The sequence below is a fragment of the Streptomyces sp. WG7 genome, assembly GCF_049975785.1.
In the GTDB taxonomy this organism is placed as follows: Bacteria; Actinomycetota; Actinomycetes; order Streptomycetales; family Streptomycetaceae; genus Streptomyces.
This window is the reverse complement of sequence record NZ_JBNGGE010000051.1, coordinates 1-52,710: the sequence shown is the minus strand read 5'-3', so window position 1 is coordinate 52,710 and position 52,710 is coordinate 1. Positions and strand designations below refer to the sequence as shown.

General features: G+C 72.5%; 44 protein-coding genes, 1 other RNA gene and 1 pseudogene. 11 read left to right on the top strand and 35 right to left on the bottom strand.

The window, feature by feature from the left end; translation table 11 throughout:
* Nucleotides 1–579: DUF2510 domain-containing protein (locus ACP4J0_RS32865; protein ID WP_426602366.1), on the bottom strand; the 579-nt coding region annotated here is incomplete at its 3' end.
* 253 nt (nt 580–832) lie between these two features.
* Between ACP4J0_RS32865 and ACP4J0_RS32860 the strand changes: the two genes are divergently transcribed.
* The gene (locus tag ACP4J0_RS32860) at nt 833–1,252 is read left to right on the top strand and encodes an SsgA family sporulation/cell division regulator (RefSeq protein ID WP_426602365.1); all 420 of its coding nucleotides are present in this window, start codon (nt 833–835) and stop codon (nt 1,250–1,252) included.
* A gap of 48 nt (nt 1,253–1,300) precedes the next feature.
* Here ACP4J0_RS32860 and ACP4J0_RS32855 read toward each other — a convergent pair whose 3' ends face one another.
* On the bottom strand, nt 1,301–2,869 hold the full coding sequence (locus ACP4J0_RS32855) for an FAD-linked oxidase C-terminal domain-containing protein (RefSeq protein ID WP_426602364.1): 1,569 nt from the start codon (nt 2,867–2,869) through the stop codon (nt 1,301–1,303).
* 97 nt (nt 2,870–2,966) lie between these two features.
* Here ACP4J0_RS32855 and ACP4J0_RS32850 point away from each other — a divergent pair, with 97 nt between their 5' ends.
* Complete coding sequence (locus ACP4J0_RS32850) at nt 2,967–4,361, top strand: tetratricopeptide repeat protein (RefSeq protein ID WP_426602363.1); 1,395 nt, start codon at nt 2,967–2,969, stop codon at nt 4,359–4,361.
* A gap of 23 nt (nt 4,362–4,384) precedes the next feature.
* Here ACP4J0_RS32850 and hppD read toward each other — a convergent pair whose 3' ends face one another.
* Nucleotides 4,385–5,530 (bottom strand): 4-hydroxyphenylpyruvate dioxygenase, encoded by a 1,146-nt coding sequence (gene hppD, locus ACP4J0_RS32845; RefSeq protein ID WP_426602362.1) that lies wholly within the window; start codon nt 5,528–5,530, stop codon nt 4,385–4,387.
* 124 nt (nt 5,531–5,654) lie between these two features.
* Between hppD and ACP4J0_RS32840 the strand changes: the two genes are divergently transcribed.
* The 5 genes from ACP4J0_RS32840 to ACP4J0_RS32820 all read left to right on the top strand — a co-directional run bounded on the left by ACP4J0_RS32840 (nt 5,655) and on the right by ACP4J0_RS32820 (nt 10,123).
* On the top strand, nt 5,655–6,137 hold the full coding sequence (locus tag ACP4J0_RS32840) for an Lrp/AsnC family transcriptional regulator (RefSeq protein ID WP_426602361.1): 483 nt from the start codon (nt 5,655–5,657) through the stop codon (nt 6,135–6,137).
* Nucleotides 6,138–6,164: 27 nt separating this feature from the next.
* A complete protein-coding gene (locus ACP4J0_RS32835; RefSeq protein WP_426602360.1) occupies nt 6,165–6,812 on the top strand; it encodes an ABC transporter permease in 648 nt (215 codons plus the stop codon).
* Between the two features lie 118 nt (nt 6,813–6,930).
* Nucleotides 6,931–8,181 (top strand): betaine/proline/choline family ABC transporter ATP-binding protein, encoded by a 1,251-nt coding sequence (locus ACP4J0_RS32830; protein ID WP_426602359.1) that lies wholly within the window; start codon nt 6,931–6,933, stop codon nt 8,179–8,181.
* A 170-nt stretch (nt 8,182–8,351) separates the two neighbouring features.
* Entirely contained in the window at nt 8,352–9,155 is an 804-nt protein-coding gene (locus ACP4J0_RS32825; RefSeq protein WP_426602368.1) for an ABC transporter permease, read from the top strand.
* Nucleotides 9,152–10,123 carry a glycine betaine ABC transporter substrate-binding protein gene (locus ACP4J0_RS32820; protein ID WP_426602358.1) on the top strand — a complete coding sequence of 324 codons (972 nt, stop codon included), beginning with the start codon at nt 9,152–9,154 and terminating at the stop codon, nt 10,121–10,123. The genes ACP4J0_RS32825 and ACP4J0_RS32820 overlap by 4 nt, the downstream gene beginning before the upstream one ends.
* A 12-nt stretch (nt 10,124–10,135) precedes the next feature.
* Here ACP4J0_RS32820 and ACP4J0_RS32815 read toward each other — a convergent pair whose 3' ends face one another.
* The 3 genes from ACP4J0_RS32815 to ACP4J0_RS32805 form a co-directional block, all read right to left on the bottom strand.
* Nucleotides 10,136–10,915 carry a S16 family serine protease gene (locus tag ACP4J0_RS32815; RefSeq protein WP_426602357.1) on the bottom strand — a complete coding sequence of 260 codons (780 nt, stop codon included), beginning with the start codon at nt 10,913–10,915 and terminating at the stop codon, nt 10,136–10,138.
* A gap of 271 nt (nt 10,916–11,186) precedes the next feature.
* A complete protein-coding gene (locus ACP4J0_RS32810) occupies nt 11,187–11,852 on the bottom strand; it encodes an IclR family transcriptional regulator (protein ID WP_426602356.1) in 666 nt (221 codons plus the stop codon).
* A 302-nt stretch (nt 11,853–12,154) separates the two neighbouring features.
* On the bottom strand, nt 12,155–13,948 hold the full coding sequence (locus ACP4J0_RS32805) for a DEAD/DEAH box helicase (protein ID WP_426602355.1): 1,794 nt from the start codon (nt 13,946–13,948) through the stop codon (nt 12,155–12,157).
* Between the two features lie 434 nt (nt 13,949–14,382).
* Here ACP4J0_RS32805 and ACP4J0_RS32800 point away from each other — a divergent pair, with 434 nt between their 5' ends.
* Nucleotides 14,383–14,649, top strand: a complete 267-nt coding sequence (locus ACP4J0_RS32800) for a hypothetical protein (RefSeq protein ID WP_426602354.1) — start codon at nt 14,383–14,385, stop codon at nt 14,647–14,649.
* Between the two features lie 112 nt (nt 14,650–14,761).
* Here the strand turns inward: ACP4J0_RS32800 and ACP4J0_RS32795 are convergent, their stop codons facing one another.
* The 10 genes from ACP4J0_RS32795 to ACP4J0_RS32750 all read right to left on the bottom strand — a co-directional run bounded on the left by ACP4J0_RS32795 (nt 14,762) and on the right by ACP4J0_RS32750 (nt 27,327).
* A complete protein-coding gene (locus tag ACP4J0_RS32795) occupies nt 14,762–15,925 on the bottom strand; it encodes an SUKH-4 family immunity protein (RefSeq protein ID WP_426602353.1) in 1,164 nt (387 codons plus the stop codon).
* 86 nt (nt 15,926–16,011) lie between these two features.
* On the bottom strand, nt 16,012–18,327 hold the full coding sequence (locus ACP4J0_RS32790; protein WP_426602352.1) for a xanthine dehydrogenase family protein molybdopterin-binding subunit: 2,316 nt from the start codon (nt 18,325–18,327) through the stop codon (nt 16,012–16,014).
* Nucleotides 18,324–20,324 (bottom strand): 2Fe-2S iron-sulfur cluster-binding protein, encoded by a 2,001-nt coding sequence (locus ACP4J0_RS32785; RefSeq protein WP_426602351.1) that lies wholly within the window; start codon nt 20,322–20,324, stop codon nt 18,324–18,326. Before ACP4J0_RS32785 ends, ACP4J0_RS32790 begins: the two co-directional genes overlap by 4 nt.
* Entirely contained in the window at nt 20,321–21,214 is an 894-nt protein-coding gene (locus tag ACP4J0_RS32780) for an FAD binding domain-containing protein (RefSeq protein WP_426516660.1), read from the bottom strand. Before ACP4J0_RS32780 ends, ACP4J0_RS32785 begins: the two co-directional genes overlap by 4 nt.
* A gap of 263 nt (nt 21,215–21,477) precedes the next feature.
* Complete coding sequence (locus ACP4J0_RS32775; RefSeq protein ID WP_426602350.1) at nt 21,478–23,118, bottom strand: beta-N-acetylhexosaminidase; 1,641 nt, start codon at nt 23,116–23,118, stop codon at nt 21,478–21,480.
* 8 nt (nt 23,119–23,126) lie between these two features.
* The gene (locus tag ACP4J0_RS32770) at nt 23,127–23,972 is read right to left on the bottom strand and encodes a carbohydrate ABC transporter permease (protein WP_426602349.1); all 846 of its coding nucleotides are present in this window, start codon (nt 23,970–23,972) and stop codon (nt 23,127–23,129) included.
* Complete coding sequence (locus ACP4J0_RS32765) at nt 23,969–24,898, bottom strand: carbohydrate ABC transporter permease (RefSeq protein WP_426602367.1); 930 nt, start codon at nt 24,896–24,898, stop codon at nt 23,969–23,971. The genes ACP4J0_RS32770 and ACP4J0_RS32765 overlap by 4 nt, the downstream gene beginning before the upstream one ends.
* A 53-nt stretch (nt 24,899–24,951) precedes the next feature.
* The gene (locus tag ACP4J0_RS32760; RefSeq protein ID WP_426602348.1) at nt 24,952–26,250 is read right to left on the bottom strand and encodes an extracellular solute-binding protein; all 1,299 of its coding nucleotides are present in this window, start codon (nt 26,248–26,250) and stop codon (nt 24,952–24,954) included.
* 186 nt (nt 26,251–26,436) lie between these two features.
* Nucleotides 26,437–26,724, bottom strand: coding sequence for a DUF3039 domain-containing protein (locus ACP4J0_RS32755; RefSeq protein WP_398130873.1), 288 nt, complete (start codon nt 26,722–26,724; stop codon nt 26,437–26,439).
* A 30-nt stretch (nt 26,725–26,754) separates the two neighbouring features.
* Nucleotides 26,755–27,327, bottom strand: coding sequence for a YqgE/AlgH family protein (locus ACP4J0_RS32750; protein ID WP_426602347.1), 573 nt, complete (start codon nt 27,325–27,327; stop codon nt 26,755–26,757).
* 235 nt (nt 27,328–27,562) lie between these two features.
* On the opposite strand from ACP4J0_RS32750, the gene murA reads away from it, so the two are divergent.
* Nucleotides 27,563–28,909 carry a UDP-N-acetylglucosamine 1-carboxyvinyltransferase gene (gene murA, locus ACP4J0_RS32745; protein WP_426602346.1) on the top strand — a complete coding sequence of 449 codons (1,347 nt, stop codon included), beginning with the start codon at nt 27,563–27,565 and terminating at the stop codon, nt 28,907–28,909.
* A 78-nt stretch (nt 28,910–28,987) separates the two neighbouring features.
* Here the strand turns inward: murA and ACP4J0_RS32740 are convergent, their stop codons facing one another.
* The 13 genes from ACP4J0_RS32740 to ACP4J0_RS32680 form a co-directional block, all read right to left on the bottom strand.
* Nucleotides 28,988–29,269 (bottom strand): HU family DNA-binding protein, encoded by a 282-nt coding sequence (locus tag ACP4J0_RS32740; protein ID WP_004987462.1) that lies wholly within the window; start codon nt 29,267–29,269, stop codon nt 28,988–28,990.
* Nucleotides 29,270–29,620: 351 nt separating this feature from the next.
* Entirely contained in the window at nt 29,621–31,036 is a 1,416-nt protein-coding gene (locus tag ACP4J0_RS32735; RefSeq protein WP_426602345.1) for an NAD-dependent malic enzyme, read from the bottom strand.
* Between the two features lie 417 nt (nt 31,037–31,453).
* Nucleotides 31,454–33,790: a HelD family protein gene (locus tag ACP4J0_RS32730; RefSeq protein WP_426602344.1), complete on the bottom strand. Its 2,337-nt coding sequence runs from the start codon at nt 33,788–33,790 to the stop codon at nt 31,454–31,456.
* Between the two features lie 81 nt (nt 33,791–33,871).
* Nucleotides 33,872–34,651: an anti-sigma factor family protein gene (locus ACP4J0_RS32725; RefSeq protein ID WP_426602343.1), complete on the bottom strand. Its 780-nt coding sequence runs from the start codon at nt 34,649–34,651 to the stop codon at nt 33,872–33,874.
* 71 nt (nt 34,652–34,722) lie between these two features.
* Entirely contained in the window at nt 34,723–35,247 is a 525-nt protein-coding gene (locus ACP4J0_RS32720) for a sigma-70 family RNA polymerase sigma factor (protein WP_052412023.1), read from the bottom strand.
* Nucleotides 35,248–35,431: 184 nt separating this feature from the next.
* Nucleotides 35,432–36,022 (bottom strand): CGNR zinc finger domain-containing protein, encoded by a 591-nt coding sequence (locus ACP4J0_RS32715; protein ID WP_426602342.1) that lies wholly within the window; start codon nt 36,020–36,022, stop codon nt 35,432–35,434.
* Nucleotides 36,023–36,196: 174 nt separating this feature from the next.
* Entirely contained in the window at nt 36,197–37,348 is a 1,152-nt protein-coding gene (locus ACP4J0_RS32710) for a uroporphyrinogen-III synthase (protein WP_426602341.1), read from the bottom strand.
* 104 nt (nt 37,349–37,452) lie between these two features.
* On the bottom strand, nt 37,453–38,814 hold the full coding sequence (locus ACP4J0_RS32705; RefSeq protein WP_426602340.1) for a nitrate/nitrite transporter: 1,362 nt from the start codon (nt 38,812–38,814) through the stop codon (nt 37,453–37,455).
* 284 nt (nt 38,815–39,098) lie between these two features.
* Nucleotides 39,099–39,788, bottom strand: a complete 690-nt coding sequence (locus ACP4J0_RS32700; protein ID WP_426602339.1) for a hypothetical protein — start codon at nt 39,786–39,788, stop codon at nt 39,099–39,101.
* 106 nt (nt 39,789–39,894) lie between these two features.
* A complete protein-coding gene (locus ACP4J0_RS32695) occupies nt 39,895–41,274 on the bottom strand; it encodes an acyltransferase family protein (RefSeq protein ID WP_426602338.1) in 1,380 nt (459 codons plus the stop codon).
* Nucleotides 41,271–43,469 (bottom strand): polysaccharide deacetylase family protein, encoded by a 2,199-nt coding sequence (locus ACP4J0_RS32690; RefSeq protein ID WP_426602337.1) that lies wholly within the window; start codon nt 43,467–43,469, stop codon nt 41,271–41,273. Before ACP4J0_RS32690 ends, ACP4J0_RS32695 begins: the two co-directional genes overlap by 4 nt.
* Nucleotides 43,469–44,632, bottom strand: a complete 1,164-nt coding sequence (locus ACP4J0_RS32685) for a hypothetical protein (RefSeq protein WP_426602336.1) — start codon at nt 44,630–44,632, stop codon at nt 43,469–43,471. Before ACP4J0_RS32685 ends, ACP4J0_RS32690 begins: the two co-directional genes overlap by 1 nt.
* Before the next feature lie 663 nt (nt 44,633–45,295).
* The gene (locus ACP4J0_RS32680) at nt 45,296–46,267 is read right to left on the bottom strand and encodes a LysR family transcriptional regulator (protein ID WP_426602335.1); all 972 of its coding nucleotides are present in this window, start codon (nt 46,265–46,267) and stop codon (nt 45,296–45,298) included.
* Between the two features lie 83 nt (nt 46,268–46,350).
* On the opposite strand from ACP4J0_RS32680, the gene ACP4J0_RS32675 reads away from it, so the two are divergent.
* Nucleotides 46,351–47,709: an MFS transporter gene (locus ACP4J0_RS32675; protein ID WP_426602334.1), complete on the top strand. Its 1,359-nt coding sequence runs from the start codon at nt 46,351–46,353 to the stop codon at nt 47,707–47,709.
* Between the two features lie 47 nt (nt 47,710–47,756).
* Here ACP4J0_RS32675 and ssrA read toward each other — a convergent pair.
* The 5 genes from ssrA to ftsE all read right to left on the bottom strand — a co-directional run bounded on the left by ssrA (nt 47,757) and on the right by ftsE (nt 51,755).
* Nucleotides 47,757–48,157, bottom strand: a transfer-messenger RNA (tmRNA) gene (gene ssrA, locus ACP4J0_RS32670).
* Between the two features lie 142 nt (nt 48,158–48,299).
* Nucleotides 48,300–48,779 carry an SsrA-binding protein SmpB gene (gene smpB / locus ACP4J0_RS32665; protein WP_052841735.1) on the bottom strand — a complete coding sequence of 160 codons (480 nt, stop codon included), beginning with the start codon at nt 48,777–48,779 and terminating at the stop codon, nt 48,300–48,302.
* 89 nt (nt 48,780–48,868) lie between these two features.
* Nucleotides 48,869–50,050, bottom strand: a complete 1,182-nt coding sequence (locus tag ACP4J0_RS32660) for a S41 family peptidase (RefSeq protein ID WP_426602333.1) — start codon at nt 50,048–50,050, stop codon at nt 48,869–48,871.
* A 68-nt stretch (nt 50,051–50,118) separates the two neighbouring features.
* Nucleotides 50,119–51,036 carry a permease-like cell division protein FtsX gene (gene ftsX / locus ACP4J0_RS32655; RefSeq protein ID WP_398135468.1) on the bottom strand — a complete coding sequence of 306 codons (918 nt, stop codon included), beginning with the start codon at nt 51,034–51,036 and terminating at the stop codon, nt 50,119–50,121.
* A gap of 29 nt (nt 51,037–51,065) precedes the next feature.
* Nucleotides 51,066–51,755: a cell division ATP-binding protein FtsE gene (gene ftsE / locus ACP4J0_RS32650; RefSeq protein WP_053131878.1), complete on the bottom strand. Its 690-nt coding sequence runs from the start codon at nt 51,753–51,755 to the stop codon at nt 51,066–51,068.
* A gap of 253 nt (nt 51,756–52,008) precedes the next feature.
* Between ftsE and ACP4J0_RS32645 the strand changes: the two genes are divergently transcribed.
* Nucleotides 52,009–52,200: a hypothetical protein gene (locus ACP4J0_RS32645; RefSeq protein ID WP_426602332.1), complete on the top strand. Its 192-nt coding sequence runs from the start codon at nt 52,009–52,011 to the stop codon at nt 52,198–52,200.
* Nucleotides 52,201–52,332: 132 nt separating this feature from the next.
* On the opposite strand, the pseudogene ACP4J0_RS32640 reads toward ACP4J0_RS32645, so the two are convergent.
* A pseudogene (locus tag ACP4J0_RS32640) lies at nt 52,333–52,710 on the bottom strand (hypothetical protein); the annotation flags it as partial.

Below are 52,710 nucleotides of genomic sequence, written 5' to 3'. Positions count from 1 at the left end.
GGGACCCGCGGCGCCGGACCGGGCGCCGCTCGGCGCCTGCGCACCGGCACCGTTGCCGGTGTCGGTGTCGGCACCGGCGTGCCGCCCCCCGGGGGCCTGCCCGTCCCGAGCGCCGCCGCCGGTCCTCGCACCGGGGATGCCGCCCGCGGCGGCGGGACCGGCCTCGGCCGCCGCTCCCCCGGCCGTTCCCGCACCCCGGGCGTGCGGGACCCTCGGATCCGTGCCCTGGGCGGGGCCCGGCCAGGCGACGCGCTGGTTCGGGTCACCGGCGAAGCCGGACTGGTGGGAGCGGTCGGCGCCCCAGGCCGTCGCGGGTTCCGGGCGGCTGCCGTGCGGGGACGCGGCGGCGGGCGGGTCCCCGACCGGGTCCTCGTCGAAGAAGTGCGGGCCGGTCTCCTCGACGGAGTGCCGCACGCCGGGCGGAGGCGCGAGCGGCTCGCCGTCCTTGGGGGCGGGCCGGCTCGTGCCCGGCACCCAGGAGGCGCCGTTCCAGTACCGGACATATCCAGGAATGGACGGGTCCGGGTAATACCCTTCGCGGGGCCTGTCGTCGCCGGGGGCCGGGGTTGGGGCGCTCATGTCCGTCGTCCCGTATCTGCTCGGGGGTTGATATGGGGGCTCAACATCTATCAGACGGGCGCAATCCGCACCGCCGGTCCCGCAGGACCCACCCCTTTCCGGGCAACCTCGTGCATGGATCTTCACTCCGGGGACAGAGGTGGGAGAAAAGTTCCGCGAACCCGCGTAACGCTCGCGGCCCCCGCCGCCCTCACTCGTGCGGGCCCGCTCCAGGCGGCCCGTGCGGACCCGTACGAGAGAGGACACCCCGGCCATGCACCCCCACCCCACCGTCGTGGAACGCGAGCTGGAGCTGCGGCTCATCCTGTCGCCCGAGCGCGGCATCCCGGTACCGGCCCTGCTCGGCTACCACACCGACGATCCGTACGCCGTCCACATCACCTTCCACCTCGGCTCGGTGCGGCCGGTGCACTGGACGTTCGCCCGCGACCTGCTGGTGGAGGGGGTGTTCCGGCCGTGCGGGCACGGGGACGTGCGGGTGTGGCCGTCGAAGGCTCAGGGCCGCGGCGTCGTGCTGATCGCGCTGAGCAGCCCCGACGGGGACGCCCTCCTGGAGGCGCCCACGGCACAGGTGTCGGCCTGGCTGGAGCGGACCCTGCGGGCGGTGCCGCCGGGCACCGAGGACGGGCAGTCCGGCATCGACGACGGGCTGGCCGAGCTGCTCGCCCGGTGAGGGGCGGCACGGCACACGGAACACCGCGCCGGAGCGGCTCGCCGCGTCTCAGAAGAGCTTGCCGGGGTTGAGGATGCCCAGCGGGTCGAAGGCCTGCTTGACCGACCGCTGCATCTCCAGGCCCACCGGGCCGATCTCCCGTGCCAGCCACTCCTTCTTCAGTACGCCCACGCCGTGCTCGCCGGTGATGGTGCCGCCGAGTTCCAGGCCGAGGGCCATGATCTCGTCGAAGGACTCGCGGGCCCGCCGGGACTCGTCGGGGTCGGCCGCGTCGAAGCAGACCGTGGGGTGGGTGTTGCCGTCGCCCGCGTGGGCGCAGACCCCGATGGTGAGGCCGTACTTCGCCGCGACGCGTTCGATGCCCTCCAGCATGTCGCCGAGCCGGGAGCGGGGCACGCACACGTCGTCGATCATCGTCGTGCCCTTGACGGCTTCGAGGGCGGTGAGGGACAGGCGGCGGGCCTGGAGGAGGAGTTCGGACTCGGCCGCGTCGTCGGCGGGTACCACCTGCGTGGCACCGGCGGCCTCGCACAGCGCGCCGACGGCGGCGAGGTCGGCGGCCGGGTCGGCGGTGTCGAAGGCGGCCAGCAGCAGTGCCTCGGTGGTCTCCGGCAGACCCATGTGGGCGAGGTCGTTGACCGCCTTGACGGTCGTACGGTCCATCAGTTCGAGGAGGGACGGCACGTGCCCGCCCTCCATGATCCGGCAGATCGCGTCGCAGGCGTCGGACGCGGAGGCGAACTCGGCGGCCAGCACCAGCTGCTCGGGCGGCTTGGGACGCAGGGCGAGGACGGCCCGCACGACGATGCCGAGGGAGCCCTCGGAGCCGACGAACAGGCGGGTGAGGTCGTACCCGGCGACGCCCTTGGCGGTGCGGCGGCCGGTGGACATCAGCCGGCCGTCGGCGAGGACGACGTCGAGGCCGAGGACGTACTCGGCGGTCACCCCGTACTTGACGCAGCACAGGCCGCCGGAGGCGGTGCCGATGTTGCCGCCGATGGTGCACGTCTCCCAGCTGGAGGGGTCGGGAGGGTAGTACAGGCCGTGTTCGTTCACCGCGCGGGAGAGGGTGGCGTTGACGACGCCCGGTTCGACGACGGCGACGCGGTCGACCGGGTTGATCTCCAGGATGCGGTCCATCCTGGTCAGGGAGAGCACGACGCAGCCGTCGGTGGCGTTGGCCGCGCCGGACAGGCCGGTGCGGGCGCCCTGCGGGACGACGGGGACGCGCAGTTCGGTGGCGGTGCGCATGACGTGCTGGACGTCCTCCACGGTGCGCGGCAGGACGACCACGGCGGGGGCGCCGGCCGGGCAGAAGCTCGCCATGTCGTTGGCGTAGGAGGCGGTGACGTCGGGGTCGGTGAGGACGGCCTCGGCGGGGAGGCCGGCGAGCAGCCGGTCGACGAGCGTGCCGGAGACCACGGCGGCCTGATCCGCCGTCGCCGGGTCCACCGTCGCCGGGTCCACCGTCGCCGGGTCCGTCGCGGCCGGTTCCGTCTCGGCCGGTTCCGTCGCGGCCGGTTCCGTCTCGGCCGGTTCCGCCGTGGCCGGTTCCGCCGTGGCCGGCTTCGCCGTGGCTGCGTCGTCTTCGTCGCGAGGCGCTTCGATACGGCTCATGATCACAGGTTGGCACTCGGGGCCATCGGTGTGAACCCGTCGACGGCATCCTCCGCAAGCCCGAGTGTGCTTGTCGTATGGGCGCACAGTAGGCGTCATGCAGATCGAACACGGGCGGCGAGCCCGCCGCCGCCGGGTGCTGATGGCCTCCGGCGCCGGGGCGGCCGTACTCGGCGGGGTCCTGGTGCTGCTGCCCCGGGGCGCGGGTGACGCGCCACCGCCCGCGCCGGGGCCGGCGGCGCTGGCGCGGGGCGCGGTGACCACGGGCGCGCCGGCCGCGCTGGGGGACCTGGCGGTGCTGATCGGCGACCGGGAGAAGCATCTGCGGGCGCATCCGCTGGACGGGTCGTCGTGGGCGGTGCTGGGGGCGGCGTACGTCGAGCGGGGCCGCCGGACGGCGGACACCGCGAACTGGCCGAAGGCCGAGAAGGCGCTGCGCACCTCGCTGAAGGTCGGGGCGGAGCGCAATCCGCAGGCCCTGGAGGGGCTGGCGGCGCTGGCGGTGGCGCGGCGGGACTTCCCGGCGGCGAAGAAGTGGGGGGAGAGCGCGGTGAAGGCGGCGCCGAAGCGGTGGACGGCGCACGCGGTGCTGATCGACGCGTACACGGGGCTCGGCGACCAGGAGGGGGTGGGGCGGGCCCTGGACAAGGTGCTGGAGCTGCGTCCGGACACGCCCGCCGTGGGGGCGCGGGCCGCGGCGGTCTACCGGGACCGGGGCTGGCGGGAGGACGCGGCGGCCCGGATCTCGGACGCGGCGGCGGCCGCCGGGACACCGGCCGAGCGGGCGGCGTATCTGGAGCAGGCGGGGCGGCTGGCGTTCGAGCGCGGGGACCGCCAGGAGGCGCTGCGGTTCTTCCAGGAGGCGCTGCGCACCGATCCCGACCAGCGGGCCGCGCAGGCCGGGCAGGGGCGGGCGCTGGCGTCGCTGGGCCGGACGACGGACGCGCTGTCGGCGTACCAGGCGGCGCTCGTCAAGCGTCCCGGTCCGGAGTACGCCCTGGAGCTGGGCGAGCTGTACGAGTCGCTGGGCCTCGGGCAGGCCGCGCGGGTCCAGTACGACCTGCTGCGGGAGCGGGTGCGGGCGGCCGAGGCGGCCGGGGGCGACGAGCAGCTGGTGCTGGGCCGGTTCGAGGCGGACCACGGGGACCCGGCGTCGGCGGTGCGGAGGCTGCGGGCGGAGTGGGGGCGGCAGCCGGGGACCGCGGTGGCCGACGCGCTGGGCTGGGCGCTGCACCGGGCCGGTGAGCACGGGGAGGCGCTGGAGTTCGCGACGATCGCGACGGACGGCGACAAGGGCGGCGGGGTGCGCAGCGCGCTGTACGTGTTCCACCGGGGGGTGATCGAGAAGGAGCTGGGGCGGTACGGGCCCGCGCGGCGGCATCTGCGGGAGGCGCTGATGATCAACCCGTACTTCTCGCCGCTGTGGGCGCCCGAGGCGGAGCGGGCGCTGGCGGAGCTGGGCGAGCCCTCCGTGGAGGACCCGCCCGCCTGAGCTCTGCCTTCGCAGAGCTGATGTCAGAGGTTGCCGCGCTTGGCCTGCTCGCGTTCGATCGCCTCGAACAGGGCCTTGAAGTTGCCCTTGCCGAAGCCCATCGAGCCGTGCCGTTCGATGAGCTCGAAGAAGACGGTCGGGCGGTCCTGGACCGGCTTGGTGAAGATCTGCAGCAGGTAGCCGTCCTCGTCGCGGTCGACGAGGATCTTCAGCTCGCGCAGCGTCTCGACGGGGACGCGCGTCTCGCCCGCCCACTCGCCGAGCGTGTCGTAGTACGAGTCGGGCGTGTCCAGGAACTGGACGCCGTTCGCCTTCATCGTGCGCACGGTCTGGACGATGTCGTTGGTGTTCAGCGCGATGTGCTGGACGCCCGCGCCGCCGTAGAACTCCAGGTACTCGTCGATCTGGGACTTCTTCTTGGCGACGGCGGGCTCGTTGATCGGGAACTTGACCTTGAGGGTGCCGTCGGCGACGACCTTGGACATCAGCGCGCTGTACTCGGTGGCGATGTCGTCGCCCACGAACTCCTTCATGTTCGTGAAGCCCATGACCTTGTTGTAGAAGCCGACCCATTCGTTCATGCGGCCGAGTTCGACGTTGCCGACGCAGTGGTCCACGGCCTGGAAGGTGCGGTGCGCGGGCGGCTCGACCATCGGCTCGGCGGCGGCGTAGCCGGGCAGGTAGGGGCCGTCGTAGCCGGTGCGTTCGACGAGGGTGTGGCGGGTCTCGCCGTACGTGGCGATGGCGGCGAGGACGACGGTGCCGTGCTCGTCCTTGACCTCGTACGGCTCGGCGACCGAGCGGGCGCCGTGCTCGACGGCGTAGGCGTGGGCGGCGCGCGCGTCCGGGACCTCGATGGCGAGGTCGACGACGCCGTCGCCGTGCTCGGCCACGTGCCGGGTGAGGAACTCGCCCCACTCGGTGGCCGGCTTGATGACGGAGGTGAGGACGAAGCGGGCGGAGCCGTTCTCCAGGACGTAGCTCGCGGTCTCGCGGCTGCCGTTCTCCGGTCCGGAGTAGGCGACCAGCTTCATGCCGAAGGCGGTGGAGTAGTAGTGCGCCGCCTGCTTGGCGTTGCCCACGGCGAAGACGACCGCGTCCATTCCCTTGACCGGGAAGGGGTCGGCCTGCCGGGCGGTGTCGGGAGTGTGGTGTGTGGTCTGCGTCATAGCCGCAGCGTCCCCCGCGTCTGCAAGGTGCGCAATAGTTCGCGCGTTCACTGGGCAACCTGACCAGTGACACGCCGGTGAGGGCGGGCGATCTGTACAGGATGACCAGCCGAGGGGGACGGGAATGGCGATCGACCGACTGGACGGGCGGATCATCGGGCTGCTGGCGCGGGAACCGCGGATCGGGGTGCTGGAGATGTCCCGGCGGCTCGGGGTGGCGCGCGGCACCGCGCAGGCGCGCCTCGACCGGCTTCAGTCGAACGGAGTCATCCGCGGATTCGGTCCCGAGGTGGACCCGGCGGCGCTCGGCTACCCGGTGACCGCGTTCGCGACGCTGGAGATCCGGCAGGGCCAAGGGGCCGACGTACGGGCCCACTTGGCGACCGTGCCGGAGGTGCTGGAGCTGCACACCACCACCGGCACGGGGGACATGCTGTGCCGGCTGGTGGCCCGCTCGAACGCCGATCTCCAGCGGGTGATCGACCGGGTCGTCGGTTTTGATGGCATCGTCCGGGCCGCCACGGCGATCGTCATGGAGAACCCCGTTCCGCTGCGGATCATCCCGCTGGTGGAGCAGGCGGCCCGCGACAACGGCAGCAACGACTGAGACCGGCCGACCCGGAGGTGAGCGCACGTGAACTTCTGGGAGTTCCTGGGCAGCCGCCACCAGCAGCTGCTCACCGACGCCTACCAGCACGCCAGCGCGGTGTTCCAGTGCATGGTCGTCGCGACGCTGCTCGGAGTGCTGATCGGCGTCGCCACCTACCGCAGCGAGTGGGCGGGGAACCTGGCGACCCTGACCACGTCGACCATCCTGACCATCCCGTCGCTGGCCATGATCGGCCTGCTCATCCCGGTGGTGGGCCTCGGTGTGCCGCCGACGGTGACCGCGCTGGTCCTGTACGGGCTGCTGCCCATCGTGCGCAACGCGATCGTCGGTCTGCGCGGGGTCGACCCGGCGCTGGTGGACGCGGCCACGGGCATCGGGATGTCGCGTCCGGCCCGGCTGCTGAAGGTGGAGCTGCCGCTGGCCTGGCCGCCGATCCTCACCGGGATCCGGGTCTCGACGCAGATGCTGATGGGCATCGCCGCGATCGCCGCCTACGCCTCCGGCCCGGGGCTCGGCAACGAGATCTTCCGCGGGATCGCCTCGCTGGGCAGCAAGAACGCGCTCAACCAGGTCCTCGCGGGCACGCTCGGGATCATCGTCCTGGCGCTGCTGTTCGACGCCGCGTACGTCCTGCTCGGACGGCTGACCATTCCCAGGGGGATCCGTGTCTGAGACAGGAGGGTCCAGGTCCGGGACAGGAGGGTCCATGTCCGGGACAGGGGGATCCAGGCCCGAGGCAGGAGGATCCAGGCCCGGGACAGGGGGATCCACGTCCGAGGCAGGGGGATCCATGTCCGGGAACAGTCAGGGCGCCACCACCGGGGCGACCATCGAGCTGGACTGCCTCACCAAGCGCTACCCCGGCAACCCGCAGCCGGCCGTCGACAACGTGTCGATGGAGATCGGGGCGGGCGAGACAGTGATCTTCGTCGGCCCCTCGGGCTGCGGGAAGTCCACCACCCTGAAGATGATCAACCGGCTGATCGAGCCCAGCGGCGGACGCATCCGCATCAACGGCGAGGACGTCACCGACATCGACCCGGTGAAGCTGCGCCGCAAGGTCGGCTACGCGATCCAGGCGTCCGGTCTCTTCCCGCACATGACCGTCGCCCAGAACATCGCGCTGGTGCCGAAGATGATCGGCTGGTCGAAGGCGCGGATCCGGTCGCGGGTGGAGGAGATGCTCGACCTGGTGGGGCTGGACGCCGGGGAGTTCCACGGCCGCTATCCGCGCCAGCTGTCCGGCGGCCAGCAGCAGCGGGTGGGCGTGGCGCGGGCGCTGGCGGCCGATCCGCCGGTGCTGCTGATGGACGAGCCGTTCGGCGCGGTGGACCCGATCACCCGGGACCACCTCCAGGACGAGCTGATCCGGCTCCAGCGCGAGCTGCACAAGACGATCGTGTTCGTCACCCACGACTTCGACGAGGCGATCAAACTGGGCGACCGGATCGCCGTACTGCGCGAGCGCTCCCACATCGCGCAGTTCGACACCCCGGAGGCCATCCTCACCAACCCGGCGGACGACTTCGTCTCCGGTTTCGTGGGCGCCGGGGCGGCGCTGAAGCGGCTGAACCTGACCCGCGTGCGGGACGTGGGGGTCACCGACTACCCGACGGTGACCGTGGAGGACCCGCTCCAGCACATCTTCGACCGGCTGCGGGCGGCCGGCACCAACGAGATCCTGCTCCTCGACCGGCGCGGGCGGCCGTACAAGTGGCTCAGGCGCGGTGACCTGATGCGGGCCAAGGGTTCGCTGGCGCGGGCCGGGACGCTGGTGCACGACACGGTGACCGGGGACGCGACGCTGCGGGACGCGCTGGAGGCGGTGCTCACCGACAACGCGGGGCGGGTCGCGGTCACCGGGCGGCGCGGCCAGTACGAGGGCGTCGTCGACATGGAGACGCTGATGAACTCCGTGCACGAGCTGCTGGAGGCCGACCGGCTGGACGCGCTGGAGCACCAGCACGACCTGGAGGAGGCCCGGGCCGACCAGACCCATGCCGAGCAGGAGGGCTTCGGAGGGGACGGGACCAAGGCGTGAGCACCTCTTCTTCCGGACCCTCCGGTCCCTCCGGACCCTCCGACTCCTCCAGTCCCTCCCGGGGCTCGTCCCGGGGCTCGTCCCGCGGCTCCTCCCGGGGCTCCTCCCGGGGCTCCTCCCGCGGCCCGTCGTCCGGCCGGCGGCCCGAGGGCGAGCTCGAGGTCAGGGGGATCGCCTACCGGGACGAGGGCGAGGCGGAGTACGAGCCGCGCCCGCCGTCACCGGCCGCGACGAGACGGCGGGTCGGCTGGCGGAAGCTGACCTTCCTGCCCGCGGTCCTGGTCGCCCTGCTGCTGGCCACCTGGCTGTGGTTCCGGCAGGCCGACCTGGACGCGCTGAGCGAGAACGCCCTGTCGGACGGCCAGGTCACCAAGGCCCTGTGGCAGCACGTCCAGCTGACCGTGATCTCCACCTTCTTCGTGCTGATCATCGCCATCCCGCTGGGCGTCCTGCTCACCCGCCGGGCGTTCCGGAAGGCCACGCCGGTGGCGATGGCGTTCGCCAACATGGGGCAGGCGACCCCGGCGATCGGCCTGCTGGCGCTGCTGGTGATCTGGCTGGGCATCGGCCGCCGCGCCGCCCTGATCGGCATCATCATCTACGCCGTCCTGCCGGTGCTCTCCAACACGATCGCGGGCCTGAAGGCGAACGACCCCACGCTGCTGGAGGCGGCCCGCGGCATCGGCATGTCCCCGCTGGGCGTGCTCACCCGGGTGGAACTGCCGCTGGCCGTCCCGCTCATCCTGGCCGGCGTGCGCACGGCCCTCGTCCTGAACGTCGGTACGGCGACCCTGGCGACCTTCGGCGGAGGCGGCGGCCTCGGGGTGCTGATCACCACCGGTATCACCAGCCAGCGCATGCCGGTACTGGTGCTGGGCTCGGTCCTCACCGTCGCCCTGGCACTGCTGGTGGACTGGCTGGCCTCGCTCGCCGAACTGCTGCTGCGTCCGCGCGGGCTGGAGGCGGGGACATGAGACGGCGTACGGGTGTGCTGCTGGCCGCTTCGGTCCTGGTCGGGGCCGCCGCGGGCTGCGGCCTGACCAGCGGCTCCCCCATGGTCGACGACGTCGGGCCCGGCACCATCGGCAAGGGCCGGCCGCTGGAGGGCGCCGACCTCACCGTCACCTCCAAGGAGTTCACCGAGCAGCTGATCCTCGGCGCGATCATGGGCATCGCCTTCGAGGCGGCCGGCGCGGAGGTGCTCGACCGCACCGGCATCCAGGGCTCCGTCGGCACCCGCGCGGCGGTGGAGAACGGCGACGCCGACGCCACGTACGAGTACACGGGCACCGCCTGGATCACGTACCTGGGCAACACCAGGCCGATTCCCGACCCGCGGCGGCAGTGGGAGGCGGTGCGCGGCGCCGACGCGGAGAACGGGCTGACGTGGCTGCCGCCGGCGCCGATGAACAACACCTACGCGCTGGCGACGAACCAGGCCAACCACGGGAAGTACGGCACGAACACGCTGTCGGAGGTCGCCGAGCTGTCGGAGTCCGACCCCGGCGCGGTGACGCTGTGCGTGGAGGGCGAGTTCGCCAACCGCGCGGACGGGCTGCCAGGGCTGGAGAAGGCGTACGGCATGGACGTCCCGGCCGGGAACATCACGCAGATGGACACCGGCATCATCTACACGCAGACCGCGAAGGGTGCCTGCACCTACGGCGAGGTGTTCACCACCGACGGGCGGATCAAGTCCATGAACCTGGTGGTGATGGAGGACGACAAGAAGTTCTTCCCGAACTACAACGCGGCGCCCATGGTCAGGACCGAGACCCTGAAGAAGTGGCCGGCGATCCGGTCCGTCCTGGACCCGGTCACCGAGGCGCTGACCAACGACGTCGCGCAGACCCTGAACGCGAGGGTCGACGTGGACGGCGAGGACCCGCACCACGTGGCGCTGGACTGGATGATCGAGAAGGGCTTCGTGAAGGAGAACTGAGCGGCGCCCGCCTCAGCAGGCCGGGACCTCGCCCCTGCCCGTCCGCAGGGCCTCGAGCGAGTCGACCGCCCCCTTCAGGGTGGTGACCGGGATCAGGCGGAGCCCCTTCGGCAGCTCGGCCTGCGCGTCGGAGCACTCCGCCTTCGGCACCAGGAAGACGGTGGCCCCGTCCCGCCGCGCGGCCTGCGTCTTCAACGGCACGCCGCCCACGGCGCCGACCTTGCCGCCGGTGGTGATCGTGCCGGTCCCGGCGATGACCTTTCCGCCGGTGAGGTCGCCGGCGCGCAGCTTGTCGACGATGCCGAGGGAGAACAGCAGGCCGGCGCTGGGACCGCCGACGTCCTCGAGGCGCAGCTCGACGTCGACGTCCGACGCGTCGAGCTTCAGGTAGGCCAACGCGGCCGTGGTCGCCGCGTCCTGGGACTCCTTCATCTGCTCCTCGTTGTACTCCTCGATCTCCTGGACGTCGTCGCCGCTCGGGTAGACGGCGTCGCGCGGCATGACCGCGCGCTCGGTGCCGAACCAGCTGTCGACCACGTCGCCGAGGCGGACGTCGGCGTCGGGGCCGGTCGCCTCGATCGTCGTCATCCTCAGCTGGCCGCTCGTGTCGTGCGTCGGCGCGCCCTTGATCGTGATCACGGGCGCGCCCTGGTTCTTCCCCAGCACGTCGGCCGTCAGGCCCGGCTGTGCCACGGAGAACGGCAACGGCGCGAACACGGCGACGGCGAGCACTGCCACGACGGGCAGCGCACAGACGGCGAGGGCCTGGGGACGCGTGAGACGAGAGAGCACGGAGTCAATCTAACGCGACGCTTCTGCCGCCCCGGGTGCGGGCACCGTGCGTCGGCGCCGAGGACGGGTCGGGCGCGCCCGTGGGCCGGGCACGCGGGCCGGGCACACAGACCGTTCCAGGCGGACCGGGCACGCGGGCGCGTCCGGCACACAGGCCCTTCCAGGCGGACCGGGCACGCGGGCCGGGCACGCGGGCCGGGCACACAGGCCGTTCCAGGCGGACCGGGCAACCCGGCTGGAACCGGGGTACCACCGCGCGCGACGGGCGCTGCTAGCGCAACGCCTCCGCCACCTCGCGCGCCGCGTCCATCACCCGCGCCCCCACCCGCTCCGGCACCACGTCGGACAGCATCACCACGCCGACGCTGCCCTCCACTCCCGTCACCCCGAGGAGCGGTGCGGCGGCCCCGCAGGCGCCCGCCTCCAGCTCTCCGTGGGTGAGGGTGAACCCGGGTCCGTCCACCGCCTCGCCGGTACCGGCCCCCTGCGTCCGCTGCCGGGCGGAGAGGATCGCCTTGCCCGCGGCCCCCCGCTCCAGTGGATGCCGGAAGCCCGCCCGGTAGGCCACGTGGTAGTCCGTCCAGGTCGGCTCGACGACGGCCACGGCCAGCGCCTCGGCCCCGTCGACCAGCGTCAGATGGGCCGTCGCCCCGATGTCCTCGGCCAGTGAGCGCAGCGCGGGCATCGCCGCCTCGCGCACCAGCGGGTGCACCTGGCGGCCGAGTCCCAGCACGCCGAGCCCGACCCGGGCGCGTCCGCCCAGGTCACGGCGTACGAGTGCGTGCTGCTCCAGCGTGGCGAGCAACCGGTACACAACGGTCCGGTTCACGCCCAGTTTGTGGGATAGCTCGGTGACGGTCAGCCCGTGGTCCGTATCGGCGAGCAGTTTGAGGACGCGCAGTCCCCGGTCGAGCGTCTGAGAGGTCTCCGCGGTCACGACGCCCACTCCTTAGTGGTGAGGTCGGCGGCCCCCTCGCGGTAGGTGCGTCACCGAGTCCCGTCAGTGACGCGCTTCAGAGGCCGCCGATCGGCTGACGGCCCGGCCTTGTGCCCGGGCCCAGTCGCTTCACGGCTGCGCTCCGCGGCGGCGCTGCCACGGGGCGTGTGCGTAGCGGGACAGTAGCGACCAGGTTCGCTCAGCGGAAGGCTCCGTCCAGAATCCGGGCGGTGACCGGTAGGGACTACCTGTGTTTGTCCCGATACGTACAGCACACGCCGGTGCTGCGCGCGCCCCGCCCGTCACTTCATGCGGGTGGCCCACTCCTGCACCTTGGCGATGCGCTGGCGCAGCTGTCCGGCGGTGGCCTCGGCGCTGGGCGGGCCGCCGCACACCCGGCGCAGTTCGGTGTGGATCACGCCGTGCGGTTTGCCGCTCTGGTGGACGTAGGCGCCGACCATGGTGTTGAGCTGCTTGCGCAGCTCCATCAGCTCCTTGTGCGAGACGACCGGGCGCCGCTCGGCGGGCAGTTCGATCAGGTCGGCCTCTTCGTCGGGCTTCTTGCGGCTGTGCGCGATCTGCCGGGCCTGCCGCTTCTGGAGCAGCAGCTGCACCTGGTCGGGTTCGAGGAGCCCGGGGATGCCGAGGTAGTCCTGCTCCTCCTCACTGCCGGGGTGGGCCTGCATGCCGAACTCGGCGCCGTTGTACATGACCCGGTCGAAGACGGCGTCGGACTCCAGCGCCTCGAAGGGCAGCATGTCCTCACCGGTGTCCTCGTCCTGCTCCCGGTTCGCCTCGTCCATCTCCTTCTCGGACTCGGCGTACGGGTCCTCCTCGCCCTCCTTCTTGGGCTTGTCGAGGACGTGGTCGCGCTCGCGCTCCATCTCGTTGGCGAAGGTGAGCAGGTCGGGCACGGTCGGCAGGAAGACGGAGGCGGTCTCGCCGCGCCGCCTGGACCGCACGAAACGGCCGACGGCCTGGGCGAAGAAGAGGGGGGTGGAGATGGTGGTGGCGTAGACGCCGACCGCGAGGCGGGGCACGTCGACGCCCTCGGACACCATGCGGACGGCGACCATCCACCGGTCGGTGTTCGCGCTGAAGTCGTCGATGTTCTTCGACGCGCCGGTGTCGTCGGACAGGACGACGGTGGCCTTGCTGCCGGTGATCTCGCGGATCAGCTTGGCGTAGGCGCGGGCGGAGTCCTGGTCGGCGGCGATGACGAGGGCGCCGGCGTCCGGGATGGCCTTCCTGACCTCGGTGAGCCGCTGGTCGGCGGCGCGCAGCACGGCGGGCATCCACTCGCCGCGCGGGTCCAGCGCGGTGCGCCAGGCCTGGCTGACGGCGTCCTTGGTCATGGGTTCGCCGAGCCGGGCGGCGATCTCGTCGCCCGCCTTGGTGCGCCAGCGCATGTTGCCGCTGTAGCTCATGAAGATGACCGGGCGCACGACGCCGTCGGCGAGCGCGGAGCCGTACCCGTAGGTGTAGTCGGCGGCGGAGCGCCGGATGCCGTCGTTGCCCTCCTCGTACGTCACGAAGGGGATCGGGTTGGTGTCCGACCGGAACGGCGTACCGGTCAGCGCGAGGCGGCGGGTGGCCGGCTCGAACGCCTCCAGGCAGGCCTCACCCCAGGACTTGGAGTCACCGGCGTGGTGGATCTCGTCGAGGATGACGAGGGTCTTGCGCTGCTCGACGCGGTTGCGGTGCAGCATGGGGCGCACGCCGACGCCGGCGTAGGTGATGGCGATGCCGTGGTACTCGCGGCTGAGCGGGCCGGCGCTGTACTCGGGGTCGAGTCTGATGCCTATCCGGGCCGCGGCCTCCGCCCACTGCTTCTTCAGGTGCTCGGTCGGCGCGACGACGGTCACCTGCTGCACGACGTGGTGGTGCAGCAGCCAGGACGCCAGCGTCAGGGCGAAGGTGGTCTTTCCGGCTCCGGGGGTGGCGACCGCCAGGAAGTCCCGGGGCTGCTCCTGGAGGTACTTCTCCATCGCCCCCTGCTGCCAGGCCCGCAGCTTGCTGGCGGTGCCCCACGGGGCACGGCCGGGGAAGGCCGGGGACAGGTGGTGCGAGGTGCTGGAGCTGGCGGTGGTAGTCACGGTCTCCGAAGGGGGTAGAGCGGTCGGCCACGTATGACAACCGGGCCACCCTACCGGCGCCCGGACGCGATCGACGCGCCCACCGGGGCGGGTCACCCCCGGGTGGGACCGACGTCACAGTCGCTCGTTCCCGTCGACGAGAGCCCCGTCGCGGGCGGGGGACTCCCTCGCCGCCGCGGCCTGTGCCGGACGCCCGACAGGCGTCCTGACCGGACACGCCGGCCCGGGGTCGAGCCGGCGCCGGCACCACCCGCTCGGAGCAATACCACCCCGAATGACGCTTCGTTCACCACTCGGTGACGAGCACGGACCGGGCGCCTTGCGGACATCGGCTTCCGCACGGACAGGGAATCCCGTGAACGCGTACGGGCGGCCGGCTGCGCGGCCCTCCATCGAGGCACCGACACGGAAAACCCCCGGAAGGCAAGACAACCATGAAGTTCAGGAACGCCATCGCCTGCACGTTCGCCGCCCTGGCCGTCGCCGGAGGTACCGCCGGGACCGCTCAGGCGGCCGACGACGACACGGCGAAGTTCGACAACAGTGAGCAGGTCGTCAGCTGCGACGTCATCGAGGTCCTCGACCAGCCGAACCTCGGGCCCGCGGACAACAACATCGACTGCTCCGAGAACGACGAGGAGGAGACCACGTTGGCGCACATGGTGGGCGAGGTGCTCCTCCCCCAGCATCAGCAGCGCTGATCACGCGGCTCGCCCGAGCACGCGGCTCGTCCGTCCTTTCCGCCGGGGTCGGCTGCCCGCCCGTTCCCGGCTGTGAGCTCCGCCGCGCCGGACGGGGCCCGGGCAGCGTCCGCTACGCGCACGGCCCGCCGCCCGCGCGGCCCTCGAACATGCCCGGCCAGGAGCACCGGTCGTCGTCCGTCGGTGTCGCGCGCACGACCGGGTCGCGGGTGAGGGTGTCCACGGCGGCCCAGGTGCGGATCATGGTGTCGGCCAGTCGCCCGTAGGCGTCGGTCAGCTCGTGTTCCACGTCCCGTGCCTTCTCGCGGTGGAGCAGCCACAGCGTGAACACGAGCGTGGAGACGTCGGTGTTGAGCGGGCGCGGGACGGACTCGCCCTCGCTCCAGGACAGGACCGCGCCCGTGGCGCCGTCGACGACGAGGCCGGCGCCCCCGGCCAGGCGGCCGAGTCGTACCAGGCGGTCCGCTCCGCGCGGCAGGGGCGCGGAGCGGGGGGCGTCGTCGGCCCGGTACTCCTCCAGCGTCGGCAGCGGCACGTCCGTGTCCGGGGAGAACCACGGGCCGCCCTCCGGCAGGCCCGCCCCCCGCAGGAAGCGGCGGGTCGGCTCGTGCGTGAGCGCGGCCGGGAAGTCGATCTCCTCGAAACGGACGATCGCCGCCGCGCCGAACGCCTCGTCCAGGAAGCGGGGCGGCAGGTCCAGCGTCAGCCCGGACCGCCCGCCCGGACCCGCGCCCGGGGCCAGCGGACGGATGAGGGCCGCCGTCCTCCGCGGCGGGGCCGGTTCGGTGCCCGCGTCCCCCTCCTCGAAGACCGCGAGCAGCCGGCGGGACGCCTCCGCCGCGGCCTGCGGCCCGTGACGGTCCACGTAGGAGGCGAACTGACCGCGCAGGTCCGCCAGCTCGTCCACGGCCGCGGCGCAGCCGGCCAGTGCTCGCAGCGAGGGTGAAAGGGGCGCGCGGTCCCTCGGGGCCGGGCCGTCGCAGCGGACGTACGGCGTCGGGATGTCGCCCGCCGCGTCGCCCGGCAGGCCCCGGCCGGCAGCCGTGCCGCCGTGTCCCGGCAGCTCCCCCGTCCGCAGCCGGTCGCGCGGCCCCCCGACAGGCCGGCCGCCGGGGGCGCCCAGCGCGTCGGCCACGCTCAGCAGGCCGTCCCGGTGCGGCGCGGCGCAGGCCGGCACCCCGCTCGCGGCCGGCAGTCCGGGCCCCGTCGGCCGGCGGGGCGACAGCCCGTGCGTGACGTACGGGTCGAGCTGAACCTCGGCCAGTGTGATCATCATTCCCCCGTGCGTGCCGTCCGTCCCACCACCGACGACACTACGGCCCACCACTGACAACGCCGCGGCCCGCGAAGGCGCTCACGGGCTCAGACGTTCACCACCGCGGCCTGCGGCCGGATCGGCAGCCTGTTCACCGGGCGTCCCGTGGCCGCGCGCACGGCGGAGGCGACGGCCGCCGGGGAGGCCACCACCGGCGCCGCGCTGACCGCCTTCGCGCCGAAGGGGGCGACCACGTCGCGTTCCTCGACGAGCTTCACGATCCGGATGTCCGGGGCGTCGAGCGCGGTCGGGAGGGCGTAGCCGGTCAGGTCGGGGTGGCGGATCAGGCCGCGCGGGGTGCGCAGGTTCTCCGTCAGCGCGATGCCGACGCCCTGGGTCACGCCCGCCTCGATCCGGGCGGTCAGCTGGGCCGGGTTCAGCACCCTGCCCACGTCCTGCGCGACGGCCAGTTCCACGACCCGCACCGAGCCGATCTCGACGTCGACGTCCACCACCGCGCGGATCGCGCAGAAGGCCATGCCGACGAAGGCGTCGCCCTGGCCGGCCTCGTCCAGCGGCTCGGTCGGGTGCGGGCGGCACTGGGCGGTGGCCCACAGCTCCTTGCCGTCCAGCGCCTCGGCGACCGTGGTCGACAGCACGCCGTCGTACGAGGTGATCTTGCCGTCGGCGATCTGGAGCAGCTCGGTCGACATCCCGAACTGGTGCGCCAGGGGCTGGAGGAGCTGGGTGCGGACCATCTTGGCCGCCCGTTCCACCGCGCCGCCCGACACCCACGTGTGCCGGCCCCGGCAGCCCGCGCCGGCCGGGGGCTGGTCGGTGTCGACGGGCGCCACCTGCACCTCGTCGACGCCGAGGGTGTCCTGGACGATCTGCCGGGCCAGCGTGGTGAAGCCCTGTCCGGTCTCGACGGCCGCGCACAGCACCGTCGCCACACCGTCTTGGACCTTCACGGTGGCCGTGGACACCTCGTCCGCGCCCTCCGCGCCCAGCATGTGGACCATGCCGATGCCGTAGCCCACGCCCCGGCGCACCGCGCCCGGTTCACCCGCGCCCTCGGGGCCGCCGGGCAGCAGCCACTCGTCCTCGGGCGTGTCCTTGGGCAACGTGGGCAGCGGGAAGTCCCGTACGGCCTGGAGGAGTTCGGCGACCGGGGCCGGGCAGGTGACCGTCTGGCCGGTGGGGAGCACGTCACCGGTGGCCAGTACGTTGCGCAGCCGCACCTCGGCCGGGTCGAGGCCGAGCTTCTTGGCGACCTTGTCCATCTGCGCCTCGTACGCGGCGCACACCTGCATGGCGCCCTCGCCGCGCACATGGCCGGAGGGCGGGTTGTTGGTGCGCACGGCCCAGCCCTCGATGAAGGCGTTGGGGACGACGTACGGGCCGCAGGCGAAGGCGACCGCGGCGGCCAGGGCGTCCGAGGAGGTGTCGGCGTAGGCGCCCGCGTCGAGCAGGATCTGCGCCTCGACCTTCACCACCCTGCCCTCGGCGTCCGCGTGGTGGCGGTAGCGCAGGAGGGTGGGGTGGCGGTGGACGTGGCCGAGGAAGGACTCCTCGCGCGTGGCGGTCAGTTTCACCGGGCAGCCGGTCTTCAGCGCCAGCAGTCCGAGCGGCAGCTGGAAGCCCTGGTCCTCGCGGTCGGCGGTGGCGCCGGGCACCCCGGTGACGACGATTTTCACCTGTTCGGGTGCCAGGCCGTAGCACTCGGCGGCCGTGTCGCGGTCGGCGTGCGGGTCGGTGGAGGCCAGGTACAGCTCCACGCCGCCGTCCGGGCGCGGCACCGCGAGGCCCGCCTCGGCCCCTATGGGCGCCGGGTCCTGGCGGCCGATGCGGTACAGGCCCTCGACGACGACCTCGCCGGCCGCGTCCGGGTCGCCGTGCCGCAGCGGGATGTGGCGGATCAGGTTGCCGTCGGGGTGCAGCGGCTCGGCCTCGAAGGCCTGCTCCGGGTCGGTGACCGGGGCGAGCACCTCGTACTCGACGATGACGGCGGCGGCGGCCATCCGCGCGGTGTCCGGGTGGTCGGCGGCGACGGCCGCGATGGGTTCGCCGTGGTGGCGTACGACCTCGGAGGCGAACACCGGGCGGTCGGCCCGGCCGCCGCGTCCGTGCAGCGGGGTGCCGGGCACGTCCTCGTGGGTGACGACCGCCCGTACACCGGGCATCTCGCGCGCGTGGGTGGTGTCGATGGACACGATGCGCGCGTGCGGGTGCGGTGAGCGCAGGACGGCCGCCCACAGCAGGCCCTCGGCCCACAGGTCGGCGGCGTACGGGAAGGTGCCCTCGGTCTTCGCGCGGGCGTCGGCGGGCGGCAGGGACGCGCCGAGGCCGTGCGGGATCGGCTCGGGGGCCGGGGCCGCCTCGGCGGTTCCCGCGGCCTCCGCAGTCGCGGCGTCGTTGCTCACGCGTGGCCTCCGTCCTGGCCGTGGGGGCCGCCCTGGCCGTGGGGGCCGTGGGGGTCGTGGCCGTGGGGCTGGTCGCCGTAGGGCGGCTGCTGGTCGTGCGGGCCCCCGGAGTGCGGTCCCGGGGTGTCCGGATTCCCGGACGGTGTCCCGGGCGGCCCCTGGGACTCGAACGCCGACGGGTTGACGCCGCCCGCTCCCGGACCCGCCTGGTGCGGGATACGGGGCTCGTCGGTGTCCGTGCCGTTCGCGTCGGCGGCGGCGTGCGCCTCGCGCTCGGCGACGACCTCCTTGACCGCATCCAGGACGCCCCGGTAGCCGGAGCAGCGGCACAGGTTGCCGCACAGGGCCTGCCGGGCCTCCAGCTCGGTCGGCGCCGGGTTGCCCTCCAGGAGGTTGTGCACGGTCATCGCCATGCCGGGCACGCAGAAGCCGCACTGCACCGCGCCGCGCCGGGCGAGCGCCCGCTGCACGTCCGACGGCCGTCCGTCGGCGGCGAGGCCCTCGACCGTACGCACCTCGCTGCCGGCACTGGTCACGGCCGGGACCAGGCAGGAGGCGACGAGCCGTCCGTCGACCTGCACGTTGCAGGCGCCGCACTCGCCCTGCGAGCAGCCGTCCTTGGCGCCCGCGAGGCCGAGCCGCTCCCGCAGCACGTACAGCAGGGACTCGCCGATCCAGGCGTCGGTGACGGGCCGGTCGGCGCCGTTGACGCGCAGGACGTACGAGGCGAGGGGGTGCTCCTCGTGCGGTCCGGCGGGGGTCTGGTCCTGGGGGGCGGCCGGGGCGGCCTCGGAGGAAGCCGCTTCGGGGTCGGGGTCGAGGTCGGGGGCCGCGTCCGGTGCCAGGTCCGGGTCCGGGTCCGGGTGCGGGTGCGGTTCCAGGTCCGGGTTCGGTTCCAGGTCTGCGGTGCGAGGTTCCGTCTCCGGGGCCCGCTCGGGCTCCCGCCCGGGCTCCTCCCGCGCGGCGACGGGCTCCGGACCCGCCACGGGCTCCTCAGCGGCCTCCGGGGCGGATTCCGTCTCCACGTCTCCGGTGGCGCCCGCGGGCGGCTCCCCGGGGCCCTCGACGGCCTCCTCGGCCCCCTCGGGCTCATCGGGCTCATCGGCCGCCGTCCCGTCGGCCTCCGGGGCCGGGAGGCCGGTCTCCTCGACGGATTCCGTGGGCGCCTCCGCGTGCGGAGCGGCGGCCGGCCGGGGCGCCTCGGGCGCGGCCGGGTGCTCGGCCGGGCGTGCCGCGCCGGCCGGCGCGGCCTCCGCCGGGCGGTCGCCCCAGGGCTGCCCGGCCTGCTGCGTCGCCCAGGGCGCGGGGGCGCCGCCGGGCAGGGTGGCCGGTGCGGTGCCGCCCCACTGCTCGGCCAGGGACGACTGGGTGAACTCGCCCGACTCGTCGGGAAGGTCGCCGTCGGCGACGGGAATGGACCACTGGCCGGTCACGTCCTGCCCGGTCGCGTCCTGCCCGGGCAGGTCCCTGCCGGACGCGGCGTCGGGCTCGGGCGCGGCGGCCGCCGCCTCGGAGAAGTCCCACTGGGCGGTGGCCCCGGGCCGGTACGTGAACCGGTCGCCCTGTCCGGCGTCCGTGTCGTACGGCGCGCCCGTGCCGTACGGCGCGCCCGTGTCGTACGGCGTGCTCCCTCCGTACGGGTCCGGCTGCGGGTACTCGGCGTACCCCTGGTGGGCGGCGGACTCCGGCCCCGCGTCCGGGACCTGCCACTGCGCGCCGTCCACGGGTGCGGACGGCATCGCCCAGGAGCCGGTGGCCGCCGGGTCGGTGCCGGCGGTCGTGGCGGGCGCGACCGTGATCTGCGGCGGCACGTAGCCGTGCCCGGGCGCGGCGAGCGGGCTGTCGGCGGAGGCCAGGAGCGCGTCGACACCGCCCTCGGGGAGTGTGAAGAAGGCGGTGGCGCCGTCGTCGTAGTCGCCCTGGGGCAGCGGGTCCCAGCGTCCGCCGCTCGGGGGCGTGCCCTCTCCGTGCTGGTCGCCGTGCTGGTCGTCGGTCACGACAGCGCCCTCCCCAGTGCTCGTCGGGCCAGCGCGGCGACGGTGCGCCGCAGGTGCAGTACGGCCGGCGGGAGCTGCGGTACGGAACCGTCCTCGGCCGGGGCCGCGTCGGGGATGCAGGCGGCGGCGACGTACTCGCCGAAGGCGCTCAGGGCCTCCGGGACGATCGCGCGGCCGTTGTCCCAGTCGATGAGGGAGGCCACCCACTGCTCGGCCTCCAGGGGGCGCAGCGGCATCGGCGCGATGGCGCCGACCGCGCACCGCACCCCGCGCCGGGCGGGGTCGAGGACCAGCGCCACGGAGGCCATCGCGCGGCCCGGGCCGGTCCGGCCGGTCGCCTTCAGGAAGACCTGCGGCGCGTGCAGCAGCGGCACGCGCACGTAGCCGATGAGTTCGCCCGCGCGGAGCATCTCCATGCCGGCCAGCAGGTGCGAGACCGGCATCTCCCGGCGGGCCCCGTCCGCGCCGGCGATGATCAGCGTCGCCTCCAGCGCGGCCAGCACCGGCAGCGCGTCGCCGGTGGGGGAGGCCGAGGCGATGTTGCCGCCCAGCGTGCCCGCGTTGCGGATCTGCGGCGGTCCGGCGGCGCGCGCGGCGGCGGCGAGCGCCGGGATGAGCGCGGCGAAGTCGGGGCGGCCCATGCGGGCGTGGGTGAGTCCCGCGCCGAGCAGCGCGTGACCGTCCTGGTACTGCCAGCCGCGGATCTCGCTGATCCGGCCGAGGCCCACCAGCGCGGCGGGCCTGAGCTGCCCGGAGTTGACGGCGGTCATCAGGTCGGTGCCGCCCGCGACCGGAACGGCGGCGGGCACGGCGGCCAGCGCCGCCACGGCCTCGTCCAGTGTCGTGGGCAGCGTGACGGCCTGCGCCGCCTGCGGTGCGTGCGTGGTCAAACCGACTGCCCCTTCCCGCTGTCCCACCTGGTCCCGCCCATGTGGCCGTACGGTACGACCTCACAGGGCGGACGTGGCAACTCTGGCACATCTTCGCAGGACCCGGACGCGGGGGTCCGGTAGGAGGCATTCGCCCATGTCGTCCGCGGGACGGTCCGTTTCGTGCGGGATCGCCGTCAATCGTCCGACAGCCGGAGGTGCGCACGACGAACGGGAGTTGCCACTCTTCAGTGAGGTTTCGGGGCGTTCCTTCCCTGTTCGCCTTACTTGTCCGGTGGCGGGCCGTCGATCGGCCGGCCGAGCACTCCGGGCCGCCGCTGCCAGGGCAGCGGGCCGCCGGGCGGCCGGTAGGCGACGCCCAGGGCGTCAAGTCTGCGGTAATGGGCGGTCATCCGCCGCTCGAACCCGGCGAAGTCCCGGTCCGCCGGGGCGGGCAGCGCGCTCCAGGCCACCTCGGCGAACGCGGCGAGCCTCGGGAACGTCTGGTAGTCCACGCGCCCCTGGTCCTCCATCACCTCGGTCCACACGTTCGCCTGGGTTCCGATCACGTGTCCGGACTCGTCCGGCGTCAGCTCCGCCGGAACCGGCTCGAACCGGTAGACGTCCTCCAGGGTGCGCACGAAGCCGATCGGCACCGGTTCGTCCTCGCCCGCGTGCTGCCGGTGGTCCAGGTACACCTGCTGCTCGGGGCACATGACGACGTCGTGTCCCGCGCGCGCGGCGGCGACCCCGCCCGCGTACCCGCGCCAGGAGGACACGGCGGCGCCCTCGGCGAGTCCGCCCTCCAGGATCTCGTCCCAGCCGATGAGCCGCCGTCCGCGTGCGGCGAGCCAGGTGTCGAAGTGCTGGACGAACCAGGACTGGAGTTCGTCCTCGTCGGCGAGGCCGAGTTCCCCGATGCGTGCCTGCGCGGTGGCCGAGCGCCGCCACTGCTCCTTGGGGCATTCGTCGCCGCCGATGTGGATGAACTCCGAGGGGAACAGCCCGAGCACTTCCTCGAACACCCCCTCGTAGAAACGCAGGGTGGTGTCGGTGGGGGCGAGTACGTTCTCGGAGATGCCCCAGGTGTCCCAGACGGAGAGGGCGGTGGTGTCGACGACATCCGTGTTGCCGAGTTCCGGATACGCGGCGATGGCGGCCTGCGAATGTCCGGGAACGTCGATTTCGGGGACGACGGTGATGTGCCGTTCGGCCGCGTAGGCGACGATCTCCCGGATGTCGTCCTGGGTGTAGTAGCCGCCGTGGGGTTTGTCCTCCCAGAGCGGCGAGGCCCGGTGGCCGAATTTGGTGCGCGCCCGCCAGGAGCCGGTCTCGGTGAGCTTCGGGTGGCGTTCGATCTCGATGCGCCAGCCCTGGTCGTCCGTCAGGTGGAAGTGCAGGACGTTGAGTTTGTGGGCGGCCATCAGGTCCAGGTAACGCAGGACGCCTTCCTTCGGCATGAAGTGCCGGGCGACGTCCAGCATCAGGCCCCGCCAGGGGAACCGGGGCGCGTCCTCGACGCGGACCGTCGGCAGCCGCCACCGGCGGCCGGGCAGCGGCGCGCGCCGGAAGGCGTCCGGGCCGAGCAGGTGCCGGAGCGTCTGGGCGCCCCAGAAGAGGCCGGCCGGGCCGCCGCCCGCGAGGTGCACGCCGGCCGGTGTGACGTCGAGGCGGTAGCCCTCGGCTGCCGTCTTCCCGTCGAGGGACAGGCGGACGGTGTTCTCCTCGCCCTCCCCCGGCGCGAGCGGCAGGCCGGTGGCCGCGCCCAGCGTGGCGCGCAGCCAGCGTTCGGTGGCCTGCGTGCCGTCGCCCGCCACCACCTTGGTGTCCGGTCCCAGTTCGAAGAAGCCGCCGCCGTGGAGCGCCACCTGCCGGGGCCGGGGAATCACGTCCGTGTCGTCGGTCTCGTCGGTCACGTCTGTCATGTCAGTCCTCAGTCCTTCACCGCTCCGCCGAGGCCGGAGACGAGTCGTCGTTGCACGAGTACGAAGAAGACCAGCACCGGAATCGTCATCACCGTGGAAGCGGCCATCACTCCGCCCCAGTCCGGATCGTCCGGCTTGTAGAAGACCAGCAGCGCCATCGGCAGCGTCGACTGGGAGGTGTCGCTGATGATGAACGACTTCGCGAACAGGAAGTCGTTCCAGGTCGAGATGAAGGAGAAGACGCTGGTGGCCACCAGCCCCGGGAAGACCAGCGGGAAAAGGATCTGCCACAGAAAGCGTGCCCGGCTCGCCCCGTCGATGTAGGCGGCCTCCTCCAGGGCCTCGGGCACCGCTTTCACGAAGCCCCGCAGCATCCAGATCGCGAACGGCAGCGAGAAGGCGATGTGGGGCAGGATCAGCGAACCCAGCGTGTTCAGCTGGCCGAAGTCCCGCATGAGGAAGAACAGCGGAATCGTGAGCGCCTCCACGGGCACCATCTGGGCCACCAGGAACATGATCAGCAGGGTGGTCCGGAAACGGAACCGGAAACGCGTCACCGCGGTCGCCGCGAGGAACGCGATGAGCGCCGAGGCGATCACGACGGTGCCCGCCACCAGCAGGCTGTTGAGGAAGTAGCGACCGAATTCCTGCTGCCCGAAGACCCGCCGGAAGGAGTCCAGGGAGGGCGCCAGGGTCCACGGCCGCGGCTCGCTCGACTCGATCTCCCCTGCCGGTCTGAAGGCGCTCAGCACCATCCAGTACAGCGGGAAGGCCACCACGACCGCGATCAGCAGCGCCGACACCTCGGCCGCCAGCCGCCACGGACGGCGCACCCGCGCGCGCGGAAGATTCACAGCTCCTCCCCCTGGCGGCGCAGCAGCCGCAGGTAGACCAGCGTCACGGCGAGCAGGATCAGCAGCATCACGACGCCGATCGCGGAGCCGAGGCTGTACTGCGAGGACGCGAACGCCTTCTGGTAGGCGTAGACGTTGAGGACGAGGTTCTGGCCGGCGATGCCGCCGCCGTTCGTCATGACGTAGATCTGGGTGAAGACCTTGAAGTCCCAGATGACCGACTGGATGGTGACGACCACCAGGATCGGCCGGAGCATCGGGGCGAGCACCGACCGCCAGATGCGCCACTGGGAGGCGCCGTCGAGCGCGGCGGCCTCCAGCACCTCCGCCGGGACGGCGCGGATACCGGCGTAGACGGTGACCATGACGAACGGGAAGGAGCACCAGACCACTTCGAGCAGGACGAGGGCGAAGGCGCTGTAGCGCCCGTACGTCCAGGAGTGGTCGCCGAGCCCCAGCATCCGGTTGACGGGCCCGAAGTCCGGGTCGAACAGCAGCAGCCACACCGTCGACCCGGTGACCGCGGGGGTCGCCCACGCCCCGAGGGCGGCGAGCATCAGCGCGAGCCGCGGCACGGCACGCACCCGGGTGAGCAGCACGGCGAGCGCGCACCCGACGGCCAGCGTCGACACCACGCAGGCCGCCGCGAACACCACGGTGGCCAGCAGCACCCGCCAGAACTCGCCGTCTCCGAACAGCTCGGCGTAGTTCCCGAACCCCTTGAAGGTGGTCGGTTCCCCACCGGACACCTGGGCCTGCGTGTACTCCAGGAAGGAGATCAGCCCGAGCTGGTAGACGGGGTAGACGAGCAGCCCGCCGAGAACCACAAGTGCGGGGGCGAGATACAACCAAGGAACACGGGAGGAGCGTCCAAAGGGGCGCGGGGCCGTCTTGGATGTGCGGCTACCGCCGCCTGGGCGCGACAGGCCACTACGGACCCGCGAACGCACCGCACCCCCCGGGCTACTGGGCACCCCCGTCACCCGGCGGAGCCGAACGCGTCGTCCATCTTCCGGGCCGCGTCCCCGGCGGCGGCGCCCACGTCCTTCTTGCCGCTGACCACCTCCTGGAACATGGTCGGCAGCACCTGCGACGAGTCGATCGCCGCCCAGGCGGCCGAGGCCGGCACGAACTTCGTGCCCGCGGCGAGGGTGTCGACGAACGGCTTCACGAACGGCTCCTCGGCCGCGACCCGCTGCCGTACGTCCGTGAAGGTGGGCAGGAAGCCCATCGCGTCGAACAGCTCGCCCTGCGCCCGCTTCGACGCGAGCCGCTTCATCAGGTCGACGGCGAGGGTGCGGTGCGAGGTGCTCTTCAGGACGCCGATGTTGTTGCCGCCCGCGAAGGCCGGGGCGATCGAGCCGGGCTCGGCTCCGGGCAGCGGCACGACCGCGTACTTGCCCTTCGCCTTCCCGGCCTCCACGGCCTGGCGGCTGAAGTCCCCGCCGATCGCCATGGCCGCCTTGCCGGAGGCGAAGGCGGTGACGGTGTCGTTGCCGCCCATGCCGGCGCACTTGGCGGCGGGGCAGTTGTCGTCGCCGAAGAGGGACGTGTACGCCTCGATGCCCTTTTGGGCGGCGGCGCTGTCGATCGCCGAGGCGTACGAGCCGCCCTTGCCGGTGGCGAGTTCGCCGCCGTTCGCCCAGATGAAGGGCATCGCGCCGTAGGTGTAGGCGCCGCCGACCGCGATGCCGTACAGGCCGGGCTTCGCGTCGCGGATCTGCTTCGCGGTGGACGCCAGTTCGTCCAGCGACTCGGGGGGCTTCAGGCCGAGTTCGTCGAAGACGTCGGTCCGGTAGTACAGGGCGCGGACTCCGACGAAGTAGGGGGCGCCGTAGATCTTGCCGTCCACGGTGACGGACTGCCGGGCGGTGGGGTCGGTGTCCTCGGCCTCGTCCCAGGCCCCGAACTCCTCGGTGACGTCCAGGAGTCCGCCGTCCTTGACGTAGCCGGCGGTGTCGGTGTTGCCGTACTCGATGACGTCGGGGGCGCTGGCGGGGTCGTTGAAGGCGGCCTTGATGCGCTGGGCGCGGGTCTCGACGGGGATGTACTCGACGTCGACCTCCGTGTCGTCGTGCGCCTTCTCGAAGCCGGCCAGGACGGCGTCGACGACCTTCTCCTTCGGCTTGGTGTTGACCTCCTGGAAGAGCCAGACGCGCAGCGTGCCGCTCTTCTCGTCCTCGCCGGAGGAGGAGTTGTCGGACGTCTGGGGGGCGCAGGCGGTCGCGGTGACGACGGCGGCGGCCAGCAGTACGGCCAGGCGGGGGGCGAGCTTCATGGAGTGTTCCTCCGGGCGTGCGTTGCAGCATATGCAATGACGGTTTCGCTCTGCACAACAAGCAGGAGGGTAGGGAGTACATGAACATGTCCACAAGAGGTCTCGACCAGTTCGTGACGCACGAAGGCCCCCGGAGCGCGCGCGGGCACGCTCCAGGGGCCTTGGGGACCTCGGTCGGGAGAGCTGCTACTTCTTCTTGTCGCCGCCCTTGCCCTCGTCGCCGCCGCCGCTCATGGACTCGTAGATCTCCTTGCACATGGGGCAGACCGGGTACTTCTTCGGGTCGCGGCCCGGCACCCAGACCTTGCCGCACAGCGCCACGACGGGGGTGCCGTCGAGGGCGCTCGCCATGATCTTGTCCTTCTGGACGTAATGGGCGAAGCGCTCGTGGTCACCGTCACCGTGGGAGGTCTGCGGCGTCGGCTCTACGAGGGTCCCCGTACCAGTCCCGCGCTCGGGCTCGAGAGTGCTCATAACCGCCAAGGGTACTGAAGCTCACACGCTTCAGTTGAGAGACGGGTCGTCCGGATACGTCGCCACCATCGCCAGTTCGCCCCGCTGGCGGCGCAGCACCTCGCGCCAGAGTCTGTCGGGGACCGGGCAGGACACGTCGCCGGGCTCGGACTCGACCACGTACCAGGCGCCCTCCGACAGCTCGTCCTCCAGCTGGCCGGGGCCCCAGCCGGCGTAACCGGCGAAGATCCGCAGCGCCCCCAGGGCGGGGGCCAGCAGCTCCGGCGGCGCCTCCAGGTCGACCAGGCCGATCGCGCCGTGCACCCGGCGCCAGCCCAGCGGCGCCGCCTCTCCGGCCGCCCCGCCGGGGACGACGGCGACGCCCAGGGCCGAGTCGAGCGACACCGGGCCGCCCTGGAAGACGACGCCGGGTTCGCCGGTCAGGTCGGCCCAGCCCTCCAGGATGTCGCCCACGCCGACCGGCGTCGGGCGGTTGAGGACGACACCGAGGGAGCCCTCCTCGTCGTGGTCGAGAAGGAGCACCACCGCGCGCTCGAAGTTCGGGTCCGCCAGTGCGGGTGTTGCCACGAGCAGCCGCCCTGTGAGCGAGGACACCTCGGTCATGCCAGACATGATCCCGCATGTTCCCCTTCCGTGGGGAGGCAATCGGGGGCACGGGGGTGAACGCGGACGCCGCGCGCGCCCCGTCGCGGTGACCGCACGTGCCCACCGGGGAACGGTTCGTGTTGTGACACACCTATGACGTTGTCCGACCGCGCACGGGCTTACTCCAGGGGGGTGCGAGGCGATTACCCTTTCCCTTCTGGCCCCTGCCCAACCCCCACGGAACGCGAGATTCATGACCGTCAACGGCGCTGATGACGTACTGCTTGTCCACGGCGGAACCCCGCTGGAGGGCGAGCTCCGGGTCCGCGGTGCGAAGAACCTCGTGCCGAAGGCCATGGTGGCCGCCCTGCTGGGCAGTGCGCCGAGCCGGCTGCGCAATGTGCCGGACATCCGCGACGTGCGGGTCGTACGCGGACTGCTGCAACTGCACGGGGTGACCGTCCGTCCGGGCGAGGAGCCCGGCGAGCTGGTGCTCGACCCGACCCACGTGGAGAGCGCGAACGTCGCCGACATCGACGCCCACGCGGGCTCGTCGCGCATCCCGATCCTGTTCTGCGGCCCGCTGCTGCACCGCCTCGGGCACGCCTTCATCCCGGGTCTGGGCGGCTGCGACATCGGCGGCCGGCCCATCGACTTCCACTTCGACGTGCTGCGGCAGTTCGGCGCGAAGATCGAGAAGCGGGCGGACGGCCAGTACCTGGAGGCCCCGCAGCGGCTGCGCGGCACGAAGATCAACCTGCCGTACCCGTCCGTGGGCGCGACCGAGCAGGTGCTGCTGACGGCCGTACTGGCCGAGGGCGTCACGGAGCTGTCCAACGCGGCCGTGGAGCCGGAGATCGAGGACCTGATCTGCGTCCTGCAGAAAATGGGCGCGATCATCGCGATGGACACCGACCGCACGATCCGCATCACCGGTGTGGACGAGCTCGGCGGATACACCCACCGTGCCCTCTCGGACCGCCTGGAGGCCGCCTCCTGGGCGTCGGCGGCGCTGGCGACCGAGGGCAACGTCTACGTCCGCGGCGCCCAGCAGCGCTCGATGATGACGTTCCTGAACACCTTCCGGAAGGTGGGCGGCGCCTTCGAGATCGACGACGAGGGCATCCGCTTCTGGCACCCGGGCGGCCAGCTGAAGTCCATCGCCCTGGAGACGGACGTGCACCCCGGCTTCCAGACGGACTGGCAGCAGCCCCTGGTGGTCGCCCTGACGCAGGCCACGGGCCTGTCCATCGTCCACGAGACGGTCTACGAGTCCCGTCTCGGCTTCACCTCCGCGCTCAACCAGATGGGCGCGCACATCCAGCTCTACCGCGAGTGCCTCGGCGGCTCCCACTGCCGCTTCGGCCAGCGCAACTTCCTGCACTCGGCCGTCGTGTCCGGCCCGACCAAGCTGGAGGGCGCCGACCTGGTCATCCCCGACCTGCGCGGCGGGTTCTCGTACCTCATCGCCGCCCTCGCGGCCCAGGGCACCTCCCGGGTCCACGGCATCGACCTGATCAACCGGGGCTACGAGAACTTCATGGAGAAGCTCGTGGAGCTGGGCGCGAAGGTCGAGCTGCCGGGCAAGGCGCTCGGCTGACGGCACGGACCCGCGCCGACGGCGCGCGGACATGAAAGGGGCGGCCACCCGCAGGTGGCCGCCCCTTTCACATCAGGGTCACTTGCCCTTCGCGGCTTCCTTCAGCTTGGAGCCCGCGGAGACCTTGACGCTGTAGCCGGCCGGAATCTGGATCGGCTCGCCGGTCTGCGGGTTGCGGGCGGTGCGAGCGGCACGGTGGGTGCGCTCGAAGGTCAGGAAGCCGGGGACGGTGACCTTCTCGTCGCCCTTGGAGACGATGTCGCCGACAACCTCGGCGAACGCGGCCAGCACGGCGTCGGCGTCCTTGCGGGTCACCTCGGCGCGGTCGGCCAGCGCGGCCACCAGCTCACTGCGGTTCATGTTGTTACTCCCGTGTTCTTCTTGCCGTTGAGGCGTGCCACGCGGCGGAGCCGCATGTTGGGCACAGCGATGCCGATGCTGCCAGGGCCCTCGGACATTCCCCGGACCCGGGTCGGTCGTCAGACCCTCGCGCCCAGGGAGGCATCCTGCCTCCACCTGCGGCGGTAAAGCCAATCCGGCACCCCCAGGAGTCGTGAGAACACCCTTGGGAGTCACACGATGAGAGGGCCTGAGCCTTGCGCAACCCTAGAGGGCGATTCAAGGCCCCACGCCCCACGACGCGCCGGAGGGGCGGCCCGCCGTGGTGATCCTCACCACCACGTCACAGGCCGCACACACTCCGTCCGGCTGCTACGCCACCACTCCGGCGGCCTTGGCCGCGTCCCGCACGGCGCCCGCGACGGCACCGGCGACCTTGTCGTTGAAGACGCTGGGGATGATGTAGTTCGGGTTGATCTCGTCCTCCGTCACCACGGCCGCGAGGGCCTGCGCGGCGGCCAGCATCATCTCGGTGTTGACCGTCCGGGACTGGGCGTCCAGCAGACCGCGGAAGACACCGGGGAAGACCAGCACGTTGTTGATCTGGTTCGGGAAGTCGGAGCGGCCGGTGGCGACGACCGCCGCGGTCTGGCGGGCGACGGCCGGGTCGACCTCGGGGTCGGGGTTCGCGAGCGCGAACACGATCGCGCCGTCCGCCATGGCGGCCACGTCCTCGCCGTCCAGGACGTTGGGGGCCGAGACGCCGATGAAGACGTCGGCGCCGTGCACGGCCTCCTTCAGGGTGCCGGTGAGGCCCTCGGGGTTGGTGTTGTCGGCGATCCAGCGCAGCGCCGACTCCGGCGCGGCGTCGACGAGGTCGGCGCGGCCGGCGTGCACGACGCCGTGGATGTCGGCGACGACGGCGTTCTTGACACCGGCGGCGAGCAGCAGCTTCAGGATGGCCGTACCGGCCGCGCCGGCACCGGACATGACGACCCGTACGTTCTCGATGGGCTTGTCGACGACGCGCAGGGCGTTGGTCAGGGCGGCGAGGACGACGATGGCGGTGCCGTGCTGGTCGTCGTGGAAGACGGGGATGTCGAGGGCCTCGCGCAGCCGGGCCTCGATCTCGAAGCAGCGGGGCGCGGAGATGTCCTCGAGGTTGATGCCGGCGAAGCCCGGGGCGATGGCCTTGACGATCTCCACGATCGCGTCGGTGTCCTGGGTGTCGAGGCAGAGCGGCCAGGCGTCGATGCCGGCGAAGCGCTTGAACAGGGCCGCCTTGCCCTCCATGACCGGCAGCGCGGCCTTCGGGCCGATGTTGCCGAGGCCCAGCACCGCCGAGCCGTCCGTCACGACCGCAACGGAGTTGCGCTTGATGGTGAGGCGGCGGGCGTCCTCGGGGTTCTCGGCGATCGCCATGCAGACGCGGGCGACACCGGGCGTGTAGACCATGGACAGGTCGTCACGGTTGCGGATGGGGTGCTTCGACGCCATCTCGATCTTGCCGCCGAGGTGCATGAGGAAGGTACGGTCGGAGACCTTGCCCAGGCTGACGCCCTCGATGCCGCGCAGCTGCTCGACGATCTCCTCCGCGTGGGAGGTCGAGCCGGCCGCGATCGTGACGTCGATACGGAGCTTGTCGTGGCCGGAGGCCGTGACGTCGAGGCCGGTGACCGAGCCGCCGGCGGACTCCACCGCGGTGGTGAGCTGCGAGACCGCTGTCCCGCCCGCGGGCACCTCCAGTCGGACCGTCATCGAGTAGGAGACGCTGGGCGCCGTTGCCATGGCCGACTTCCTCTGCTTTCACCGTGTAACTGCGTTGTGCCGTCCGATCGTCGCACCTACCACTGAGTACGTGGTAGCCACCCCGGGATTGCGAACTTTGTGTTCGCGCGCCGTCCACCATCGGTGAGGACACTTTCGGAAAACGACTTCCACCATACGAGAAGTAGCGGGTGGACGGAAGAGGGAAACCGGCCCGGGAAAGAAGCCCGGGGGACGGGAATCGTCTTGCGGGGATCGTTTGTTACCTTGGACGTGGCACCGGCTCGATCCAAGCCCCCGGGCCCAACCTTCGTCGCTACGAGCGACCACTTGCCGCGAGGCGAGCATGGCGGGTCGGTGCCACCTCAACGAAAGACGAGAGGCCCGCGCCGTCCGACGGCGCGGGCCTCCCGCATGTCCGGGCTCCGTCCCGGCGCCTCAGTCGCGCAGCAGGTCCGGCACCCCGGCCGCGTCCGGCTCGTCCCGCTCGCAGGAGACGACCGTCAGCTGCTGGGTGGCCCGGGTCAGGGCGACGTACAGCACGCGCAGGCCGGCGGGCGACTCGTCGGCGATCTCGGCCGGGGAGACGACGACCGTGGCGTCGTACTCCAGGCCCTTGGCCTCCAGGCTGCCCAGCGCCACCACGCGGTCGCCGAGCCCGGCCAGCCAGCGCCGGGCCTCCTCGCGGCGGTTCATGGCGACCACGACGCCGACGGTGCCGTCGACGAGGCCGAGCAGCCGGGCCGCCTCCGCCCGCACCGACTCCGCGAGGCCGTCCCCCGCCACCGCGAAGCGCGGCTCCACGCCCGTCGACCGCACCGCCGTCGGGGACGGGGAGCCGGGCATGGCGAGGGCGAGCACCTTGGCCGCCAGCTCGGCGATCTCCGCCGGGTTGCGGTAGTTGACGGTCAGCTCGAAGCGGCGGCGCGGGCGGGTGCCCAGGGCCTCGTCGCGGGCCGCCGCCGCCTCGTCGGGGTCGGACCAGGAGGACTGGGCCGGGTCGCCGACGACCGTCCACGTGGCGTGCCGGCCGCGGCGGCCCACCATCCGCCACTGCATGGGGGTGAGGTCCTGGGCCTCGTCGACGATGACGTGCGCGTACTCGGTGCGTTCCTGGGCGAGGCGCTCGGCGCGCTCCCACTGGGTCTCCTCGCGCTGCGGCATCAGCTCGTCCAGGCCGGTGAGCTGGTCCAGCGGGTCCAGCTCGCGCCGCTTGCGGGGGCGGGCCGGGGTGCCGACGATCGCCTGGAGCTCGTCGAGCAGGGCGATGTCGTGCACGGAGTGGCCCTCGCGCCGCAGCGATCGGGCCACCTTGCGGACCTCGCCCGGGTTGAGCACGCGGCGCGCCCAGCGGCCCAGGCGCCGCTCGTCCGCCATGGCCGCCAGCACGGCCCCGGGGGTCAGCTCCGGCCACCAGGCGTCGAGGAAGCCGGTGAAGGAGTCCTCGGAGCTGACGTCCTCGTCGAAGGAGGAGCGCAGCTCGGCGGCCAGCTCGGGGTCGCTGTGCCGGGTACCGGCGCCCGACTTGGCCCACAGGGCGTCCAGGAGCAGCCGGCGGGCGCGGGGGCGCAGCAGGTTGACCGGTGCGGTGCCGCCGAGGACGGTGCGCCGGATGCCGGCCAGCTCCTCGGCCTCCAGTTCGAGCCGCCGGCCGAAGGCGACGACCCTGAGCAGGGTCGGCGAGTCGCTCGGCTCCAGTGCCCCGCGCGCGGCCCGGCGCAGCACCCTGAGCATGCGGGAGGAGCCCTTGGCGCGGGCGGTGGCCGGGGAGTCGTACAGCGTGGCCTCGGCGCCGTCGACCAGGGAGCCGATCGCGCGGATGGCGACCTGCCCCTCCTCGCCGAGGGAGGGCAGCACGCCCTCGGTGTACGCCACCAGCAGCGGGGTCGGCGAGACGATCAGGATGCCGCCCGCGTACCGGCGCCGGTCCTGGTAGAGCAGGTACGCCGCCCGGTGCAGGGCGACGGCGGTCTTGCCGGTGCCGGGGCCGCCCTCGACGTACGTCACGGAGGCGGCCGGGGCGCGAATGACCAGGTCCTGCTCGGCCTGGATGGAGGCGACGATGTCCCGCATGGAGTGCGTACGGGCCTGGCCGAGAGCGGCCATCAGGGCGCCGTCGCCGACGACGGCCAGCTCCTCGCCGTCCAGGCGGGCCGTGATCTCGGGCCGCATCAGGTCGTCCTCGACGCCGAGGACGCGCCGCCCCTTGGAGCGGATCACCCGGCGGCGCACGACCCGGCCCGGGTCGACCGGCGTGGACCGGTAGAAGGGGGCCGCGGCGGGCGCCCGCCAGTCGATGACCAGCGGGGCGTAGTCCTCGTCCAGGACGCCGATGCGGCCGATGTGCAGGGTCTCGGCGATGTCGGCGGTGTTGTCGGGCCGCAGGGCGCCCTCGGCGGGCTCGACCGCCGTGTACGCGCCGTCCGGGCCCTTCTTGCCGTCCTTGCCGAGGAGCAGGTCGATCCGGCCGAAGAGGAAGTCCTCGAACTCGTTGTTCAGGCGGTTGAGGTGGATGCCGGCCCGGAAGACCTGCGCGTCGCGCTCGGCCAGCGCGCCGGGCGTGCCGACGTGGCCGCGCTGCGCGGCGTCGTGCATGAGGAACTCGGCCTCGTCGATCTTCTCCTCGAGGCGGCGGTACACCCGGTCCAGGTGTGCCTGTTCCACGCTGATCTCTCGGTCCCGTACGGAGTCCTCCCGTACGGAGTCGGGTACGGCTTCCCCCGCGGCGCCGTGAACCGAGTCGACCGCTGAGTCCTGCTGAGCCTGTGCGGCCACCGGGCCCCCTTCTGACGTGCTGGGCAGCCGTCAAAGGTACGCGAAGGGGGCGCCGGAAGCTACGCCGGTACCGCGGCGGGCCTACGCGTCCACCTCCACCAGACGCTCCCCGTCGAAGGTCATGACCTCGAAGTGGTCGATCTCGTTGGGGTCGAAGGCGGCGCCGCCCTGCACGTAGAGGGGTTTTCCGCCCTTGTCGCCGGCGGCGTCCGGAATGCCGTAGCCCCAGTCCGGGACGGACCAGGAGGTGACCGTCTCGCGTTCGCCGTTCTTGCCGACGGCGATCAGGGAGCACTTCTCGGGGCCCTTGAGGTTCTTGAGTTCCAGGACCGTGCCCGTGCCCCAGGGTTTCTTCTCCAGGGCCACGGTCGCGCTGACCCGGGTGGACGGGTCGGTCGCCGTGACGCGGTCGGGCAGGGCGGCGAAGGCGGACTCGGCGGTGCCCGCGGCCGGCCGCACCGCCTCGGTGCCGCGGCCACCGCCGTCACCGCCGCCTGCGTCGGTGGTCGCCACGGCGGCGAAGGGCCCGCCGATGATCAGCGCGGCCGCGGTGCCCACCAGGTAGAAGTTGCGGCGGCGTTTGCGCGCGCGGCGTTCGGCGACCTCGTCGACGAGCTTCTCCGCCAGCCGCGGGCTCGGCCGCGCCGTCAGCGACTCGGCGACCGCGGGCGTCCCGGCGCCCGGCAGGCCGGCGAGCGCGGCCATCATCGGCTCCATCCCGGCCAGCTCGTCGAGTTGCCGGGCGCACCATTCGCAGCCGGCGAGGTGCGCCTCGAAGGCGGTCGCCTCCGCGTCGTCCAGGATGCCGAGGGCGTAGGCGCCGACGGTCTCGTGCTCGTCCGGCGCCGGTGATCCCTGCATGGGGGCAGAACTACCCTTATCGCCCGGGCCGAATCCCCCGCCGAAACCCTGAACTCCCCCGTACCCGCTCATCACGCCGTCACCCCCCGCTCCTCCAGAGCCAGCTTCATCGAACGCAGGGCGTAGAACACCCGGGAGCGCACGGTGCCGCTGGGTATGCCGAGTGTCTGCGCCGCCTCATTGACGGTACGCCCCTTGAAGTACGTCTCGACGAGGACCTCCCGGTGAGCCGGGGTCAGGTCGTCGAGCGCGTCCGACAGCGTCATCAGCCACAGCGCCTTGTCGATCTCGTCCTCCGCGGGGATGACCTCCAGCGGCGACGGATCGACCTCCTGCGGCCGGGCCTGCCGGCTGCGGTGGCCGTCGATGACGATGCGCCGGGCGACCGTCACCAGCCAGGGGCGTACCGATCCGGTCGCACGGTTGAGCTGACCGGCGTTCTTCCAGGCACGGATGAGCGTCTCCTGGACGACGTCCTCGGCGCGCTGCCGGTCCCCCGCCACCAGACGCAGCACGTACGCCAGCAAGGGGCCCGCGTGCTCCCGGTACAGGGCGCGCATCAGCTCCTCGTCGGGCTCCGAGGACGACTGGGGCATGCGATGTCGGGCCCTCGCACCACGTTCACCGGCCACGACGGAATCCTTGCGCACGCCCACCTCCGATGTCCGGGGGTTCCCCCAGTCGATCGCTCGCCCATTCGGTACGGACGTGAAGTCCGGGGCGTTCAAAGCGAGGTGACGGTTTCTCGGAGGCGGCGTGACGAACGGGGCGCGGAACGACTTATCGGGCGAGGGCGGCGCGGCGGCGGTGCCGGGCGACGCGCTCCCGGTTGCCGCAGAGCTCGCTGGAGCACCAGCGCCGGCGGCGTCCGCGGGAGGTGTCCACGTACACGATCGGGCAGTTGTCGCCCGCGCACTGCCTGAGGCCGGCCCGTGCGACGGGGTCGGTGAGCAGTTCCACCACGTCCCGGGCGAGGGCCCCGAGGAGCGCCGCACACTCCGGCGGGCCGGTCAACTCCCGCACCAGCGCGCCGTCCTCGCCGCGGACCGCGCGCGGGGCCGGGGGTGCGGCGAGGGCGAGGCCGTTGACGCGGGCGAGGGCGAGGCCGTACGGGTGGGCGCCGGGCGCGGCCCTGGAACGGATCAGACGGGCGGTCTGGAGGCGCAGTTCGCGGAAGCCGGCCAGCCAGGACGCGTCGGCGTGGGCCAGCGGGGTGCCGGGCGGGACGAGCCCGGAGCCGGTGATCCAGGCACGCAGCACCTCGACGGAGGCGAGCCGCTCCACGGGGTGGGTGGTGGCGATGAGGTCCAGGCAGATCCGCCCGGTGTCGAACCGCAGCTCGTACGGGTCGGTGGCCGTACCCAGTGCCATGTTCCTGTCACCGCCTAGGGTCGCCCGGCGGAACGGGCCGGGAAGGGGAGCGGGCGGACCGCTCCCTCTACAGTGCCTGCCCGCCCCCGCGCCCGGAACCCCTCGTACCGCCTCCCGGCCGGAAGCCCGCGTGTGCGCCCGCGCGCCCGGGCAGCGGATTTCCGGCGCCGCGGGTCAGCCGTCCGTGTACTTGGCGTCCGTGGCCGGGTCCAGGGCCAGGCGGTAGCCGCGTTTCACCACCGTCTGGATCAGCTTCGGCGCGCCGAGGGACGTACGCAGGCGGGCCATCGCCGTCTCGACGGCGTGTTCGTCGCGGCCGGTGCCCGGCAGGGCGCGCAGCAGCTCCGCGCGGGGCACGACCCAGCCCGGCCGCCGGGACAGGGCCCGCAGCAGGGACATCCCGGCGGGCGGCACCGCCCTGAGCTCCCCGTCGACGAGGACCGCGTGCCCGCGGATCTCCAGCCGGTGCCCGGCGACCGGCAACGCGCGGGCACGGGCCGGGAGTTCCCGGCACAGCAGCTGGACGAGGGGGCCGAGCCGGAAGCGCTCGGGCTGGACCGTGTCGACGCCGTGCGCCTGGAGCGGCACCGCCGTGACCGGGCCGACGACGGCCGCCAGCACGTCGTGCCCGAGGGCGGCGAGCAGCTCGGGCAGCAGGCCGCGCTCCTCGGCGCGGGAGAGCAGGGACGCGGCGGCGGGCGCGCTGGTGAACGTCACGGCGTCCACGCCGCGCGAGACGGCCGCGTCCAGCAGCCGGTCCACGGGCCCGAGGTCCTCCGGCGGCAGCCACCGGTAGACGGGCACGCCCACCACCTCCGCGCCGCCCTCCCGCAGCGCCTCCACGAACCCGGGCAGCGGCTCACCGTGCAGCTGTACGGCGATCCGGCGGCCGTCGACGCCCTGCTCCAGCAGCCGGTCCAGCACCTCGGCCATCGACTCGGAGGCCGGCGACCACTCCTCCGTCAGCCCGGCGGCCCGGACCGCGCCCTTGACCTTGGGTCCGCGTGCGAGGAGCTCCACCGCGCGCAGCCGCGCCAGCAGGGCGTCGCCGAGTCCCCACCCGTCGGCGGCCTCGACCCACCCCCGGAAGCCGATGGCGGTGGTGGCCACGACGACGTCCGGTGCCTGGTCGATCAGCTGCTTGGTCGCGGCCAGCAGCTCGCTGTCGTCGGCGAGCGGCACGATCCTGAGCGCCGGCGCGTGCAGGACGGCGGCACCGCGCCGCTGGAGCAGCGCGCCCAGTTCGTCGGCCCGGCGGGCGGCGGTCACGCCCACGGTGAATCCGGCGAGGGGTCCGTGGTCGGGTCGCCGCTGTTCGTCGTCCATCACTGTCGCCCCGATCGTCCCGGTCGTCGTACTTCCTGCACGGCGACCGAGCCTGTCAACGGTGCGTGACAGGCTCGGTTCCGCTTCATGTCACCAGTGTTACGTCATACCTCGGCGTAATTGGGACGCGCGTTCGTCCGCGCCGGGCCCGCCGGGCCGTCCGGCGTCCCCGCGGCCGGACGGCGAAGGTATACCGCCCATGTGACGGCGAAGCAGACGGCGTAGAAGGCGAGGAAGGCGACGAAGGCGCCGGTGCCCGAGCCGACGGAGAGGAAGGACTGCCGGAAGGCGAGGTTGATGGCGACGCCGCCGAGCGCGCCGACCGCGCCGATCAGCCCCATGGAGGCACCGGAGAGCCGCCGCCCGTACGCCACGGCCTCCTCCCCCGTCAGCCCCTCGGCGAGCGCCTTGCGCTGGAAGATGCCGGGGATCATCTTGAACGTCGAGCCGTTGCCGAGCCCGCTGAGCACGAACAGCACCACGAACACGGCGACGAACAGCCCGAGGGACTTCGCCATGCTGGCCGCGACGAGTACGGCGGTGGCGGCGGCCATCGCGACGAAGTTCCACAGGGTGATCCGCGCGCCGCCGTACCGGTCGGCGAGCCTGCCGCCCAGCGGCCGGATGAGGGAGCCGAGCAGCGGTCCGATGAAGGTCAGGTACGCCGCCTGCAGCGGGCTCCGCCCGAACTGGGTCTGCAGCACCTGACCGAAGGCGAAGCTGTACCCGATGAACGACCCGAACGTGCCGATGTACAGCACGGCCATGATCCAGGTGTGGGCGTCCCGGGCGGCGTCCTTGGCGGCCCCGGTGTCGTTCTTCACGGAGGCGAGGTTGTCCATGAAGCGGGCGGCGAGGACGGCGGCGAGAAGGATCAGCGGGATGTAGACGCCGAGCAGCACCCGCGGCCCGCCGCCCGCCCCGATGATCGCGAGCGCGGCCAGCTGGATGACCGGCACGCCGATGTTCCCGCCCCCGGCGTTGAGACCGAGCGCCCAGCCCTTCTTCCGGAGCGGGAAGAAGGCGTTGATGTTGGTCATGGAGGAGGCGAAGTTGCCGCCGCCGATGCCGGCCAGCAGCCCGACGAGGAGGAAGGTCGAGAAGGACGTCCCCGGCTCCATGACCAGGAAGGCCGCCGTGGTCGGCACGAGCAGCAGCCCGGCGGAGACGATCGTCCAGTTCCGCCCGCCGAAGACCGCGACGGCGAAGGTGTACGGCACCCGCACGACGGCCCCGACGAGCGTCACCACGGACGTCAGCAGGAACTTGTCGGCCGGCGTCAGCCCGTACTCCGGCCCCATGAAGAGCACCAGCACGGACCACAGCGTCCAGACCGAGAACCCGATGTGCTCGGAGAGGACGGAGAAGAACAGGTTCCGCCGGGCGACCCGCTCCCCCGTCTCCTTCCAGAAGGTCTCGTCCTCCGGATCCCAGTGCTGGATCCAGCGGCCGCCAGGGACAGTCATGACGCCTCCACGGTGCTCCACGGCTCGGTCGCACCGACGGTAGGGAGGACGCGTTTCGGGCCGGTGGGGCTGTGGATGACCGGAAGGGAACGTTGCTCTCACCCGGCCCCGGGGCGGGGTGAGAGGTCGTCGCCGTCGGCGCTGCGGGGGCTGGGTCCGGGACTGGGGCCGGGGCTGCCGGTGGGGTCCTGTCGGGGGTGGGGACGGGGACGGGCTGCCCGTGGCCGCCGGACGCGGCGTACCCGCCGGGCGCCGGACGGCCGTACTCACCGCGGGGCGCCGTCCTACTTCCCTGGACTCTCCACGGTGAAGGGCCCGGTGGCGGGGGCGACACAGGGGGAGAGCTCCGTTTCCGCACCCGCCGCCAAGCCCTCCTCGCAGAGTCGGCCGCCGTTCTCGCGCAGGTCGAGGCGGAAGCGGGTGACCTTGCCGTCCTGCGCGAGGCCGTGGATGCGTTCGTCGATGTAGCCGAGGTCGTTCAGGGTCTTCCTGACCTTGGCGGGGGTGGGCTCCGGCACGGCCTGCAGCGCCTGGACGATGCGCTGTTCGTGCTGGACGCTCGCGCACCAGTCGCGGTCGTCCAGCTCCGCCTCGGGGCCTGCGGAAGCACCGGGCTCGATCGGGCCGGCCGGAGGTGTCCCGCCGGGAGCGAGGCTCTCCTCCCTCTCCCCCTCCGAGCCCGTCGGCCTCTTGTCGGCCGGGCCCGGCCCGGCCTCGGCCCCGGTTCCGGTCCGGCCGGTCGAGGAACAAGGCTGCGCGACCTTGCCGAGCATCGCCATGAACCCGGCCTGCCCGGGGCTCGACGTCGCGGCGCTCTTCTCGGTGGCGGCGCCGGCGCCCGGCTTGGTCCGCGCCTCGCCCTCACTCGGCCTCTCGCTCCCGCAGCCGGCGAGCACCAGTACAGCGAGGGCGGTTGCCGTGAGGGCGCGCCGGGGGCGGGCAAGCGTGCTGAGGGAGGCGGAGGTCCGTGTCATGGACGCAGTCTCCGGCCGGTGCCGCGCGAGCCGCATGAGTGCGCGTACTCACTCGCGCACTCAGGGCTCACGGACCGTGCCCGCGGGGTGTTCCCCCTCCCGCTTGTCAGCCGCGGTGTGCCGCGCCGGCTGTGCCCCGCCTCCCGGTGGAGCGCTTCGTGCCGTTCGGCCACAGGCGTGGCTTTCGTTTCGCCGCGAGGTCCTCGACCCAGCCCACCGCGAGGACCATCAGGCCGATGAGCGGCCAGACGAGGGCCAGCATCCAGATCGTGTACGCGTCGGTGAGGGCGTTCATCGCCCGCTCGTTCTGCATGAACGGGAGCCGGTAGGCCAGGTCGATGATCGGGACCGTCGCCATGATCAGCAGGTTGTGCCACAGGTAGATGGTGACCGCGCGGTTGTTGGAGAGGGTGATCAGCTTGTCCCACTTCGCCAGCCGGCCGGGGAGTTCCTGCCACGACGGGGAGTACTGGAGCAGGATCACGACGAACCCGAACGACCAGGTGGCCTGGGCCAGCGGGATGTCGTTGAGGTCCCAGCCGTCGGGGCCCAGGTGGTTCGAGGCCCACCACAGGCCGAAGGCCATCACCAGGGACGCGCAGGACACGGAGATGTACCGCGGGATCTGCTTCAGCAGGCCCTCGTGGTGGGCGAAGCCCAGGACCCAGCAGCCGCCGTAGACCGCGAAGTCGGTGATCGCGAGGCCCGTCTCGCCGGGGATCTTCACCAGGTCCGTGCCGACGACAGCCGTCAGGGCGAGCGGTGCGAGCAGCGTCGGCCAGGGGGCCTTGCGGAACAGCCAGAGCAGCAGCGGGGAGGCGATGACGAACCACAGGTAGGCGCGCAGGTACCAGAGCGGCCCCGCGGCCTGCACCGCCCAGGTGTCCTCCAGCAGGCCGGACGGGGAGCCGACGTGCCAGGGGTAGGGCGGGGCGCCGATCGGGACGATGTAGTTGAACAGCTCGATCAGGCCCCAGGCGCCGCCCTCCGGGTCCTCCGTGGGGTTCCAGCCGTTCACGAACATCATCGTCAGCACGACCGCGGCGAACGCCCACATCGGCGGCAGGAGACGGCGCACGCGGCCGCGGATCACGCCCATCGCCGGGCGCTTGAGCGAACGCGCCATCAGGGAGCCCGCCAGCGCGAACATCACGCCCATCGACGGGAACAGCACCGTCAGCCAGGCCCAGCCGAAGATGTGGTACACCACGACGCGGACCAGGGCGATGGAGCGCAGCAGGTCGAGGTAGCGGTCGCGGCCGGGCTTCTTGGCGGCCGGGGCGGCGGCCCCGGCCGCGGAGTCGGCCCAGGGCTCGGCTCCGGTCCCGGGCTCGGCTCCGGTCCCGGGCGCGGGTTCCGTCGTGCGCTGCTGCGGGACGGTGTACGGCATCCCCGCGGCGCCGTTCGGGTTCCCCGCGTACGGGGAGCCGTACGGGCCGGCCGGCTCCGGGTTCGTACCCGTACCGGTCGTGTATCCGTGGGTCATGCCACGGGCCTCCGATCATCGCTGCTCTGCAAACGCTGCTGCGGCACGGAGCCGGCGGGCGCCCCGACCACGCCGGTGCGCCGGAGCTTCTGCCAGCGCAGGCGGCCGCCGGTGAGCGCGGTGATCCAGGACTGGAGCAGCACCACGTACATGAGCTGGCGGTAGAGGATCTGCTGCAGCGGCAGCGAGATCAGGTGGGTCATGCGTTCGCGGTCGAGGCGGAAGGCGAAGGCCGCGCAGACCGCCTGGACGGCGAGGACGCCCAGCCACGCCATGATCGTCTTCTGGGTGGGGCCGAAGACGAGGCCGTAGAGCAGGAAGACGTCGATCAGCGGGGCCAGCAGCGGGGCCACGATCATGAACAGGGAGACGAAGGGCAGGCCGACGCGGCCGAAGCGGCCCGAGGGGCCCTTGTCGATCACCGCGCGGCGGTGCTTCCAGATGGCCTGCATGGTGCCGTAGGACCAGCGGTAGCGCTGGGACCACAGCTGCTGGACGGTCTCCGGCGCCTCGGTCCAGGCGCGGGCGTTCTCGGCGTAGACCACGCGCCAGCCGGCACGGTGCAGCGCCATGGTGACGTCGGTGTCCTCGGCGAGGGTGTCGTCGCTCATGCCGCCGATCGGGGCCAGCGCCGAGCGCCGGAAGGCGCCCACGGCACCGGGGATGGTCGGCATGCAGCCGAGGATGTCGTACATCCGGCGGTCCAGGTTGAAGCCCATCACGTACTCGATGTGCTGCCAGGCGCCGATCAGGCTGTCCTTGTTGCCGACCTTCGCGTTGCCGGCCACGGCGCCGACCTTCGGGTCGCCGAAGGGCTGGACGAGTTCGCGGACGGTGGAGGGTTCGAAGACGGTGTCGCCGTCCATCATCACGACGATGTCGTGACTGGCGTTGGCGAGGCCCCGGTTGAGCGCGGCCGGCTTGCCCGCGTTGAGCTGGCGGATCACCCGGACGCCCGGCAGGCCCATCGCCTCGACGATCCGGGCGGTGCCGTCGGTGGAACCGTCGTCGATGACGATGACCTCGACCGGGTGGTCGCTGGACATCAGGGAGAGGACGGTGTTCTCGATGCACTTGGCCTCGTTGTACGCCGGGACCAGCACCGTCACCGGTTCGGTCACCGGCGGGCCCCAGCTGAAGCCCTTGCGGCGGACCCGGCGGGCGTGGAAGCCGGAGAGGAGCAGCATCAGCACGAAACGGCCGATGACCAGCGTGCCGATGACCGCCAGACCCACCACCAGGCCGTCGGTGATCTTCTCCGAGGCCTGGACGAGGAAGATCCAGGCCTTGCCCTTCCAGAGTTCGGCACCGGTCACCGGGGTCATCGCGCTGGGCGCGTCCAGGGCCTCGGTGAGGTTGTCGAACTCGTAGCCCTTCTTCTGCAGGTCGGGCAGGAACCTGTCCAGCGCCGCGACGGTCTGGCTGCGGTCACCGCCCGAGTCGTGCATCAGGACGATGGCGCCCTTGCCGCCCTTGGGCGTGGCACGGCGGATGATCTCGTCGACGCCGGGCCGCTGCCAGTCCTCGCTGTCGGTGTTGTTGACGACGGTGATGTAGCCGCGGCTGCCGATGTACTCGGTGACGGGCCAGGACTTGTTGTCCATGGCGTCGGCGAAGGAGGAGTACGGCGGGCGGAAGAGCGAGGTGCGGATCCCGGCCGCGCCGGTGATCGCCAGCTGGTTCTGCGACAGCTCCCAGTCGATGCGCTTCTTGGACTGGAAGGAGAGGTCGGGGTGGTTGAACGTGTGCAGGCCGACCTCGTGGCCCTCGTCGACCATGCGCTTGACGAGGTCGGGGTAGCGGGAGGCCATGGTGCCGGTGACGAAGAAGACCCCGTGCGCGTCGTGCTTCTTCAGCACGTCCAGCACCCTCGGCGTCCAGGTCGGGTCCGGGCCGTCGTCGAACGTGAGGACCAGGCGGTGGTCGGGCACGCTCAGGCTCTCGGTGCGGCCGCCGCGGGCGTCGATGACCGGGCCGCCCTCGAGGATCTTCTCCGGCACCTGGTCGGTGGCGGCGGGCGGCTGGACGCGGTGGTCGGCGAGGATCTCGCTGTGCACGTATCCGCGCAGCATGAGCATCGCCGCCAGGGCGACCAGGACGAGCAGCGGAAGCAGCAGGCGCAGGGGCAGGCGGCGGCGCCGGGAGCCCTCACGGGCGCTGCGCGCGGCCCCTTGACGGCGGGTGCGGGATGCCATCAGAGGGTGTTCTCCGGGGACAGGGAAGCGGACGTGGGGATGTGGTCCGGACCGGCGACGGTGACGACGCGCCGGTCGGCGGGTCCGGCGGCGGAGAGGGGACCACTCGCGCCGTTGACGGTCGTACCGTCGTCGCCGGGGCCGGTGCCCGTGGTGGGGTCCGGGGGCTGGGTCGGGTCGACCGGGGTCTCGCCGCCGTCCGTCGGCGTCGACGGGTCCGCGGTGCCGGGGGGCGGCACCTGCGTCGACTGCGTCGGGTCCGGGTCGGGGTCCGGGGCGGTCGCGCCGCCGCCCGGCGTCGTGTCGCCCTCGGTCGCCGAGGGCTCGGGGCCGGCGCTGGTGCCGGGCTCCAGCGCGGTGCCGGACGCGCCGGGCGCGGGGCCGTCGGCACCCGGTGCCGGCGTCGTGCCGGCGTCGGCAGAAGCGTCGGTCCGCGGGGCGGCGCTGCCCGTGCCGGAGGGCTGCGCCGACTGCGAGGGCAGCGGGGTGGTGTCGACCTGGCCGGCCGGCTTGTCCTTCTGCTGGCCCTCCACGGGCAGCCACGGCGCGTTGGAGTTGCCGGACAGCAGCGTGGAGACGATGACGACGGCGTAGATCGCGCAGGCGACGCCGACGGCGATGCCGAGACGGCGGTACAGGCGGCTGCGGCGTCCCGACGCGTCGACGAAGACCGGTCCGTCGGAGCTCTCCGGGCCGCCCTCGCGGTCCGCTACGTCGACCCTGCGGATCACGCCGTCGGTGAGCTGGACGGCGTCGAGCTGGACTGTCACCTCGTGCGGGTCGTGGGTGAGGCCGCCCGCGCCAACGCCGGCGTCGAGGACGGCGTCCGGGGTGTCCTGCCAGGGGTCGCGGAGGACGGAGGTGGCGGGGCCGGGCTCGGTCGTGGGGAAGGCACGGGTCGGGGCGGCCGGGGCGGCCTTGAAGAACTGAGTGGCCGGAGTCGCCGGAGTCGCCGGAGCGGCCGGAGCGGCCGGAGTCGCCGGAGCGGCCGAGGGGAGGATGTCCGTCTTGTCGGCGTCCGGGCCGGTGCCGTTCTGGCCGTTTCCGTTCTGGCCGGTGCCGTTCTGGCCGGTTCCGGTCGCGGCGGTCCCGGCCGGATTCGTACCCGGCGGATTCGTACCGGCCGGGTTCGTCCCGCCCCAGGTTATCCGTCCCGGGATCATCGGTTCGCGGCCTCGGTCCCGGCTCGGGCGTTCTCCGCCCACCGGGGCACCGCCCACCGGGTTGCCGTCTATTCGCTGCCGGACTATTCGGGGACCGGGAATCCCCGTCCCGGCGGCGCCGGCGTTCGTCAAGGGGTCGAGAAGCCGGGTCTCGGTGGCGTCCGGCGACGGCTGGGCTGCGGTGTCACGCGCGCTGTCCGGTCCGGCGGCGCCCGAGCTCCCGAACCACCCTGCATCGGAACCGACGGACCCCGCGGAACCGACGGACCCCGCGGACCCGGCGGACCCCGCGGAGTCACCAGAGTCGCCGGACGGCGTGGGCCGAGGGGGCCGGGCGGACCGGGAGGACGACGCTCCGGTCGTCGGGGGCTGCCCGGTCACCGGGAAGTCCCTGGTCGCCGGAAACACCTCGGTGACGTCAGCATCCTGTTTCGCCTCTGGGAGATCACGCATTCCGGACACGGCCTCGGACCCCTCCGGTTGGGCGTTTTTTTGCCATTTCTTCACGCGCACGCACTCCCCCCACGGGACACTTCCGGGTGCGCGTACGACTCCGAGCACCTGTCGGCCGAACCGACCCCCACCAGGTCCGGGCGCCCCCTGTACCACACCGTGCTCAGGCGAAGAATGTAGCGCACGCGGAGGATACGTGGTTGCCGCGTGTCAGTTGTGAACGGACATCAAGGCGGCGTCGGCTGCCGGAATCCATCCTGCCCCCGGTCTGCGAAGCCAGCCGTTTTCGGCCGCAACCTGGGACGCCGCCCGGCGCAGCGCGTCGAACGCGGGGTGCACCAGCCCCTTTCGCCAGACCAGCGAGACCGGCGACAGCGGTACGGGGTCGACGAGCGGGCGCACCACGGTCGAGCCGATGGCCGGAAAGCCCACCACGGCGAGGATCGGGTTGCGCGCCTTGTCCATGAGCCGCTGGAACTCCTCCTCCCCGACGGCCAGCGGAGCGGGTGCCGCCACCTCGATGCCGCGCCCCTCGAACAGGCGGTGCGCCAGGTCCGTCCACTCCGGCGTCCGCGGATTGCCGGCCCCGGCGTACACGGTCTCGCCCTCCAGCGCGGCGAGCGGCACCTCCGTCAGCCGGGCCAGCGGGTGGTCTGCGGGCAGCAGCACCGCCATGGGCTCGTAGCGGACCGGCTGGTGGCCGAGGCCCGCCCGCAGCGCCGGGGCGAGGCCGGCGAACCGGCCGAACGACGCGTCGACGCGGCCCGCGAGCAGTTCGGCGGCGGCGCCCGTCAGCCCGCTCTCGTAACGCGCCATCAGCTCCTGCTCGGGCGCCAGCTCGCGGGCGCGTTCCAGGACCAGGCGGCCGGTGACGAGTCCCGGGGAGTTGAGATCGACCAGCAGCGGGCGGGCCTGCCCGAAGGCGGCCAGGAGGTCGTCCTGCGCCTGGAGGGCGCGGCGGGCGTACGGCAGCAGCCGCTCTCCGTCGGCCGTCAGGGTCACCTGCCGGGTGGTCCGGACGAACAGCTCGGCGCCCAGCTCCCGTTCCAGGCGCCGCACGTCCCTGCTGAGCGCCTGCTGGGCGACGTACAGGCGGGCGGCGGCGCGGGTGAAGTGCAGCTCGTCGGCGACGGTGACGAAGGCGCGCAGGAGGCGGGGGTCGAGGTGGGCGGGTGTGGGCATCCGGCGAATTTACAACGGGGGTGTGTGAATGGGTACGGAGAAGGTGTTGGACCCCTCGATCGCCCCCGGGCGACGGTGAGGGCATGCCGCAACCGACCTACGAACGCCCGTCCCCGCAGTCCACCCTCCTCGCCGTCACCGCCGACACCCTCGTCACCGCCGACTTCCGCCCGCGCACCCGGCGTCGGCCGCCCGGCCCGTACCGGCGGCTCCTCGCCATACCCGGCGCCCGGGCGTTCACGGTCGGGAACCTCATGGCGCGGCTGCCCATGGGCATGTTCAGCGTGAGCGCGGTCGTGATGATCGCGGACACCCGTGGTTCGTACGCCCTCGCAGGTGCCGTCACCGCGACGGGGCTGGCGGCCACGGCGCTGGTCGCCCCGTGGACCGCCCGGCTCGTGGACCGGCACGGCCAGGCCCGGGTGGCCGTGCCCGCCACCCTGGTCGCCGCGCTGGGCTCGCTCGCCCTGCTGCTGTGCGTGCGGTACGACGCGCCCGCCTGGACGCTGTTCGCCGCGTACGCCGCCACCGCGACGACGCCCAACACCGGCGGCATGGCCCGCGCCCGCTGGGCCCACCTGCTGAAGGACGGCGAGGGCGGCAGGGGCGACGGTGACGGTGACGGTGACGGTGACGGGAGCAACGCCGACGCCCTGCACACGGCGAACTCCTTCGAACAGGCCGCGGACGAGCTGTGCTTCATGCTCGGCCCGGTTCTCGCGGCCTTCCTGTGCACGGCGTTGTTCCCGGAAGCGGGCACGCTCGTCGGGGTGGTGCTGCTGGTGAGCGGCATGCTGCTCTTCACCGCCCAGCGTTCGACCGAGCCGCCGGCCCGGCCGCGCCCGACGGCGAAGGCGCCCTTCCGCGTCCCGGGCGTCCCGCCGCTGCTGGTCGTGTGCCTGGCGATGGGCGGGGTGTTCGGGGCCATGGAGGTCGTCACGATCGCGTTCGCGGACGCACAGGGACATCGTGCGGCGGCCGGTGTGGTCCTCGCGCTGCAGGCGGCCGGCTCCTGCGCGGCGGGTCTGCTGTACGGCGCGATGAAGCCGGCCGGGCCGGCCGAGCACCGCCTGCCGTGGTGTGTCGCGGCGATGACGGCACTGCTGACGCTGCCGCTGCTCGCGGCGTCCCTCACCGGCTCCCTGCCGCTGCTGGCGCTGACGCTGCTCGTCGCCGGGATGGCGACGGCCCCGACGATGGTCACCACCATGACGCTGGTCCAGCACCGCACCCCGGAGGGCCGCCTGAACGAGGGCATGACCCTCGCGGTGACCGGTCTGCTCGGCGGCATCGCCTGCGGCAGTGCGGCGGGCGGCTGGACGGTGGAGCACGCCTCCCCCACGGCCGCCTACGGCGTACCGGTCACGGCGGCCGCGGTGGCCCTGCTGCTCGCCCTGGCCCTGGCCCCGGCCCGGGGCTCGGCGGGACGGCCGCGGACATGACGAAGGCCCCGCCGCTCAGCGCGGCGGGGCCTTCGCCCACATGGGAACTGTGGAGATGGCGGGAATCGAACCCGCGTCCAACGGTGCGGAACCAGGGCTTCTCCGTGTGCAGTCCGCTTCGATTTTCTCAGCCCCGGAGATCACGCGGACAAGTCTCCGACGGGCTCAGTCACTGTTTGGTTTCCCTCTTCACCCCGTGACCGGGATCAAGGTTTAGTCCCCTAGCTGATGCCAGGATCCGGGTCGGGAACAGCCCCGGGCTGACACTCCCTTTAGTAGGAGGCTCGCTCTGCTACCTGAGATCAGGCAGCGAGGGCGAAGGCCTGCTGGGAGGAATCGCGCTTGGTGTTGGCGATTATTTTTTTCGGCCTGTGGTTTACGAGATCATGGCCGCTTCCTCGACACGCTTCCCCTGCTTCGACATCCGCTGTCGAAACCGATCATCCCCATGTTGATTTTTCAATCGTCGCACCCGCCTGGGGTGCGTTCACCATCGTACGTGACCAACGCACGCCGGTGCCAGCCTATTCCCCGGGGGCAGGTCCGGAGGCGGGCCCGGAGGTCAGGCCCGGACGTCGGGCCCCGGGGGGTCAGGCCCGCTGCTTGCGCCGGATCGCCGAGATCGTCCGCTCCGCCTCACGCCGGTCCTGCTTCTCCCTGAGCGTCTGGCGCTTGTCGTACTCCTTCTTGCCGCGCGCCAGCGCGATCTCGACCTTGGCCCGGCCGTCCTTGAAGTACAGCGCCAGGGGCACGATCGTGTGACCGGTCTCCTGTGACTTCGACTCGAGCTTGTCGATCTCCACGCGGTGCAGCAGGAGCTTCCGCTTGCGGCGGGCGCTGTGGTTGGTCCAGGTGCCCTGGCTGTACTCCGGCACGTGCACGTTGTGCAGCCACGCCTCGTGCCCGTCCAGCTGCACGAAGCCGTCGGCCAGCGATGCCCGCCCCTGGCGCAGCGACTTCACCTCGGTGCCGGACAGGACCAGGCCGGCCTCGTACGTGTCGAGGATCTGGTAGTCGTGCCGCGCCTTCTTGTTCTGCGCGATCAGCTTGCGCCCTTTTTCCTTAGCCATAGTGCAGCCCATTTTGGCACTACGGAGGGGGTCCGCGGGAAGCCGATTAACGGAGGGTGATCCTGCCGCTCCGGTCCTGCCGCCCGGTCCTACCGCCCCACGCCGCTCAGCACGGTCCGCGCCCGGTCCAGGGCGGCCGGGTCCGCCGGGTCGATCTCCAGGTCGGGCGTGATGCCGGTGCCGTCGACGCCGCGGCCCGAGGGGGTGCGGTAGTGCCCGACGGTCAGCTCGGCCACCGAGCCGCCGGGCAGCCGGCTCGGCATCTGCACCGAGCCCTTGCCGAAGGTGCGGGAGCCCAGGACGACCGCCCGTCCGCGGTCCTGGAGGGCTCCGGTGAGGAGTTCGGCCGCGCTCATCGTGCCGCCGTCGACGAGCGCGACCAGGGGTCTGGTGGTGTCGCCGCCGGGTTCGGCGTGCAGGGCCCGCTGGTCGCCGTCCACGTCGTACGTGGCGACCAGGCCCCCGTCCAGGAAGGCGGAGGCGGCGGTGACGGCCTCGGCGACCAGGCCGCCGGAGTTGCCGCGCAGGTCGAGGACGACGCCGGTACCGGACGGCAGCCGCCGCACGGCGCCGCGCACCTGTTCGCCGACGCCCTTGGTGAACGAGACGACCTTGACGACGGTGACGCCGTCGGCGAGCGTGCGCACGGTCACGGAGTCCGTGGACAGCCGCGCCCGGCGGACGGTCTCGGTCCACTCGCGCGTGCCGCGTTCCAGGCCGAGCCGGACGGTGCTGCCGGCGGGCTCGTCCTCGGCGTCGCCGCGCAGTATGGAGACGACCTCGGTGACGGGGCGCCCGTCGACCCGCTCCCCGTCGACGCTGCGCAGCCGGTCGCCCTCGCGGATCCCGGCGTCGGCGGCGGGCGAGCCGGAGCGCACCCGGGTCACCTCGATGCGGCCGTCGCGCTCGCGGCGCGCGGAGAGCCCGACGCCGGTGTACCGGCCGTCGAGGGCGTCCTCCAACTCCTCGTACTCGCCCGGGGAGTAGACGGCTCCCCAACGGTCCCCGCTGCGGCTGACGGCGCGTTCGGCGGCCTCCACGGGGGACTTGCCGTCGGCCATGGCGTCGGCCGCCGCCCGCGCGACGTCCTCGTGCCGGCCGTGCTGGCCGACGGGGACGGCCGGAGGGGCCGTGCCCGGCGCGGACTCCCGGTCGGCCCCGGGGAACGAGCCGGTGGCCGCGCCGGCGACGAGCACGCTCGCGAACACCAAGGTCAGGGCGGCCCCGTGGCGTGTGCGACGGGGCTGACAGAACAGGTCACGACCTGACATGCCGGTGAGTCTAGGACAACGCGAGAGGGCCGCACGGTCGCTCGACTGTGCGGCCCTCTTGGTATGTGTCACACCTTCAGGTACTTGCGCAACGCGAAGAACGCGGCCAACGCGGGCATCAGCAGGCTCGTGGCCAGGATGAGCGGCAGCTTCGTCAGCAGGGCGTCCCAGCCGATGAAGTCGATCAGCGCCAGCTTGTCGGCCAGGGCGAGTCCGTGGTCGATGATGAAGTACCGCGCGGTCACCAGGAAGCCGCAGGCGACCACGCCGCCGATGAGGCCGGCGACCGCCGCCTCCATGATGAACGGCGCCTGGATGTAGAAGCCCGACGCGCCGACCAGCCGCATGATGCCGGTCTCACGCCGCCGGCTGAACGCCGAGACGCGCACCGTGTTGACGATCAGCATCAGCGCGACGACCAGCATGAGCGCCATCACCGCGCGCGCCGCCCAGTTCATGCCGTTGAGGAGTTCGAAGAGGTTGTCCAGGGTCGCACGCTGGTCCGCCACGGACTGCACGCCGTCCCGCCCGTCGAAGGCGGTCGCGATGACCTGGTACTTCTCCGGGTCCTTCAGCTTGATCCGGTACGACTCCTGCATCTGGTCCGGCGTGAGGGAGCTGGCCAGCGGCGAGTCGCCGAACTCGTCCTTGTAGTGCTTGTACGCCTCGTCCTGCGACTCGTACGTCACCTTGTCCACGACCGACAGCTCTTCGAGGTCGGCGAGGATCTGCTTCTTCTGGTCCTCGGTCACCGCGCCCTTGGCACAGGCGGGGTCGGACTTCGCGTCGCTCTTGTTGCAGAGGTAGACCGTGACGTTGACCTTGTCGTACCAGTAGCCCTTCATGGTGTTGACCTGGTCGCTCATCAGCAGCGAACCGCCGAACAGGGCCAGGGACAGCGCGACGGAGACGATGACGGCGAAGGTCATCGTCAGATTGCGGCGAAGACCGACACCGATCTCCGAGAGCACGAACTGGGCGCGCATGGCGTCTCGTTAAGCCTTTCCGTTCCTCGTCAGTGCTGGTAGCCGTAGACGCCGCGCGCCTGGTCGCGGACGAGACGGCCCTTCTCCAGCTCGATGACGCGCTTGCGCATCTGGTCCACGATGTTCTGGTCGTGGGTCGCCATGATCACGGTGGTGCCCGTCCGGTTGATGCGGTCGAGCAGCTTCATGATGCCGACGGAGGTCTGCGGGTCGAGGTTGCCGGTGGGCTCGTCGGCGATCAGCAGCTTGGGCCGGTTGACGAAGGCACGCGCGATGGCGACGCGCTGCTGCTCACCGCCGGACAGCTCGCCCGGCCTGCGGTCCTCCTTGCCGCCGAGCCCGACGAGGTCGAGCACCTGCGGCACGGACTTGCGGATCTCGCCGCGGGACTTGCCGATGACCTCCTGCGCGAAGGCGACGTTCTCGCCGACCGTCTTGTTCGGCAGCAGGCGGAAGTCCTGGAACACCGTCCCCAGCTGGCGCCGCATCTGCGGCACCTTCCAGTTGGACAGGCGTGCGAGGTCCTTGCCCAGAACGTGCACCTGTCCGTGGCTGCACCGCTCCTCGCGGAGGACCAGCCGCAGGAAGGTGGACTTTCCGGAGCCGGAGGACCCCACGAGGAAGACGAACTCGCCCTTCTCGACCTCCAGGGAGACATCCCTGAGGGCTGGGTGGTTCTGTTTGGGGTAGACCTTGGAGACGTTGTCGAATCGGATCACGGATGCACCACGGGTCGCCGGGGGTAGATGTGCGTGACCATACGCGAAGCGGGGAGCGGACCGCAGTCACCGGTCGGGGTTGCGCATCAGTTGCGCGTTTTGTCCTCGCCCGGTCCGGCGGCCGGGCCCGTGTCCCGGTCCTGCCCGGGGGAGGGCGCGCGGTGCCCCACGGAACCTGGCACAGTGGAAGGGGGAACGTTCGCGCCGGTGCGGGCGTTGTCCTGACGGAGCCGGTGGCAAGGAGGGCGAGCGCATGACGTACGACCGGTTGGTGTGCGCGAACTGCGCGGCGCCCGTGAGTGAGGGCAGGTGCCCGGTGTGCCGGGCGAACCGCGAGCGGCTGCAGCAGGGGAACTTCTTCGCGGGGCTGAACCCGATGACGCTGGTCGCGCTGCTGGCGGTGCTGATCGCGGCGGTGGCCCTGCTGGCCCACCAGACCGTCTGACACCCGCACGGGGCCCGCAGGGGCTCCCGGACACGGGCTCAGACGCAGACGCAGACGGCGGAAGGGGCCCGGAGCATGGCGTGCTCCGGGCCCCTTCGCACGCGTAAGCGGTGCGTACGCGGGCGGCTACCGTCAGGCGGCAGCGCCGCCGCGGCCGTTCATCAGGCGCGGCAGGAAGCGGAAGCCGATGCCGCCGGCGATCATCGTGGCGGCGCCGACCAGCAGGAACGTGGTCTGCGCGGCGCCGGTCTCGGCGAGCTCCTCACCACTGCCCTGGGCGGTGGTGTCGGAGACCTGGGCCGCCTCACCGGTGTCGGTCAGGGCCGAGGAACCCTGGTTCTGGGTGACGCTGTTGTTGCTGCCACCGTCGGGGGTGGTGCCAGCGCCGGTGTTGTCGTCGCCACCGGTGTTGCCGTCACCGCCGGTGTTGCCATCGCCACCGGTGTTGCCGTCACCACCCGTGTTGCCATCGCCACCGGTGTTGCCGTCACCACCCGTGTTCCCGTCACC

Bases quoted from the DNA above. Each gene is read 5' to 3' on its own strand.
- ACP4J0_RS32645 (WP_426602332.1), top strand. From the start codon at position 52,009: ATGACGTACGACCGGTTGGTGTGCGCGAACTGCGCGGCGCCCGTGAGT.
- ACP4J0_RS32710 (WP_426602341.1), bottom strand. From the start codon at position 37,348: ATGGACGACGAACAGCGGCGACCCGACCACGGACCCCTCGCCGGATTC.
- ACP4J0_RS32840 (WP_426602361.1), top strand. From the start codon at position 5,655: ATGGCGATCGACCGACTGGACGGGCGGATCATCGGGCTGCTGGCGCGG.
- ACP4J0_RS32855 (WP_426602364.1), bottom strand. From the start codon at position 2,869: ATGAGCCGTATCGAAGCGCCTCGCGACGAAGACGACGCAGCCACGGCG.
- ACP4J0_RS32720 (WP_052412023.1), bottom strand. From the start codon at position 35,247: ATGCCCCAGTCGTCCTCGGAGCCCGACGAGGAGCTGATGCGCGCCCTG.
- ACP4J0_RS32830 (WP_426602359.1), top strand. From the start codon at position 6,931: ATGTCCGGGAACAGTCAGGGCGCCACCACCGGGGCGACCATCGAGCTG.
- ACP4J0_RS32750 (WP_426602347.1), bottom strand. From the start codon at position 27,327: ATGACCGAGGTGTCCTCGCTCACAGGGCGGCTGCTCGTGGCAACACCC.
- ACP4J0_RS32685 (WP_426602336.1), bottom strand. From the start codon at position 44,632: ATGATCCCGGGACGGATAACCTGGGGCGGGACGAACCCGGCCGGTACG.
- ACP4J0_RS32725 (WP_426602343.1), bottom strand. From the start codon at position 34,651: ATGCAGGGATCACCGGCGCCGGACGAGCACGAGACCGTCGGCGCCTAC.
- ACP4J0_RS32700 (WP_426602339.1), bottom strand. From the start codon at position 39,788: ATGACACGGACCTCCGCCTCCCTCAGCACGCTTGCCCGCCCCCGGCGC.
- ACP4J0_RS32775 (WP_426602350.1), bottom strand. From the start codon at position 23,118: ATGACAGACGTGACCGACGAGACCGACGACACGGACGTGATTCCCCGG.
- ACP4J0_RS32680 (WP_426602335.1), bottom strand. From the start codon at position 46,267: ATGCCCACACCCGCCCACCTCGACCCCCGCCTCCTGCGCGCCTTCGTC.
- ACP4J0_RS32695 (WP_426602338.1), bottom strand. From the start codon at position 41,274: ATGACCCACGGATACACGACCGGTACGGGTACGAACCCGGAGCCGGCC.
- ACP4J0_RS32820 (WP_426602358.1), top strand. From the start codon at position 9,152: ATGAGACGGCGTACGGGTGTGCTGCTGGCCGCTTCGGTCCTGGTCGGG.
- ACP4J0_RS32705 (WP_426602340.1), bottom strand. From the start codon at position 38,814: ATGACTGTCCCTGGCGGCCGCTGGATCCAGCACTGGGATCCGGAGGAC.
- ACP4J0_RS32740 (WP_004987462.1), bottom strand. From the start codon at position 29,269: ATGAACCGCAGTGAGCTGGTGGCCGCGCTGGCCGACCGCGCCGAGGTG.
- ACP4J0_RS32735 (WP_426602345.1), bottom strand. From the start codon at position 31,036: ATGGCAACGGCGCCCAGCGTCTCCTACTCGATGACGGTCCGACTGGAG.
- ACP4J0_RS32860 (WP_426602365.1), top strand. From the start codon at position 833: ATGCACCCCCACCCCACCGTCGTGGAACGCGAGCTGGAGCTGCGGCTC.
- murA (WP_426602346.1), top strand. From the start codon at position 27,563: ATGACCGTCAACGGCGCTGATGACGTACTGCTTGTCCACGGCGGAACC.
- ACP4J0_RS32715 (WP_426602342.1), bottom strand. From the start codon at position 36,022: ATGGCACTGGGTACGGCCACCGACCCGTACGAGCTGCGGTTCGACACC.
- ACP4J0_RS32675 (WP_426602334.1), top strand. From the start codon at position 46,351: ATGCCGCAACCGACCTACGAACGCCCGTCCCCGCAGTCCACCCTCCTC.
- ACP4J0_RS32850 (WP_426602363.1), top strand. From the start codon at position 2,967: ATGCAGATCGAACACGGGCGGCGAGCCCGCCGCCGCCGGGTGCTGATG.
- ACP4J0_RS32760 (WP_426602348.1), bottom strand. From the start codon at position 26,250: ATGAAGCTCGCCCCCCGCCTGGCCGTACTGCTGGCCGCCGCCGTCGTC.
- smpB (WP_052841735.1), bottom strand. From the start codon at position 48,779: ATGGCTAAGGAAAAAGGGCGCAAGCTGATCGCGCAGAACAAGAAGGCG.
- ACP4J0_RS32755 (WP_398130873.1), bottom strand. From the start codon at position 26,724: ATGAGCACTCTCGAGCCCGAGCGCGGGACTGGTACGGGGACCCTCGTA.
- ftsX (WP_398135468.1), bottom strand. From the start codon at position 51,036: ATGCGCGCCCAGTTCGTGCTCTCGGAGATCGGTGTCGGTCTTCGCCGC.
- ACP4J0_RS32800 (WP_426602354.1), top strand. From the start codon at position 14,383: ATGAAGTTCAGGAACGCCATCGCCTGCACGTTCGCCGCCCTGGCCGTC.
- ACP4J0_RS32660 (WP_426602333.1), bottom strand. From the start codon at position 50,050: ATGTCAGGTCGTGACCTGTTCTGTCAGCCCCGTCGCACACGCCACGGG.
- hppD (WP_426602362.1), bottom strand. From the start codon at position 5,530: ATGACGCAGACCACACACCACACTCCCGACACCGCCCGGCAGGCCGAC.
- ACP4J0_RS32690 (WP_426602337.1), bottom strand. From the start codon at position 43,469: ATGGCATCCCGCACCCGCCGTCAAGGGGCCGCGCGCAGCGCCCGTGAG.
- ACP4J0_RS32795 (WP_426602353.1), bottom strand. From the start codon at position 15,925: ATGATGATCACACTGGCCGAGGTTCAGCTCGACCCGTACGTCACGCAC.